This window comes from Pseudomonas sp. PDM03, assembly GCF_014852385.1.
GTDB classification, from domain to species: Bacteria; Pseudomonadota; Gammaproteobacteria; order Pseudomonadales; family Pseudomonadaceae; genus Aquipseudomonas; species Aquipseudomonas migulae.
The window spans coordinates 1-57,671 of record NZ_JACVBM010000012.1 but is presented as its reverse complement, the minus strand read 5'-3'; the positions used below and the strand labels follow the sequence as shown (position 1 = coordinate 57,671).

Annotated in this window: 51 protein-coding genes (1 of these 51 running past the window's edge); 12 read left to right on the top strand and 39 right to left on the bottom strand. The window is 61.0% G+C overall.

What is annotated here, in order from left to right; all coding sequences use genetic code 11:
- The 10 genes from metC to IB254_RS17325 form a co-directional block, all read right to left on the bottom strand.
- On the bottom strand, positions 1-755 hold the beginning of the coding sequence (gene metC, locus IB254_RS17370; protein ID WP_192418283.1) for a cystathionine beta-lyase. Its footprint begins 1,996 nt before the window's first position; the window shows 755 of its 2,751 coding nt (coding positions 1-755); the start codon lies at positions 753-755; the stop codon falls past the left edge of the window.
- Between the two features lie 23 nt (positions 756-778).
- Entirely contained in the window at positions 779-1,435 is a 657-nt protein-coding gene (locus IB254_RS17365) for a glutathione binding-like protein (protein WP_192418281.1), read from the bottom strand.
- The gene (locus tag IB254_RS17360; protein ID WP_008032837.1) at positions 1,432-2,028 is read right to left on the bottom strand and encodes a hypothetical protein; all 597 of its coding nucleotides are present in this window, start codon (positions 2,026-2,028) and stop codon (positions 1,432-1,434) included. Before IB254_RS17360 ends, IB254_RS17365 begins: the two co-directional genes overlap by 4 nt.
- Before the next feature lie 17 nt (positions 2,029-2,045).
- Positions 2,046-2,882 (bottom strand): amino acid ABC transporter ATP-binding protein, encoded by an 837-nt coding sequence (locus IB254_RS17355; RefSeq protein WP_192418280.1) that lies wholly within the window; start codon positions 2,880-2,882, stop codon positions 2,046-2,048.
- Entirely contained in the window at positions 2,869-3,657 is a 789-nt protein-coding gene (locus tag IB254_RS17350; protein ID WP_192418279.1) for an amino acid ABC transporter permease, read from the bottom strand. The genes IB254_RS17355 and IB254_RS17350 overlap by 14 nt, the downstream gene beginning before the upstream one ends.
- Positions 3,647-4,381, bottom strand: coding sequence for an amino acid ABC transporter permease (locus IB254_RS17345; protein WP_192418278.1), 735 nt, complete (start codon positions 4,379-4,381; stop codon positions 3,647-3,649). Before IB254_RS17345 ends, IB254_RS17350 begins: the two co-directional genes overlap by 11 nt.
- A complete protein-coding gene (locus IB254_RS17340; RefSeq protein ID WP_192418277.1) occupies positions 4,378-5,589 on the bottom strand; it encodes an aminotransferase class I/II-fold pyridoxal phosphate-dependent enzyme in 1,212 nt (403 codons plus the stop codon). Before IB254_RS17340 ends, IB254_RS17345 begins: the two co-directional genes overlap by 4 nt.
- Complete coding sequence (locus IB254_RS17335; RefSeq protein WP_192418276.1) at positions 5,586-7,004, bottom strand: FAD-binding oxidoreductase; 1,419 nt, start codon at positions 7,002-7,004, stop codon at positions 5,586-5,588. Before IB254_RS17335 ends, IB254_RS17340 begins: the two co-directional genes overlap by 4 nt.
- Positions 7,001-7,852 (bottom strand): transporter substrate-binding domain-containing protein, encoded by an 852-nt coding sequence (locus IB254_RS17330; protein ID WP_192418275.1) that lies wholly within the window; start codon positions 7,850-7,852, stop codon positions 7,001-7,003. The genes IB254_RS17335 and IB254_RS17330 overlap by 4 nt, the downstream gene beginning before the upstream one ends.
- Positions 7,853-7,913: 61 nt before the next feature.
- Positions 7,914-8,756: a transporter substrate-binding domain-containing protein gene (locus tag IB254_RS17325; protein WP_008041181.1), complete on the bottom strand. Its 843-nt coding sequence runs from the start codon at positions 8,754-8,756 to the stop codon at positions 7,914-7,916.
- 254 nt (positions 8,757-9,010) lie between these two features.
- Between IB254_RS17325 and IB254_RS17320 the strand changes: the two genes are divergently transcribed.
- Positions 9,011-9,880 (top strand): LysR substrate-binding domain-containing protein, encoded by an 870-nt coding sequence (locus IB254_RS17320; RefSeq protein ID WP_008032824.1) that lies wholly within the window; start codon positions 9,011-9,013, stop codon positions 9,878-9,880.
- 8 nt (positions 9,881-9,888) lie between these two features.
- Here IB254_RS17320 and IB254_RS17315 read toward each other — a convergent pair whose 3' ends face one another.
- The gene (locus IB254_RS17315; RefSeq protein ID WP_008032823.1) at positions 9,889-10,104 is read right to left on the bottom strand and encodes a TOBE domain-containing protein; all 216 of its coding nucleotides are present in this window, start codon (positions 10,102-10,104) and stop codon (positions 9,889-9,891) included.
- A 758-nt stretch (positions 10,105-10,862) separates the two neighbouring features.
- On the bottom strand, positions 10,863-11,057 hold the full coding sequence (locus IB254_RS17310; protein ID WP_008032821.1) for a hypothetical protein: 195 nt from the start codon (positions 11,055-11,057) through the stop codon (positions 10,863-10,865).
- Between the two features lie 233 nt (positions 11,058-11,290).
- Here IB254_RS17310 and IB254_RS17305 point away from each other — a divergent pair, with 233 nt between their 5' ends.
- Positions 11,291-11,500 carry a hypothetical protein gene (locus IB254_RS17305; protein WP_008032820.1) on the top strand — a complete coding sequence of 70 codons (210 nt, stop codon included), beginning with the start codon at positions 11,291-11,293 and terminating at the stop codon, positions 11,498-11,500.
- Positions 11,501-11,657: 157 nt separating this feature from the next.
- Here the strand turns inward: IB254_RS17305 and IB254_RS17300 are convergent, their stop codons facing one another.
- The 7 genes from IB254_RS17300 to IB254_RS17270 all read right to left on the bottom strand — a co-directional run bounded on the left by IB254_RS17300 (position 11,658) and on the right by IB254_RS17270 (position 22,928).
- Complete coding sequence (locus IB254_RS17300) at positions 11,658-13,301, bottom strand: fatty acid--CoA ligase (protein WP_192418272.1); 1,644 nt, start codon at positions 13,299-13,301, stop codon at positions 11,658-11,660.
- Between the two features lie 32 nt (positions 13,302-13,333).
- On the bottom strand, positions 13,334-15,112 hold the full coding sequence (locus IB254_RS17295; protein WP_192418270.1) for an acyl-CoA dehydrogenase C-terminal domain-containing protein: 1,779 nt from the start codon (positions 15,110-15,112) through the stop codon (positions 13,334-13,336).
- A gap of 7 nt (positions 15,113-15,119) precedes the next feature.
- Positions 15,120-17,639 carry an efflux RND transporter permease subunit gene (locus IB254_RS17290; protein WP_192418268.1) on the bottom strand — a complete coding sequence of 840 codons (2,520 nt, stop codon included), beginning with the start codon at positions 17,637-17,639 and terminating at the stop codon, positions 15,120-15,122.
- A gap of 16 nt (positions 17,640-17,655) precedes the next feature.
- The gene (locus IB254_RS17285; protein ID WP_192418267.1) at positions 17,656-18,732 is read right to left on the bottom strand and encodes a WD40/YVTN/BNR-like repeat-containing protein; all 1,077 of its coding nucleotides are present in this window, start codon (positions 18,730-18,732) and stop codon (positions 17,656-17,658) included.
- A 97-nt stretch (positions 18,733-18,829) separates the two neighbouring features.
- The gene (locus IB254_RS17280; protein WP_192418266.1) at positions 18,830-20,188 is read right to left on the bottom strand and encodes a DUF1329 domain-containing protein; all 1,359 of its coding nucleotides are present in this window, start codon (positions 20,186-20,188) and stop codon (positions 18,830-18,832) included.
- Positions 20,189-20,229: 41 nt separating this feature from the next.
- Complete coding sequence (locus IB254_RS17275) at positions 20,230-22,233, bottom strand: DUF1302 domain-containing protein (protein ID WP_192418265.1); 2,004 nt, start codon at positions 22,231-22,233, stop codon at positions 20,230-20,232.
- A gap of 128 nt (positions 22,234-22,361) precedes the next feature.
- Positions 22,362-22,928, bottom strand: a complete 567-nt coding sequence (locus tag IB254_RS17270; protein WP_192418264.1) for an RBBP9/YdeN family alpha/beta hydrolase — start codon at positions 22,926-22,928, stop codon at positions 22,362-22,364.
- Positions 22,929-23,283: 355 nt separating this feature from the next.
- Here IB254_RS17270 and IB254_RS17265 point away from each other — a divergent pair, with 355 nt between their 5' ends.
- On the top strand, positions 23,284-24,327 hold the full coding sequence (locus IB254_RS17265) for an AraC family transcriptional regulator (RefSeq protein WP_192418263.1): 1,044 nt from the start codon (positions 23,284-23,286) through the stop codon (positions 24,325-24,327).
- Between the two features lie 1,241 nt (positions 24,328-25,568).
- On the opposite strand, the gene IB254_RS17260 is transcribed toward IB254_RS17265, so the two are convergent.
- The 8 genes from IB254_RS17260 to IB254_RS17225 form a co-directional block, all read right to left on the bottom strand.
- Positions 25,569-26,579 carry a YeiH family protein gene (locus IB254_RS17260; protein WP_192418262.1) on the bottom strand — a complete coding sequence of 337 codons (1,011 nt, stop codon included), beginning with the start codon at positions 26,577-26,579 and terminating at the stop codon, positions 25,569-25,571.
- Positions 26,576-26,902 (bottom strand): Rieske (2Fe-2S) protein, encoded by a 327-nt coding sequence (locus IB254_RS17255; RefSeq protein ID WP_192418261.1) that lies wholly within the window; start codon positions 26,900-26,902, stop codon positions 26,576-26,578. The genes IB254_RS17260 and IB254_RS17255 overlap by 4 nt, the downstream gene beginning before the upstream one ends.
- Complete coding sequence (locus tag IB254_RS17250; RefSeq protein ID WP_192418253.1) at positions 26,899-27,561, bottom strand: DsbA family oxidoreductase; 663 nt, start codon at positions 27,559-27,561, stop codon at positions 26,899-26,901. Before IB254_RS17250 ends, IB254_RS17255 begins: the two co-directional genes overlap by 4 nt.
- Positions 27,558-28,877: an MFS transporter gene (locus IB254_RS17245; protein WP_192418251.1), complete on the bottom strand. Its 1,320-nt coding sequence runs from the start codon at positions 28,875-28,877 to the stop codon at positions 27,558-27,560. The genes IB254_RS17250 and IB254_RS17245 overlap by 4 nt, the downstream gene beginning before the upstream one ends.
- Before the next feature lie 91 nt (positions 28,878-28,968).
- Positions 28,969-30,021, bottom strand: a complete 1,053-nt coding sequence (locus IB254_RS17240; RefSeq protein ID WP_008032909.1) for a 3-keto-5-aminohexanoate cleavage protein — start codon at positions 30,019-30,021, stop codon at positions 28,969-28,971.
- An 87-nt stretch (positions 30,022-30,108) separates the two neighbouring features.
- Positions 30,109-30,957, bottom strand: a complete 849-nt coding sequence (locus IB254_RS17235; RefSeq protein WP_192418249.1) for a TauD/TfdA dioxygenase family protein — start codon at positions 30,955-30,957, stop codon at positions 30,109-30,111.
- A 13-nt stretch (positions 30,958-30,970) separates the two neighbouring features.
- Positions 30,971-31,951, bottom strand: a complete 981-nt coding sequence (locus tag IB254_RS17230; protein ID WP_008032914.1) for a quinone oxidoreductase family protein — start codon at positions 31,949-31,951, stop codon at positions 30,971-30,973.
- Between the two features lie 163 nt (positions 31,952-32,114).
- Positions 32,115-32,327 (bottom strand): DUF3079 domain-containing protein, encoded by a 213-nt coding sequence (locus tag IB254_RS17225; RefSeq protein WP_008032916.1) that lies wholly within the window; start codon positions 32,325-32,327, stop codon positions 32,115-32,117.
- Between the two features lie 160 nt (positions 32,328-32,487).
- Here IB254_RS17225 and IB254_RS17220 point away from each other — a divergent pair, with 160 nt between their 5' ends.
- The 5 genes from IB254_RS17220 to IB254_RS17200 all read left to right on the top strand — a co-directional run bounded on the left by IB254_RS17220 (position 32,488) and on the right by IB254_RS17200 (position 36,036).
- Positions 32,488-32,847, top strand: a complete 360-nt coding sequence (locus tag IB254_RS17220; protein ID WP_192418241.1) for a hypothetical protein — start codon at positions 32,488-32,490, stop codon at positions 32,845-32,847.
- Between the two features lie 87 nt (positions 32,848-32,934).
- Positions 32,935-33,459 (top strand): iron transporter, encoded by a 525-nt coding sequence (locus IB254_RS17215; RefSeq protein ID WP_192418239.1) that lies wholly within the window; start codon positions 32,935-32,937, stop codon positions 33,457-33,459.
- Positions 33,460-33,792 (top strand): cupredoxin domain-containing protein, encoded by a 333-nt coding sequence (locus IB254_RS17210; RefSeq protein WP_192418237.1) that lies wholly within the window; start codon positions 33,460-33,462, stop codon positions 33,790-33,792.
- A gap of 22 nt (positions 33,793-33,814) precedes the next feature.
- Entirely contained in the window at positions 33,815-34,669 is an 855-nt protein-coding gene (locus tag IB254_RS17205) for an FTR1 family iron permease (RefSeq protein WP_192418235.1), read from the top strand.
- Complete coding sequence (locus IB254_RS17200) at positions 34,657-36,036, top strand: 4Fe-4S binding protein (protein WP_192418233.1); 1,380 nt, start codon at positions 34,657-34,659, stop codon at positions 36,034-36,036. The genes IB254_RS17205 and IB254_RS17200 overlap by 13 nt, the downstream gene beginning before the upstream one ends.
- A 33-nt stretch (positions 36,037-36,069) precedes the next feature.
- Here the strand turns inward: IB254_RS17200 and IB254_RS17195 are convergent, their stop codons facing one another.
- From IB254_RS17195 to IB254_RS17140, 12 genes are all read right to left on the bottom strand, one after another.
- Positions 36,070-37,689 (bottom strand): methyl-accepting chemotaxis protein, encoded by a 1,620-nt coding sequence (locus IB254_RS17195; RefSeq protein ID WP_008032931.1) that lies wholly within the window; start codon positions 37,687-37,689, stop codon positions 36,070-36,072.
- A gap of 92 nt (positions 37,690-37,781) precedes the next feature.
- Positions 37,782-38,477, bottom strand: coding sequence for an anaerobic ribonucleoside-triphosphate reductase activating protein (locus tag IB254_RS17190; RefSeq protein WP_008043833.1), 696 nt, complete (start codon positions 38,475-38,477; stop codon positions 37,782-37,784).
- Positions 38,474-38,641 (bottom strand): anaerobic ribonucleoside-triphosphate reductase, encoded by a 168-nt coding sequence (gene nrdD, locus IB254_RS29690; RefSeq protein ID WP_008032934.1) that lies wholly within the window; start codon positions 38,639-38,641, stop codon positions 38,474-38,476. The genes IB254_RS17190 and nrdD overlap by 4 nt, the downstream gene beginning before the upstream one ends.
- A gap of 32 nt (positions 38,642-38,673) precedes the next feature.
- Positions 38,674-40,689 carry a ribonucleoside triphosphate reductase gene (locus tag IB254_RS17180; RefSeq protein WP_192418231.1) on the bottom strand — a complete coding sequence of 672 codons (2,016 nt, stop codon included), beginning with the start codon at positions 40,687-40,689 and terminating at the stop codon, positions 38,674-38,676.
- 1,203 nt (positions 40,690-41,892) lie between these two features.
- Positions 41,893-42,885 carry a GTP 3',8-cyclase MoaA gene (moaA, locus tag IB254_RS17175; RefSeq protein WP_192418229.1) on the bottom strand — a complete coding sequence of 331 codons (993 nt, stop codon included), beginning with the start codon at positions 42,883-42,885 and terminating at the stop codon, positions 41,893-41,895.
- 25 nt (positions 42,886-42,910) lie between these two features.
- Positions 42,911-43,861 carry a peptidylprolyl isomerase gene (locus IB254_RS17170; protein ID WP_192226480.1) on the bottom strand — a complete coding sequence of 317 codons (951 nt, stop codon included), beginning with the start codon at positions 43,859-43,861 and terminating at the stop codon, positions 42,911-42,913.
- 10 nt (positions 43,862-43,871) lie between these two features.
- Positions 43,872-44,552 carry a respiratory nitrate reductase subunit gamma gene (gene narI, locus IB254_RS17165; protein ID WP_008030998.1) on the bottom strand — a complete coding sequence of 227 codons (681 nt, stop codon included), beginning with the start codon at positions 44,550-44,552 and terminating at the stop codon, positions 43,872-43,874.
- A complete protein-coding gene (gene narJ, locus IB254_RS17160; RefSeq protein ID WP_008043733.1) occupies positions 44,545-45,300 on the bottom strand; it encodes a nitrate reductase molybdenum cofactor assembly chaperone in 756 nt (251 codons plus the stop codon). The genes narI and narJ overlap by 8 nt, the downstream gene beginning before the upstream one ends.
- A gap of 2 nt (positions 45,301-45,302) precedes the next feature.
- Entirely contained in the window at positions 45,303-46,841 is a 1,539-nt protein-coding gene (narH, locus tag IB254_RS17155; RefSeq protein WP_008030993.1) for a nitrate reductase subunit beta, read from the bottom strand.
- A 1-nt stretch (position 46,842) separates the two neighbouring features.
- Positions 46,843-50,616 carry a nitrate reductase subunit alpha gene (locus tag IB254_RS17150; RefSeq protein ID WP_192418227.1) on the bottom strand — a complete coding sequence of 1,258 codons (3,774 nt, stop codon included), beginning with the start codon at positions 50,614-50,616 and terminating at the stop codon, positions 46,843-46,845.
- 69 nt (positions 50,617-50,685) lie between these two features.
- Positions 50,686-52,083, bottom strand: a complete 1,398-nt coding sequence (locus tag IB254_RS17145) for a NarK family nitrate/nitrite MFS transporter (protein WP_192418225.1) — start codon at positions 52,081-52,083, stop codon at positions 50,686-50,688.
- Positions 52,061-53,377: an MFS transporter gene (locus IB254_RS17140; protein ID WP_192418223.1), complete on the bottom strand. Its 1,317-nt coding sequence runs from the start codon at positions 53,375-53,377 to the stop codon at positions 52,061-52,063. Before IB254_RS17140 ends, IB254_RS17145 begins: the two co-directional genes overlap by 23 nt.
- A gap of 406 nt (positions 53,378-53,783) precedes the next feature.
- On the opposite strand from IB254_RS17140, the gene IB254_RS17135 reads away from it, so the two are divergent.
- From IB254_RS17135 to IB254_RS17120, 4 genes are all read left to right on the top strand, one after another.
- Positions 53,784-55,586: a HAMP domain-containing protein gene (locus IB254_RS17135; RefSeq protein WP_192418221.1), complete on the top strand. Its 1,803-nt coding sequence runs from the start codon at positions 53,784-53,786 to the stop codon at positions 55,584-55,586.
- The gene (gene narL / locus IB254_RS17130; RefSeq protein WP_008030980.1) at positions 55,583-56,230 is read left to right on the top strand and encodes a two-component system response regulator NarL; all 648 of its coding nucleotides are present in this window, start codon (positions 55,583-55,585) and stop codon (positions 56,228-56,230) included. The genes IB254_RS17135 and narL overlap by 4 nt, the downstream gene beginning before the upstream one ends.
- A gap of 86 nt (positions 56,231-56,316) precedes the next feature.
- Positions 56,317-56,991 carry a Crp/Fnr family transcriptional regulator gene (locus tag IB254_RS17125; protein WP_008030978.1) on the top strand — a complete coding sequence of 225 codons (675 nt, stop codon included), beginning with the start codon at positions 56,317-56,319 and terminating at the stop codon, positions 56,989-56,991.
- Between the two features lie 74 nt (positions 56,992-57,065).
- Positions 57,066-57,452, top strand: coding sequence for a putative zinc-binding protein (locus IB254_RS17120; RefSeq protein WP_192418219.1), 387 nt, complete (start codon positions 57,066-57,068; stop codon positions 57,450-57,452).
- Positions 57,453-57,671 lie beyond the last annotated feature (219 nt).

The following is a 57,671-nucleotide window of genomic DNA, read 5'->3' as shown; positions in this document are numbered from 1 at the left end:
GCCAGGCGTTGCGCCGCCAATGGCGCAACGGATACCGCATCGGCATAACGACGGCTGCTGCCGTGTTCCAGCTGAAAATCTTCCAGGTACCAGCCCTGAGTACCGTTCTCCAACGCGTAGACCGGATTCTTCAAGCCCAGGTTGATCAGCGTTTGCGCGCCGATAATGCTGCGGGTCCGGCCGGCGCAATTGACCACGATTGGCGTGGTGTCATCCGGCACCAGATCATGGATGCGATAACCCAGCTCACCGTTCGGGCAGCACACGGAACCGGGAATGGTCATCTTGCGGTACTCATCGAACGGCCGGCCGTCCAGCACCACCAACGGTTCGCCGCGGATTTGCCATTCGGCCAGTTGCTGCGCGGTGACATGCGGCGTGTGGCTGGCTTCTTCCACCAATTCGCCGAACGCCTTGGACGGCACATGCACGCCGGCAAACAACTGATAACCGGCAGCCTGCCAGCCATCGGCGCCACCCTCGAGAACGTGCACGCGCTCATACCCCAACGCCTGAAGACGCTGGGCAGAACGCGTAGCGACATCGCCGCCATTCTGGTCATAAATCACCAGCCGCACCTGAGGGTTCGGCGCCAACCGCCGAGCCTCCAGTTCCAGTCGGCTGTAGGGCAGATTGACCCCGAAAAACAGATGGGCCTCGCCATACTGGCCGTGTTCGCGCACATCAAACAGGGCGATTTCCTGCCCGTCGAACAGCCACTGCTGCAATTGCCCTGGGGTTACGGTCTGGCTCATGGAAGTCCCGCTTGAAAAAGAAATTATTGAAGCGCCAGAGAGCGCTCATTGGCCGCCACGTCGCGGCCCTTCGCATACGCACGCTGAATCGCCGGCCGTACCTTGAGGCGTTCGCGCCAGGCGTGGATGTGCGGGAAGTCCGCCAGGTCCTGGCCCTGACGTTGCGGCTGGATCCACGGGAAAATCGCCATGTCGGCAATGGAGTACTCGCCCGCCACATACGGCACTTCGGACAAACGCGTTTCCAGCACCCGATACAGCCGCGTCGCTTCGGCATTGAGCAGGTCGAGAGCGAACGGAATCGGTTGCGGCGCCTTCTCCTTGAACACCTGCAACTGACTCAGGTACGGCGTGATATGCCCCACCTGCCAGAACAGCCACTCCTGGACTTTCTGCCGCTCGACACTGCCGGCCGGCGGCAGAAAACGCCCGGCCTTGTCGGCCAGGTAATTGAGAATGGCGCCGGATTCGAACAGGTTCAGCGGCTCGCTCAAACCCTCGGGTGCATGGTCGACAATCGCCGGGATCCGCCCATTGGCGCTGATCCGCTGGAACGCCGCCTGCTTCTGCTCGCCCTCGCGGATGTTGATCGGCACCACTCGGTACTCAAACCCGAGTTCTTCAAGCAGGATGCCGATCTTCAAGCCGTTGCCGGTCGGCCAGTAGTACAAATCGATCATGCGTAGGCCTTGATCGACGGCGCCATTTGCGAGGCGTTGTAATTGAGAATGCGCCCGTCCGCTTCGACGCCATAACGGCCGTTGAGGGATTCCAGCGGCAAGCCGTAGAGATGGAAATGCAAGGTCGCACTCTCGCCTTCAACGCGAATGCCGTGCAGGTCTTCACCGAGAAACGAAATCGACGTGCCGGGTTGCACGATCACTTCCTTTTGCAGATGCAAAGTGGTGAAACCCGGCTCGCGGCCTTCGTCGTCACGACCATAGACGTAGTTGATCTCCTGGCCTTCGACGGCGCTGATGATCGCCCAGGTTTCGTGGTTGTGCGGGAGCGTGCTTTTGCCTGGCAACAACGAGTTCAGGTACAGCGTCGGCGTGTCGCCGTCGTCATTCAGACGGTAGCGAAACGCGGTGCTGCCCTGCCCCGGCACTGGCGCGGGAAACGCGTCGAAATTGAACAGATCGCGGCGCTCGGCCAGGGCTTCCAGCAGGGAGACGATCTCCACCAGCGCGGCACGGTCGACGCCACGTTGGTTGATGACGCGGATTTTCTTCAGGAAATCCTCGATGACGGCGGCACGGTTTTCGGTACTCATGGACAGGCTCCTCGGTATTAGACGGACAGGCTGTAGCGACCCAGGTTGGTCAGCAGATACGGATCGTTGGCAACGGCGGGACGGCGCCCCGGATCACCCAAGGCATGGCGCAGGAATTCCTGGGTGCGCTCGCTGCTCGGGTGCTGGAAAATCTGTGCGGCGCTGCCGTGCTCGACGATCACGCCGTTTTCAGTGAAGTAGACGATGTCGCTGATCTCTTCGGCGAAGCGCATCTCGTGGGTGACCAGCACGCAGGTCATGCCCTCTTCGGTCAGCTCGCGAATCACCGTCAGCACTTCACCGACGGTTTCCGGGTCAAGGGCCGAGGTCACTTCATCGAACAGGATCAATTCCGGGCGCATCGCCAGCGCCCGGGCAATCGCCACACGTTGTTGCTGGCCGCCGGACAGTTGCCCCGGATAGGCATCGGCCTTGTGCTCCATGCGCACTTTCGCCAGCAAGGCACGCGCTTCTTTTTCGGCCTCGATGCGGCTGCGCCCCAACACCTTGCGCGGCGCAATCACCAGGTTTTCCAGCACCGACAAATGCGGGAACAGGTTGTACTGCTGAAAGACAAACCCCACGCGCTTGCGCAACTCGATGCGCTGGGCTTCCTGCTCCAGGTTATGCACCTCGGTGGTGCCGACGCGGATGCTGCCGCGCTGGGGCTGCAACAACCCGGTGATGCAGCGCAGGATGGTCGATTTGCCGGAACCGGACGGGCCGATGATCGACACCGCCTGCCCACGATGAACGTCGAGGTCGATGCCTTTGAGCACCGGGTTGCTGGCGAACGACAGGTGCAAATCGCGCAGGCTGACCAGAGGCTCGGCGACGGTTTCAGTAGAAGGCATAACGTCGCTCCAGGCGTTGGGTGAGACGGGAAATCGGGTAGCAATAAGCGAAGAACAGCACCAGCAGGCTCAGGTAAATCACCACGGTGAAGCCGGTCATGTTTACGGTGTTGCTGGCGATCTGCGCAGTGTCGATCACGTCATGCACACCCACCAGCGAGGCCAGCGCCGTGCCCATGGTGATCACCGCATACAGGTTCATCCACGGCGGCAACATGCGTTTGAAGCACTGCGGCAGGATGATCGAGCGGAAAATCTGCCCACGCGTGAACGCCAGCGAACGGGCCGCTTCCCACTGCGTGCTCGGAATCGAAGCAATGGCGCCACGGAAGATTTCCGCGACGTTGGCGCTTGCCGGCAAAGCCAGGCCAATGGTCACCTTGACCCAGTCGGGGAACGAGACGTAGGCGCTGCCGATCTTGATCTCGAACGGGAACACATAGGTGGTGAAATAGATCAGCACCAGCCACGGCGCATTGCGGAAAATCTGCACCCAGATCCGTGCCGGGAAACGCAGCAGACGCAGCGGCGACAACGCCAGTGCGCCCACCAGCAACCCCAGCACCGACCCCAGCGCAATGGCAACCAGACTGATCAGAATGTTTTGTCCGAAGCCCACGGCCAGGGCTGGCGACCATTGCAGCAGCGCTTTCAGCACCGGGCTTTGCGGGGCAAACCACAGCAGCCCGGGCACGATGAAGATCAGCAGCAACAATTTGCCGACATGCCGCCGTGGCCAGGTCACCGGCGCGGTGACGGACGATTCAATGGCCATAGCCGGGCATCCTCAGGCGCGCTTCCAGGTAGCGCCCCACACAATTGACGATAAAACTCAGCAGACCGAAAAAGCTCAGAATCAGGATCATCAGTTCCAGCACGTTATCGCTCTGGGTCCAAATCATGATCGACGCGTAGGTGATATCGCCCACGGCAATCGCCGAGGCGACGGCAGTCATTTTCACCAGGTCGATCAGGTTGTTGATCAGCGATGGCAAAGCGAAGCGCAAGGCCAGCGGCAGTTGCACGTTCCACAACAACTGCCGAGCGTTGAACGCCAGGGAACTGGCCGCTTCCAGCGTCACGCTCGGCACGGCCTCGATGCCGGCGCGCAAGGCTTCGGCATGGAATGCGCCCTTGTGCAGCGAGATCACAATCACCACCCAGGCGAACGGCGTCAGCGGGTTCGCCGCGCCGACGGCCTGGGTCAGCAACATGTTCAGCACCAGGAAGGCGCAATACAGTTGCACCAGCGTCGGCGTGTTGCGGGTGACTTCGACGAACACCCGCGCCGGTTTCGCCAGCCACGGCTTGCCCGACGTCAGCATCGCCGCCAATCCCACGCCGGCGAGCAAACTGCCGACGATGGTGAACAGGCATAACAACACCGTGGTCAGCGCGCCCTGCACCAGGGTGCCGCGTTGGTAGGCGTCCAGCAGAAAGCTGTAGTTCAGGCCGAACCCGGCGCTCCAGTGGACGAAAAGCTCCAGCCAGTGACTCATGCCGTACCCCGCAGTTGCGCGCAGGCCCGAGCGATGCGGCGTCCGGCTTCAGCCACGCTGTCGGTCGCGGTGGCGATGGACAGGCGAAACCACGGCGGCAAGCCATAAGCGCTGCCCGCCACCCCGGCCACACCCTGCTCCAGCAAATACGCGACGACGTCGGCATCACTGTTCAGGCGCTCGCCGTCAGGACGATAACGCCCCAGCAAACCGGCGCAGCGCACAAACACGAAGAAACCGCCCTGAGGCTCAAGCACTTCGAGACCGTCTACGTCGTGCAACGTGCTCACCAACACGTCCCTTCTCAGTTGATAAGCCGCCACTTGCTCGGGCAGAAAATCCAGCCCTGCGTCAAAGGCCGCCAATGCGGCCGCTTGCCCCACCGAGGAAGCCCCGGAAGTCGATTGCGACTGCACAACCGCCATTGCGTTGGTCAACAGCTGTGGCCCGGCACCGAAACCGATGCGCCACCCTGTCATCGCATAGGTCTTGGACACACCGCCGACCAGCAGGCAGCGCGCTTGCAGATCCGGCGCGACATTGAGCAGGCTCTGCGGCGGCTGACCGTCGAAACGGATGTGCTCATAGAGTTCATCCAGCAGGATCAACACCTGCGGATGACGGCGCAGCACCTCGGCGAGCGCCTGCAACTCGGCTGCGCTGTAAACCGCGCCGCTGGGATTGCCGGGGCCGTTGAGGATCAACCAGCGCGTGCGCTCGCCGATGTGTTGCTCCAGTTGCGCGGCTGTCAGCTTGCAGCCCTGCTCCAGACCGCATTCGATAAATACCGGCTCGCCACCGTTGAAACGCACGCTGTCCGGAAACGACGGCCAGTACGGTGTGGGCACCAGCACTTCATCGCCCTCGTCGAGAGTCGCGGCAAAGGCGTTGAAAATGATCTGCTTGGCACCGTTGGCAATCACGATGGAGGGCAGCGAATACTCCAGAGCGTTTTCGCGCTGGAGCTTGCGTTGCACGGCAAGTCGCAAAGCCTTCACGCCCGGCGTCGGCGTGTACTTGGTGGCACCGGCGGCGATGGCGGCATACGCCGCCTGCTTGATGTGTTCAGGCGTGTCGAAATCCGGCTCGCCAGTGGTCAGGTCGAGAATGTCGCGACCGGCTTCACGCAACTCGGTAGCGCGGGATTTGGCGGCGGCGTTGGCCGACAAGGACACACGCTGCACACGCCTTGAAAGTCTTAGCGTCATGGCTGGAGCACCTCCACGACCTTGCCCGGATTGAGCAGGTTTTTCGGGTCCAGCGCTTGCTTGATGCGCCGCATCAGATCCAGCTCCACCGGGCTTTTGTAGCGATCCAGCAGGCCCAGCTTGCGTTGGCCGATGCCGTGTTCGGCGCTGATCGAGCCGCCGTGGGCATGGGCGCTGTCGTGAACCAGCAGGCTGAGCGCCGCGTAGTTCGCCATGTGCGCATCCACCGTCGAATCCAGCGGATGAGCGACGTTGTAATGCAGGTTGCCGTCGCCCAGATGGCCGAAGGTGAAATGCCGGACACCGGGAAAGTGCGCCTGCAACAGCGCATCGGTGTGGCTGACGAACGCCACGACCTGGGAAATCGGCACCGAGATGTCGTGCTTCATGTTGCGACCGGCACGTTTCTGCGCCTCGCTCATGTTTTCGCGCAACAGCCACAGTGCTTCACTTTGCGCGAGGCTTTCGGCGATCAGCGCATTGGCCAGCAGATCCTTTTCGAACGCATCGCCGAGCACCGCTTCAAAGGCGTCGCGGGCGTGAGTTTCGCTGTGGTTATCCGAGAGTTCCAGCAACGCGAACCAGGGTTGGCTGACACCGATAAAAGGTTGCGGCCCCTCGGGAAATTGCTCGCGCAGCAGCGCCAGGCAATCGGCACTGAGTAGTTCGAAAGCGGTGAGGCTGGCGCCAAACCCGGCGCGGGCATGGGACAGGAATTGCACCGCCTGCGACAGCGAGTCGAAGGCCAGCAACGCCGTGGCTTGTGCCTTGGGCAGCGGGAACAGTTTCAGCGTGGCGGCGGTGATAATGCCGAGGGTGCCTTCGCTGCCGATGTACAGGTCGCGCAGGTCGTAACCGGTGTTGTCCTTGCGCAGACCGCGCAAGCCATTCCAGATTTCACCCTCGGCGGTCACTACTTCCAGCCCCAGCGTCAGCTCGCGGGTATTGCCGTAGCGCAACACGGCGGTGCCGCCGGCGTTGGTGCCGAGGTTGCCGCCAATCGTGCAACTGCCTTCGGCGCCCAGGCTCAGAGGAAACAGGCGACCGGCCTCACGGGCGACGTCCTGCACGTTTTGCAGAATGCAGCCGGCTTCGACGGTCAGCGTGTCGTTGTCGGTGTCCACGACGCGCACCCGGTTCAGGCGATCCAGCAACAGCAACACCGCACGGCCGCTGGCGTCCGGGGTGGCGCCGCCCATCAGCCCGGTGTTGCCGCCCTGCACCACCACGGGCGTATCGGCGGCCACGCAGGCACGGACCACTGCTGCGACTTCTTCGGTATTGGCCGGGTGCACGGCGGCAATGACCTGGCCGACGTAACGGCCCTGTTTATCGGTCAGGTACGGCGCGGCCTCTTCGCTGCTCTGCACATGGCTGGCGCCGAGCAATTGCTGCAAGTCTGCGAACAGACTCATGGAAGCACCGCCAGCGGCGCGGCGTTGCGATATTTTTCGTGCAAGTCACGCAGGGCCTGAGACGGCGCCATGCCGGTGCGCTCGCCCAGCTCGATCAGCCAGCCGCTGCGGTGCCAGTCACGCACGATGGCATCGAGTTTCGCCTGGGTATCCTGCTCACCCTTGCGCAACCAGATCACCGAGTTGGAGGGGATCAAATCACCCGGCAGCGGGATTTCATAACCGGCCCACTCGGCATCGCTCAACAACGCATGCATGGTCGGGCTGACATGCACCGCCGCCACGCAGCCATTGCCGCGCAGCGACAACAACGACTCGGACTGGCTGCGGAACGCCTTGATCTCGGCACCGTAGGTTTCCTGCAACGGCTTGATGAAGTTGCTGCCCTGGGACACGCACACCGGCTTGCCCTTGAGGTCGGCCCATTGGGTAATGCCCAAGCCTTTGCGAATCAACGCCGCGCCGCCCACCTCTTCATAAGGCGTGGGCACGTAATCGAGGATCTCGGCGCGCTCGTCGGTGAACTGCATGTTGGCGATCAGGATGTCGACCTTGCCCTGCTGCAAAAACTGCACGCGATTCGGCGCCAGGACCGAGACAGTGTTGGCTTCGACGCCCAAGGCCTTGGCAACGCCTTTTGCCAGTTCGACGTTGTAGCCCAGGTGCTCGCCCGTCTTCGGGTCGATGGTGCCGAACGGCGGCCCGCTGAGAATCACCCCGACACTGATGGCGTGACGCTGCTCGATCTTGTCCAGCGTCGCATCGGCTTGAGCCAGGCTCGCGCCGAACACGACAGCGCCGGCCAGGCACAGCGAGGACAGGGTTTTTACGGAAAAATAACGATTCATGCGCGACTACCTTGAACAGCCGTCGCGCAATGCGCCGGCGTAGTGAAGACGATGAGTTGAATCAGGCGCCGTTGGCCTGAAACTTCTTTTGCAACTCGACCAGCGCCGGTGATGCGGGCGTGATGTGGTTGCGGGTCTGCGCCTCGATCAGCCAGCCGCTGCGGTGCAGTTCCTTGACGATCGGGTCGAGCCTGGCCTGGGTGTCGCTTTCGCCGCGACGGGTCCAGATCACCGAAGGCGCCGGGTTCAGCTCCGGGGAGATCGCCCGGTAGTCTTTCCATTCGGCACTGTCGGCGATCAACGGATTGACCAGCGTGGCGTCGTGCACCGCGGCAACGCAGTTATTGCCGCGCAACGCCAGCAAGGATTCCGACGAGCTCTTGAAGGCTTTGATCTCGACGCCCAACTCGGTGAGCGGCTTGACGTAGCTGCTGCCTTGCGAGGTGCAGACCGGCTGCCCCTTGAGGTCTTCCCAACGGCTGATCTTGCTGTCCTTGAGCACCGCAGCGGTGCCCCCGACCCGGTAAAACGGCGTCGGCACAAAACCGAGAATCTCACCGCGCTCCGCCGTCCATTCCATGTTGGCGATCAGCAAATCGACTTTTCCCTGCTGCAGAAACTGCACGCGGTTGGCCGGCAAAACGGGCACCAGCTCCACTTCAGCGCCCAACTGGCGACCCAGTTCCTGAGCGAGTTCGACGTTCAAGCCGCGCGGCTTCTGGGTAGCCGGATCAATCCCGCCAAACGGGCCGCCCGACAACAGCACGCCGACCGCCAGCGCATGACGCTGCTCGATCTTGTCCAGCGTCGCGTCAGCCTGGGCAGCCGTGCTGGCGGCCAGTGAGACCAGGGCGCCCAACATCACAGGCAAAATTCGTTTTACAGGTGTGCGCTCGAACAACATGGTTTTTCCCCCTCATGGATGATCGGCGTCCCCCGACCTGATGTGGGGGATCCTAGGTACAGCGTTGGTGTAACGGAAATTCAAATATCTAATATCGTTATAACTTGGCATTTAGCGCAGAAAGTCAGAATGGCCAAAATCCCCGTATTTGTTGCTTAAAACCCATTTCACACTGAATAACCCAGAAAAAACACATAACGATACTTAATGCTTATGTTTAAACTCGTGATGTAAAAACAGCCCTGGAAACGCCCATGTCGACCCTGCCCACGCTTGATCTCGAATTGCTGCGCACTTTCATCGCGGTGGTGGATCACCACAGTTTTGCCGAGGCCGGCGCGCAACTGGACCGCACGCAATCGTCAGTCACCCAACACATGCAACGCCTGGAACAACAGGTCGGGGTGAATCTGTTCGAGAAACGCGGACGGCAAAAACAACTGACGGAAGCCGGGCTGCAGTTGCTGCGCCACGCACGGCAAATGCTCTCGCTCAACGACGAAGCCTTGAGTTCCCTGCGTGAAAGCAGCTTGAGCGGCGTGTTGCGCATTGGCTCGCCCCACGACATCGCCGACACGATCCTGCCACCGATCCTCAGCCACATCGCTCGCTCGGCCCCGCGCTTGCGCCTGGAGATCGACGTCGGTCGCAGCCCGTTCCTGATGGAAGACCTGCACCGGGGCAAGGTCGACATGGTGATTTCCACTCGCGAAGACCCGAACCTCGAAGGCTTTGCCTTGCGCACCTCGCCGGTGTGGTGGATTTGCTCGGCGCAATACCTGCACAACCCCGGCGAACCCTTGCCGCTGATTCTCGTGGATGAGCCAAGCATCTATCGGCGCTATGCGCTGGAAGCGCTGGAACGCGCGAACATTCCCTGGCGCCAGGCGTACCTGGCGTCGAACCTGATCGGCATTAAAGCGGCGACGCGCGCGGGGCTGGGGGTCACCCCCAGAAGCATGGAAATGCTCGGCCCGGACATGCGTGTGCTGGGTGAAAATGATGGATTGCCGCGACTGCCGGACGTCACTTACTACCTGTGGATCCGGCCTAACACCGCCAACCTGATCGCGCGCAAGGCCTATGACCTGATCCGCGCGAGCCAGGGCCTGTCGTTTTCTTGATTGTCGATTCAGAGCTTGGCAATCGAGACCTCGGTGGATTTGACGAAGGCGATGACTTCGCTGCCCACCCTCAATTCGAGGTCGCGCACCGAGCGGGTGGTGATCACCGAGGTGACGATCCCGGATGCGGTTTGCACATCGATTTCCGAGACCACTTCGCCTTCGACGATTTCCTTGATGACGCCCTTGAACTGGTTGCGAACGTTGATCGCTTTGATGGTCATGATGCGGCTTCCTGTGTGATGTCGAACGCATCCGAACGGATGTGCAGGCGCCCAAAGTGCACCTCCCGGAACGACATTAAAAGGAATATATAATTATCTATTTATATCTTTTAGAAATATAAGACCTCGCCCGTATTTGCAGCGCACGCGAACCCTGTAGGAGCCAGCTTGCTGGCGATGGTGATCTCACGGACGCCATCGCCGGCAAGCCTGGCTCCTACAAAATCGCGGGGGGATTCGGGACTGAGGTTCACGCCAAACCTGTAGGAGCCCGGCTTGCTGGCGATGGCGGTCTTGCGGGCGCTATCGCCAGCAAGCCGGCTCCTACGGATCGGGGGAGGATTCGGGATTGGGGGTTCACGCTAAACCTGTAGGAGCCGGCTTGCTGGCGATGGCGATTTCACGGACGCCTTCGCCGGCAAGCCTGGCTCCTACAACATCGCGGGGGGATTCGGGATTGGGGGTTCTCGCCAAACCTGTAGGAGCCGGCTTGCTGGCGATGGCGGTCTCACGGACGCCATCGCCGGCAAGCCTGGCTCCTACAACATCGCGGGGGGATTCGGGATTGGGGGTTCTCGCCAAACCTGTAGGAGCCGGCTTGCTGGCGATGGCGATTTCACGGACGCCATCGCCGGCAAGCCTGGCTCCTACGGATCGCGAGGGTGTTCGGGACTGGGTTTACGTCGGGTTGAGATAGGCATGAAAAAGCCCAACCTGAAGAGGTTGGGCCGAGGTATTGAACAGGCATGTGTTTCCGTTCACTGGCGCGTATCCATCATTTTGTCGGCGAGCGCCTTGGCTCTTTCAATCAACAGATTCTGCCTGTCCTCATGAGTGGCCCCTCCTACAACCGGCGCCGTCAGATTGCTTTCCGCAATCAGCGCAGCGCAAAAATATTGATCCCAGACAGCTTTGTCCGCGGACGTCTGTGCGGTCATTCGGTCGGCAATCATCTCCGGCTCCTCCTGATGAAGTAGCACTGCCAGTTTACGCCCGATTCAAGCACATCCAAATGTCACCATTCGTCGCTAATGTAGACGCGACAAAGAATTGCCACAGCCTCTGGCGCAGGGATTGCAAACGCCGGTCGTAACTGCCCGGAAACGACGTAATTCTGACGCAGCACCCATCAAATCAATATTTTGGACGCCAGCCATGCGCTGGGTCTTTTACCCGGAGATGTAACGTGTCAACTCTCAACGAAATCGCAGCGAACCACGCGAAAATGGCGAAAAAACTGGCGGGAGAGTCGACCGAAATGTGTGAGCGGCAGCCGCTGGTAGTGGGTGGGTTTGAGGTCACTTCCGTTGTTGATGAGCAACCCCATGTGCCCATGCACCTCATCGTTGCCGGGCAGGACAATCACCTCGTCCAGGCTGCTGGCTACTTGCCCTGAGTTATTGCGACAGACCCGACGACATCGCCGCGACGTTTACGCAGACCTGAAACGAAAAAAGGGATCAAGCATCTGGATGCATGATCCCCTTTGACGGATATGAAACAGCGGACCTCGCGATCAGCGGTCAGGGTTGACGTAGCATCCGCCGCGCCTTTCAGCTCGATTCGCTTTCCCGGATGAGCTTCTTGTTGATCTTCCCGACGCTGGTTTTAGGGATCTCGGCGACGAACCTGAACCGCTTGGGGATCGCCCATTTATTGATACGGCCGCGCTCGACAAACCCTTGCAGGTGCACCTCCAGCATTTTGCGGTCGAGGTATTGCCCAGGCTCGCACACCACCAGTGCCATCGGCCGTTCGCCCCATTGCTCGTCCGCAATGCCCACGACCGCGACCGACATGACTGCCGGGTGTTCGCTGATCAGGCTTTCCAGTTCCAGGGAGCTGATCCACTCCCCGCCCGTCTTGATGACGTCCTTGATTCGATCTTTGATTTCCACCCCTCCCAAAGGGTCAATGGAGGCCATGTCGCCGGTGTGCAGCCAGCCGTTGTGCCAAAGCTCTGCCCCCTTTTCGGGCTCCTTCAAATAGCCCTGGGTCAGCCAAGGCGCGCGCACCACGATCTCGCCCAGGGACTCTCCGTCACGGGCAACGTCATTGCCATTGGCATCGATGATTTTCAGGTCGACCATCGGTACGGTTGTGCCAGTCTTGATGCGGGTCGCCAGTTGGGCTTGCGTGGATTGTGCGAGGTCTTCGTCACGCAGGTAAGTCAGGCACAGCAACGGGCAGGTTTCCGACATGCCGTAACCGCTGTGTACCTGAATACCTATGGCACTCGCTTCACTGGCGATGCCCAAGGTCAGCGCGCTGCCGCCCAGGAGCATTTTCCAGCCATCAAAACGAGTCCGTTGCGCTTCCTCGCAGTTCAGGATCATTTGCAGAATGGTCGGCACACAGTGGGAGAACGTGACCTTTTCCTCTCGATACAGCCTGACCAGGCTGTTGGGCTCGTAGCGGCCGGGGTACACCTGCTTGATTCCCATCAGGGTGGCGACATAGGGCACACCCCAGGCATGCACGTGAAACATCGGTGTGATCGGCATGTAGACATCATCGGAGCGCAACAGCGGCAACCCCTGGTAGACGCCCAAAGTGCCCACGGCATTCAAGGTGTGCAAGACCAATTGGCGGTGGGTGAAATACACGCCTTTAGGGTCGCCAGTAGTGCCCGTGGTGTAGAAAAGGGTCGCCACCGAGTTTTCATCGAAATCGGGAAAGTCGTACTGGTCTGCGGCCCCGGCCAACAGGTTTTCATATTCCCCCAGCACCGGCAGCGACGTGGGAGTTGCTGTGTCGTCCGTAAGCTGCAAGTAACCTTTGACGGTGTTGAGCTGCCCCTGAATCTGTTCAACCAGAGGCAGGAAATCGTCATGCACGAGCACCAGGTCGTCCTCGGCATGGTTCATGGTGAAGAGCACCTGATCCGGCGAAAGACGAATGTTCACGGTGTGCAGCACCGCGCCGATCATCGGCACGGCAAAGAAACATTCCAGGTAGCGATGGCTATCCCAGTCAAGCAGGGCCACCGTGTCCCCGGCCTTGACGCCGGCAGCGGTCAAGGCGTTGGCCAGCTTGCGTATCCGCTGGTTGAGCGTCTGGTAGCTGTAGCGCAGCTTGTCGGCATACACGATTTCCCGGCCCGGCTCGTAGCGCACGCCGGACAACAACAATTGCTTGATCAGCAAGGGATAGGCGTAGGCGCCGTCGGCGGGCGGAATTATTTTTGTCGCCATCATGGTTGTGGTTCCCGGTCCTTTTTTACGTGGGCTCAGAACTGCTCTGCATCCAATTTATAGAGGCATTCGCTGCCAGCCTTGGCCGACGCGCTCAACGAGTGGATACGTGGCAGCAGACGGGCGAAGTAGAAGCGTGCAGTGGCCAGTTTGCTGACATAGAACGCGTCCTTGGAATGCGTGCTCATGGCGGCTTTGGCCATTCGCGCCCACATGTAGGCGTACGCGGTGTAGCCGAACACGTGCAGGTACTCGACCGAAGCCGCGCCGATTTCATTCGGGTTGTTCTGGGCTCGGTCCAGCAGCCATGCGGTCAGTTCGTCGAGGGTGTCGACGGCGGCGTTCAACGGTCTGGTGAACTCGCCGAGGTCAGCGCAGGCATTGGCGGTAAAGTTGCGGATTTCCGAAGCGAACAGCCGGTAGAGCGCCCCGCCGCTGCCGACGATTTTGCGCCCGGCCAGGTCCAGTGACTGGATACCGTTGGTGCCTTCGTAGATCTGGGTGATGCGCACATCGCGAACCAATTGCTCCTGGCCCCATTCGCGGATGTAGCCATGGCCGCCGAAGACCTGCTGGCCATGCACGGTGGTTTCCAGCCCCATGTCGGTGAGGAACGCCTTGGCCACAGGGGTCAGAAGCGACACCAGTTCCTGGGCGCGGCTGCTGATTGACTCGTCTTCGCTGTACTTGGCGGTATCCAGCTGCAGCGCCACGTAGCTGGAAAACGCCCGCCCGCCTTCGTTCAAGGCCTTCATGGTCAACAGCATCCGTCGTACATCCGGGTGAACGATGATCGGATCGGCGGCTTTGTCCTTGTTTTGCGCGCCCCTCGGCGAACGGCTTTGCAGGCGGTCACGGGCGTATTCGACGGCGTTCTGGTACGAGCGTTCGCCTTGCGCCAGGCCCTGAATACCCACGCCCAGACGTTCGTAATTCATCATGGTGAACATCGCCGCCAACCCTTTGTTCGGCGCGTCGACGATCCAGCCGGTGGCACCGTCAAAGTTCATCACGCACGTGGCGGAGGCCTTGATGCCCATCTTGTGCTCGATGGAGCCGCAGGACAGCGAGTTGCGCTCGCCCAGCGAGCCATCGGCATTGACCAGCACCTTGGGCACCAGGAACAGCGAAATGCCTTTCGGGCCCGCCGGTGCATCCGGCAAACGCGCCAGTACCAGGTGAATGATGTTTTCGGTCAGGTCGTGCTCACCGCCGGTGATGAATATCTTGCTGCCGCTGATCTTGAAACTGCCGTCGGCCTGAGGTTCGGCACGGGTGCGAATCAGGCCCAGGTCTGTGCCGGCATGCGCTTCGGTCAGGCACATCGAGCCGGTCCAGGTGCCGTCGTAAAGGTTCGGCAAGTAGGTGGCTTTCAGTGCTTCGCTGGCGTGAGCATTGATCGACAGGCACGCGCCGGCCGTCAGCATCGGGTACAGGCCGAAGGACAGGCTGGCCGAATTGACCATCTCTTCGACCTGGGCCGAAATGGCTTTGGGCATGCCCATGCCACCGAACCGCGGATCGCCACCTACGCCCACCCAGCCACCTTCGGCAAAAGCCTTGTAGGCGGCGGCAAAACCATCCGGTGCGGTCACCGAGCCATTGCTCCAGGTGCAGCCTTGTTCATCGCTGCTGCGGTTCAGCGGTGCAATCACTTCGGCGCTGATCTTGCCGGCTTCTTCTAGGATCGCGGCGGCCGTTTCTTCATCGATCACCTCGGCCAGGCCAGGCAATTTGGCCCACAACCGGGACACCTGGAAAACCTCGTTGAGTACGAAGTGCATGTCACGCAAAGGAGCTTTGTAATCAGACATCGTTGGCTTACTCGGAAGTGGTCAGGGCATGAGGCATGCCCGGACGTTGAGAGATTTCGGTGTTGTCGGCTTGCGCAACAGGGCCGGGCGCCAGCGCACGTTCGCGCAACAGGAAATAAGACAGGGCAGGAATCAGCACCAGTGCACCCAGCATGTTCCACAGGAACATGAAGGTCAGCAGGATGCCCATGTCGGCCTGGAACTTGATCGGCGACCAGACCCAACACACCACGCCAGCCGCCAGGGTGATGCCCACCAGCCCGACCACCCGGCCGGTGAAGGACACCGCATTGCGGTAGGCCTGGGACAGCGGCAAACCCTGGCGCTGGAAGTGCAGTTGCACGCTGAGCAGGTACAAGGCGTAGTCAACACCGATGCCCACGCCGAGGGCGATCACCGGCAAGGTCGCAACCTTTACGCCGATCCCCATGGCGACCATCAGCGCTTCGCAAAGGATCGAGGTCAGTACCAGCGGCAACAACGCCACCAGCGTGGCGCGCCAGCTGCGGAAGGTAATCAGGCAAAACAGCGTCACTGCCGCGTAGACGTAAAGCAACATGGTGCGATTGGCTTCGCGCACGACGATGTTGGTCGCCGCTTCGATGCCAGCGCTGCCGGCCGCCAACAGGAACTGACGATCTTCGGTGCTGTTTTCCTTGGCGAACTTGTCGGCAATCGCCACCACCGCATCCAGCGTTTCAGCCTTGTGATCCTTGAGGAACGTGATCACCGGCATCAGCGAGCAGTTGTTGTTGAACAGCTCAGGCGAGTTGACCGATGCCTGCTGCGCGGCGTAGTTGAGCACGTCCTGGTTGCGCTGGATGCTGTTGAGCTTGGGGTTGCCTTCATAGGTGCCGGCAGTGATCTGCCGCACGGCGTTGACCAGCGAGGTCGTCGCCTGAACGCCCGGATACTGTTGCAGCTCCCAGGCCAAACGATCGGCAAGGACCAACGTCTTGTAGTTCAGGCAGCCTTCCGGCGCAGTCTTGATCATCACCGCGAACAGGTCGCTGGACAGCGCGTAATGCTGGGTGATGTAGGCGTTGTCGCGGTTGTAGCGCGAGTCGGCACGCAGCTCCGGCGCACCGCTTTCCAGATCGCCGATCTTCAGGTTGAGGCTGACCATGAAGCCGCCGATGCCCATCAACACGGCGACCAATACTGCGCCTGTCGCCCACTTGGCGGTGGTGAAGCGGTCGAGCAGGTCCCAGAGTTTGCCAAAGCCCTTGTGGTGTTCGGCGCGGGTGTCGATTTTCAGCGCGCGTTCGGCAGCCTTGGCGCCAACACCGACATAGGACAGCGCCACCGGCATCAGCAACAGCGAGGTGAAGATCAGCACGGCGACGCCGATGCTGGCGGTGATCGCCAGGTCCTGGATCACCGGAATGTCGATCAGCATCAGCACCGCGAAACCCACGGCGTCGGCCAGCAACGCGGTGACGCCGGCGATGAACAAGCGGCGGAAGGTATAGCGCGCGGCAATCAGCTTGTGAGTGCCTCGGGCGATGTCCTGCATGATGCCGTTCATCTTCTGTGCGGCGTGGGACACACCGATGGCGAAGATCAAAAACGGCACCAGCACCGAGTACGGGTCGATGGCATAACCGAGCCAGGCGACGATACCCAGTTGCCAGACCACCGCAATCAGCGAGCAGCCGACCACCAGCAACGTGCTGCGCACACAACGGGTGTAGGCATAGATGATCGCCAGCGAAGTGATGACCGCCAGGCCGAAAAACATCATCACCTGAATCAGGCCATCGATCAGGTCGCCCATCAGTTTGGCGAAGCCGATTACCCGAACCTTGTATTGGCCCTTGCCCTCTTCCCCTGATTTGCGCGCCGCGCTGTCGCCGGCGAATTCGATCTTGTCGCGCAACTGCTCTTCGAGCATCTGCGAGAACGCGTGATAGTTGATGGGCTGACCACCGGCGGCGGCTTTGTCCAGCAGCGGCACGATCAGCATGCTCGACTTGAAGTCGCTGGCCACCAGGCTGCCGACCAGACCGGCGCGGGAGATGTTCTGGCGCAGTTGTTCGATTTGTTCAGGCTGGCCGGAATAGGTATCGGGCATCACCGGGCCACCCTGGAAACCATCCTCGGTGACTTCGGTCCAGCGCACCGCCGGGCTCCACAGGGATTTCATCCACGCGCGGTCGACGCCTTCGGTGAGGAACAGCTGGTCGTTGACCTGCTTGAGTACGTCGAGGTAAGCGGGGTCGAAAATATCACCCTGGGTGTTCTCGACCACCACGCGCACCGAGTTGCCCAGGCCACGCAGCGACTGGCGGTTTTCCAGGAAATTCTGGATGTACGGCTGGCTCTGCGGAATCATTTTTTCGAAGCTTGGGCGCAGCTCCAGGCGTGTCACGGCCATGAAACCCAGCACCACGGTGGCCAGTGCCATCAGCAGCATGAACAGCGGCCGATAGTTGAACACCCACCGTTCGAGGAGGTTGCCGGAGTGCTGGTCAAAATCGCGCAGGTCGCGGATTACCGGCATGGCGTCTTGTTTGATATTGCCCATGTCTGGGTTCTCGCTCTTAGGGTTCGAGGGCTAGCGTCTGGGCGCCACGGCTGCCCGCGACCACCAACGCACCAGCGGCGGACTGGGTAACACCGGCGACCGGGGTCGGCACCGGTTGGCGCAACAGGTGCAATTGCGCGCCCGTGCCCTGGCTGACCAGCATCTGCCCACCCTGGGTGAACAGACGGTAGTCGCCACGGGCATCGATCAGGCCAGCGGTGATGCTGACGTGCAGGCCGGTGTCGAGTGCCGTCCAGTTTTGGCCGCCATCAGCGCTGCGCAGGACGTTGCCGCGCAGGCCATAGACGAGCGCTTCGCCAGGCTTGCCGAGCACGCCGAAAAAACTGCCTTGATACGGCGTCGGCACGGCGCTGAAGCGTTGGGTGTTGTCATCCCATTTGAGCAACAGGCCTTGTTCGCCGGCGATGTACAACGCGTCGCCGGTGGAAGCGATGGCGTTGAGGTGGAAACCTTGCGGGTTGTCTGTGCGATCCTGAAATGGCGTCCAGCTCTGGCCACCGTCCTCGGTGCGCAGGATCAGGTTGAACACGCCGACCACATAACCGACTTTGTCGTTGGCAAACCATGTGTCGAGCAGCGGTTTGTCTGCGCCCTGTTCGATCAACCGCTGGCCTTCGGCAACCAGCAACGGCCATTGTTCATTGCCCGGTTCGGCACTGGCCAACGCCGTGTAATGCTTGACCAGCAAGGCGCCGATCTGGCGGCCGTCGAGCTGCTTTTGCCAGGTCGCGCCAGCGTCGCTGCTGTGCAGCACCACACCGTCGTTGCCCACTGCCCAACCTTGGGTGGTGGTCGGAAAATTCACCGCCGTAAGATCGGCACTGACCGGCACTGCTGCCTGCTGCCAGTGCTTGCCGGCATCATCGGAAAACAGAATATGGCCACGCTGACCGACGGCGATCACGCGCTCACCGGCGCGTGCCATGCCGGACAACGGACTGTTGATGGCCAAGGCACTGACCCTGGCAGGCAGGTCCAGCACATCGACGTAATCAGCCGCGAGGGTGACGCCCTGCAACAGGCCGAGCACAACGCCAAACGCCACCTGCAAATAATTCTTATACGAACACATACCGCGTCCTCTTCGGAAAACCTGGCGCCCACGCCGTCGGCGCACGGTCCACCGCCTTGTGAGCGGTGGACCTTGTAGGCGCTTTTTTGCGGTTGGCTTAGCGAATGCCGCTGCCGGCCAGGGATTCCGACGACCATTGGGCCTTGGAAAGCGGATCGATGTACTTGATGCCGCCATAAGGCCCGACCACGCCGTTGATGTTGTAGGAACCACCGACCAGGTCGTAAATCATGAAGGGCGTGGAGTCCGGGACCTGTTTGTCGTAGCTCTGGCTGAGGAAGGCGAAGGAGCCACGGTACAACTGACCACGAGCGTCGTATTGATCCGAGGCCAGAGCAGTCCAGCTGTCCTCATCAAGGTAGAAGCGGCGCTTCTGATAAATGTGGCGGGAGCCGGCCTTGAGGTTGCCCTCCACCACCCAGACGCGGTGTTTTTCCCAGCGCACGAAGTCCGGTGCCAGGTGGTTGGCGGTGGTCAGCGACTTCGGATCCTGGGCGTAGGTCAGCTTGTAGGTGTTGTAGGGCACAATCATTTCCTGCTTGCCCACCAGCTTCCAGTCGTAGCGGTCCAGCGCGCCGTTGAACACGAAAACGTCGTCGTAAGTGCCCGCGCCGGCGGTGCCTGGGTTAGGCGTGTCGTAGGCCAGGTTCGGTGCCAGTTTGACCCGACGTTGACCCGGCAGGTACTGCCAGGCGCGGCGCGGTTGCTGCAGCGGGTTGGCGGCGTCCTTGAGCATCACCGCTTCACCGGCCCGACGTGCAGGGCCGGTGTACGACAGCTTCATCTGGTAGTACACGTCGGCGCTGCTGATCGGCTGCGCCAGGTTTTCGTAGATCGGGTAGGAGATGAACGCCTGCCCGGTGGTGGCCAGGCTTGGCACGCCGGCGGAGTCAACGTTCCAGGAGTCGTACTTGGAGTTGATGCTCACACCTTGATAGCGCAGCAGGAAGTTCCACATCACTTCGCTGCCCGATTGCGGGATCGGGAATGGCACGCCCGGCAGCACGTTATCGATGGCCAGACCGCCTTCGAGGGACTTGGCGCCGCTGGCATTCTTCACGCCGTTATCGAGGATGGCTTTTGGCAGCGAAACGGTGCGGTGGGTCGGGTATACATCGACACGGTAAGTCGGGAAACGCTTGGCCAGTTCCACCGTGGTAGCACTGAGCATGCCCTTGTACTGATCGACGTTTTTGCCATCGATCACCAGCAACGGTTTTTCACTGGCATACGGATCCGGGCGCATGCTGTCACCGGATTTGAAACTGGCCGGCGGCGTGGTCAGGCCACCGTCGTAGGCGGGGATGGAACCATCAGCGTTCCCGGCCTTTTCGGCGCCCACCAGGGTCAGGCTGCTGCCCAACTTGGCAGCGTCCTGGGTTGAAACAGCGGCCTGTGCCTGAGCGACCAGGACCATGGCCAGCGAAGCGGCCAACACGGTTTTAGCAAATTTCATCTTGTTATTCTCCTGCTTGCATTGAGCAAATCAGTGTTGAATCAAAAAGTGGTTTTCATCGTCAGGTAAACGGCGCCACGGTCCTCAGTCGTTGCACCACCACCGGAAAAGGCCGAGTAGCCACCGGCGAAACAGGCGTAGTTTTCGTTACCGCTAAAGGCGTTCGGCGCAGTGCCATCACCTCCGGTCGGGCCGGTACTCACACCGCTGACATTGCACTTGTCGGCCTTGCCGAAAGAGTCCACGTACTTCAGGTCGACAAAGTATTTGTTGTACACAACGGCCCCGAGACCGATGGCGTAGTTACCGGTGTCTTTGGCACCGCCACCGGAGACCGGTGAAACGCCATCGAGACCGACGTTGATGGACATCGGCGCGTTGAGGTCGACACCGGGAAACACCTGGTACCAGGTCGGTGTGAAGTTGACCGCGATGCCCCAGTTGTCCCGGGTTGGCTGGTCGATGCCGTGGTAGGTGCCCTTGCCCTTGTAGAGCGCCTCATTCTTGCTATCGAGCTTGAGCAGGTTGCTGTAATACAGCTCGCCAAGCAGGGTCGCCGAATCGAATACAGGCGTTTTGGCAATGGTCATCAGACCGTTGAGCGTCCAGTGCAAGGTGTCGCCGGTGGCGGCCATGCTGTCGCCCTTCTGCGGGGTGTCATAAACCACACCGGTGGCAGCCGTGCGTGCCGGCAGCAGGCCAAGACCTTGGCCCAGGCCCAGCGGACTGGTGGAGCTGACGACCGCCGGAATACTGGCCAGCGGCATGTTGTGACGAATGTTCAGGTCCGAACCCACGCTCACCCCGCCCACATCCTTGGACAGGCTCAGGCCAACGATCTTGATGTTGTCGGCATAGGCCATTTGATAGGTGGCGGTGCTCAGCGAGTTGAGCGTATTGACCACCGCGGGCACCTGGCCGGCCGGGCGAGTTCCGTTCGGGTTGGCCGAGCTCAGGCCTCGGGCATCCAGCCAGGCTTGCGGGAGGATTTCCGAGGTTTCGCGGTAGTAAACGCCGAGGGTGCCGTCCAGCCAGGCGGGCGACCACTTGGCCATGAGGCCCCAGTCGCCGCGCTTGTCCGGCGTCAGGTCATGCCCGCGACGCACGTTGGTCAAGCCGTTGCACGGCGCCAGGCCGCAACCCAGAGGGCTGCCAGGCACGACAGCATTAGTGTTACCCAGCAGGAACGACTGCGCGCCGAAACCGACCAGGTCGGAGCCGCCGTAGTAGGTGCCGGCTTCCGGCAGGCGTGCGGCGTCCCAGTCGAGAAAGTACTGGGCGGCCACGGTCAGTTCGGGATTGATCGTGAAGGACATCGACAGCTGATTGCGCGGAACGAACAGTTCCTTGGCTTCGGTGCCCGGCGACGCGGCCAGCTTGGCCAGGTCCAGGCCGGACTGGCCGTAGCTGATCGAATGCACCGGGTTGAGAATGGTCTCGCCCCAGAACACGTTGTGCTGGCCAGCCTTGAAGCTCAGCATCGACTCCTCGCCCACTTCGGTGCTGTAGAACACGAAGGCGTCGAGGATTTCGCCGGACGGGCCGGTGTAGTAACGCTGGGCATAGTTGCTCAGGTGCGGGCTGCCGTTGCCGACGTTGTCATTGGTGACCCCGGCCAGGCGCGGGTCGTTGGCGACCAGGCCCGAGGTCGATCCGTTGCCGTTGACGAACGGGTTCGAATTGGAACCGGTGTTCTCGTAGGCCTTGTCGTACCAACTGGCGGCGCTGACACGAAAGCCCATGTGGTTCTGGTAGACCACGTCCATCTCGGTCAACAGGTCGACGCGGTTGGTGATGTTGGTCCCGGCCTTGCGGAAGTTGTAGTCGCCGTCGTTGTTGTTGGGCGTGCCCAACATACGTTTGTCCGCGCTTTCGGTGCGCACGCCGTAGTTGTACTTGATGGTGTTATCCAGGCGAACGGTCCAGTCCGGGTTACCTGTCTCGATCTCTGCCGCATGGGCCATCGGCACCGTTGCCGCGAGAATGGCTGAGGCCAGCAAGGTGTAGCGTGAAGCGGTGAACCCGTGACTCTTATTGTTGTGCATTGCGTTGTCTCCGCCATTTTGTATTTGTTTTAAGCGCAGCCGCCCTCGCGCACCCTCTTGTTCCAGGGGTTTGCGTTTTTCAGGAGTGAGGGCAAATGCCGGATGGCGCGAGCCAGCCGGCGCCTGAACTAGCGATCCAGCTCGAGGATGAGGGCTTCGGCTTGCGGCCAGTGCCCGTACCCGGCAGCAGGATTGAGATGACCGACATCGCCCAGATTGAGTAGCTCACTGCCCCAGCCTTCAGCCAGGTGCGTAACGGCTTCCAGGCTGGCGAGGTGGTCGCTGGTACTGGCGGCCACCAGGCTGCGAAATGGCAGCGGCCCTTTGGGTAGAGGATCCCAACCCTGGCTACGCAGGGTTTCAGGCGATGGGTAGCCTGACGGCCAAGGGGCATCGAGGTCAGGTGGAGCAGCCAGCAGCGCGCCCTTGATCGGCCGGCGGTACTGCGCGGCCCAGTGCGCGACCATCAGTACGCCTGCGCTGTGGGCGACCAGGATCACCGGCCCGTCGATCTGCTCCAGCGCGTGCTGGATCGCTTGCACGCGCTTGTTGCAATCGAGCTTGTCGGTCTCCTGCGGCGGCACACTACGTACCTTGCTCAGCCTGGCTTCAAGCAACGTCTGCCAATGTTCGGCAACGTGCTCGCGCAGGCCCGGTACGATCAGAACGGTTGCGGCAGTTTGCAGTTTGTCCACTTCAGCACCTACGCTTTCTCGATGACTCGACTGGCTCTGTGGCCAGGGGCTTTTTGTAGGACTGACATTAAAGAGCGCCCACCCCAGGCGCTTTTCATTGGACGTCAGGCACTTTTCTTTTCATGACAGATTTCCAGGTATTGGCGCGCGCCGACCACTGGTCGAAAATCCCCACAGGTTCTCTGTAGCTCACTGTAATCAATGGGTGTGCGTCGATTGCTCCACGACAACGGAGGTGATTGCGGACAGAAACTGGCGAGCGCCCTCGACAACATCACAACTGTTCAATCGCTGATGTGCTGGATATAGTCGCCACGCTCATCTGAATCGCAACCGGCCCAGGAAAGACCTTCGCATGCCCAAGCTTGTTCGCGCCGCCGTCTTGACCAACTACCTGGAGGTTACTCAGTACCTGGGGTTCAACCCGCGCGATGTACTGGCCGGCGTCGGCTTGAGCAAAGCCCTGCTGCAAGCCCCTGAACATCGCATTCCCATCGATGCCGCCGTGCGTCTGCTGGAGGACTCAGCCGCCGCCAGCGGCTGCCAGAACTTTGGCCTGAGCATGGCCGAGTCGCGCCAGCTCTCGGACTTCGGCGTGGTCAGCCTGCTGCTCAGCCATCAGCGCACGCTGCGTGATGCCTTGCAGGTGGTGGTGCATTACCGGCACTTGATGAATGATTCGCTGGCCATCTTCATTGAAGAGGCCGGCAAGATGGTGATCATTCGCGAGGAGGTGGTCACCGACTCGCCGATGCCCAGTCGACAGGCCACCGAGCTTGCCATCGGCGTGATGTTCCGCCTGTGCGCCGCCCTGCTCGGCTCTCACTGGCATCCCTACAGCGTCAATTTCACCCACCAGCCCCCCGACAACCTTCAACTGCACCGTCGCCTGTTCGGCTGCACCCTGGAGTTCGGCAGTGAGTTCAACGGCATTGTCTGCGCAGGTGCCAGCCTGGACATGACCAACGCCAATGCCGACCCGGCCATGGCCCGTTACGCCCAGAGCTACCTCGATTCGCTGCAAAGCCACCAAGGCACTTCGATGCTGTTCGAAGTGCGCAAGGCCATCTACCTGCTGCTGCCCATGGGCCGCGCTACCATCGAGCAAGTCGCGCAGAGCCAGGGCATGAACGTTCGCACCCTGCAACGTCGCCTGAAGGATGATGGTTGTGCGTTCAACGATGTGATCAACGATGTGCGCCGCGACCTGGTGCTGCGTTATCTGGACAACCCGAATTACACGCTCGGGCGCATTGCCGACATGCTTGGCTACTCGATGGCGAGTTCGTTTACGCGGTGGTTCATCAGCCAGTTCGGCATGCCGCCGGCGACGTGGCGGGTGCAAAAGCAGGCTTCGGCAAAAGCCCCGACGGATGCTGCCCCACCCAAACCCTACTGATATCGCGCCTGTTGTAGGAGCCAGGCTTGCCGGCGAAGGCGTCTTGATAGGCGACGATTATCTTTCAGGTGTACATATCCATTTCTGCGGTTATGGCCGCTATTGGTTTCGCCCTTACGGCGAGTCACTTGGAAGAGCCCCAAGTAACCAAGCGCTCTTGCCCCTTTCGTTCGGTGCCTCGCCCAGGCTCGGCATGCCCTCGCTCCGGTCCTGCTCCGTGGGCCCGCCGCCATCGGCCATCCATGGCCGGGGGCGGCTAACCCGGCATCCATGCCGGGTTGCCCACTGCGCAGAACCTGCGCTCGGCCTCTCGAGGGGGCGCTCAGATCAAAAGCGCAAGGCGAGCTAACGCTCGGCCTGATGAGTGGTGAAAATCAAAAGCATGCGTGCCCCCTGTAGGAGCCGGCTTGCCGGCGAAAATCGTCTGGACACCGCGTTCATTCAGACACCCAGCGTTATCGTTGACGTCCATCGCCAGCAAGCTGGCTCCTACAATTTTGACCGTGTGAACCCGATCCCGTGTAGGAGCCGGCTTGCTGCGGGCGGCGTTCCGACGATGGCGTCCGTCCAACCAACACATTAATTGTCTGACCCACCGCTATCGCCAGCAAGCCGGCTCCTACAGGGGAGCGGTGTACATGCTCGGAATGAGTGAGCGCAGCAGAGAAGGAGAACGCGTACGCAAATGAGCCAGGTCGGCTTTCAGGCCGCCTCGGCGGCTGTGGCGGTGGTCGCCCCCTCGAGAGGCCGAGTGGAGGTTCTGCGCAGTGGGCAACCCGGCATGGATGCCGGGTTAGCCGCGCACGGCCAAGGATGGCCGATCGCGGCGGGCCCACGGAGCAGGACCGGAGCGAGGGCATGGCGAGCATTAGCGAGCCACCGAACGAAAGGGGCAAAAGCGCTTTGGTTACTTTCGCGCTTTTCGAAAGTGACTCGCCGTAAGGGCGAAACCAATAGCCGCCATCACCGCAGCAACGGATATGTACTCAGACAACAATCTCCCACAAACTTTGACGAGGCATGGATCAACGCTGGCAAAGGCACCGATGGAGGTCAACGATGACGCGGGAAGCCTGGCCTCTGGTCCTTCCCCAGCGAGCTCACACCGGGCAAAAAAAAACGGCGACTGCTGGCACAGTCGCCGAAAAAAACCGGTGTTGTCGACACCGGTCGAGGACACCACCACAGTGAGGAGTCAACCGCGGTGCAGCCCTCTGTCAAAAAGCGTTTTGCGTCGGGTGTCAAAGGCCCCAGTGCAGCAACAACAGCACCAGCACGACGAGGAACACCGTCTCCCCCACCATCAACAGAATCGGCTTGATACCCACCGCCGCCAGTTCCTTGAGTTGGGTCTTCATGCCCAGGGCACTGATGGACACCACCAGGCACCAGCGCGACAGCTCATTGATCGAGCCCTGCACCACCGGGGCTATCCACCCGGTGCTGTTGATACACGCCAGCAACAGGAAACCGACGGCGAACCACGGCAGCAACGGTGGTCGCTTGCCGGTCGGATCGGCGCCCTGCATGCGGGTGATCATCGCGGCGGTGACGATTACCGGCAGCAGCATCGCGACCCGCATCAGCTTGACCACCGTGGCCGTATCGCCGGTCTCGGTCGACATGCTGTAGCCGGCGCCGACCACCTGGGCCACGTCGTGGATGGTCGCCCCGAGAAACACCCCGGCCACTTGCGGCGGCAGTTGCAGCCAATTGGCAATCATCGGGTACACGATCATCGCCAGAGTCGACAGCGCCGACACCCCAATCACCGTGAACAACGTCGCGCGTTCTTTCTGCGGGTGATTAGGCAGCGCTGCCGCCAGCGCCAACGCGGCCGATGCACCACAAATCGCGGTGGCCCCTCCGGTGAGCATGCCGAACAAACGCTGAAAGCCCAGCGCCTTGGCAGCGATCACTGAAACGCCGATGGTCACCACCACCAGAATCACCACCAGCGCCACTGGCTTCCAGCCCAGCGCAGCCATCTGTTCAAGGGTAATGCGCATGCCCAGCAGCGCCACGCCGATGCGCAACACGGTACGCGCCGTGAACTCGATGCCGGCCTTGCAGGCACCGTCGCCGGCCAGAAAATTCAGGGCCATGCCCAATAGCAAGGCAAACAGCATCACCGGCGCACCGTAGTGCTCGGACAAAAACGACGCGGCCGCCGCCACGATCAGACTGACGACAAAACCCGGCGCCAGTTCGCGCGTTCGGCTGTGGATACGGGTGAGAGCGATGGCGTTCATGGCGCGGCCTCCTCGGGAACAATGACGATGAATGCCTGACCGTCGATGATCTCGACCGGGTAGTTGGCGACTTTGACTGCGGTGGAATTGAGCAGGTAACCGCTGCGCAGATCGAAGCGCAGACCATGAGCGCAACACTGAATCACTCGCCCCTCAAGTCGCCCGCCACACAGCGAGGCGCCCTGGTGCGGGCAACTGTCGTCAATGGCGAACAAGTCACCTTCGACGTTGAACAGCGCCAGGCTTTTGTCATCGAATTCGAACAATGCACGACCGCCCGCCTGCGGGTGTTTTCCGGCAGGCACGGGGATACGCCGGGTCATGCAGGTTGCCGCTCGTAATCACTTTCTTTCAGTGCCTGGCTCATGGCCCCGAGCAACACCGCAGCAGGTTGCGCGCCCACCACCGTCATGCGGCGATCGAACTGAAAGCCGGGTACGCCACTGCTCGCCTCGGGTGATCCGGCAAATGGAGTGGCGTCGCCCGTCAGGCAGTCAGCCAAGGCCTGCGCATCAATGCCACAGGAGCGGGCAATGGCGAGCAAGGTCTCGCGGCAACCAAGGTTTTCGCGTTTGCGGAAATAAGCGGCGAACAGCCGCTCTAGCAACATTTCACTCTGGGCAGCGTTGCCCAGCGCGCTGACCCGCTCGAACAGACGATGGGCGTCTGCGGTATTGGGCATCGTCTCGATCTGGCCGAGGTCGATGGTCAGTCCAACCGCCGCGGCAGCCTTTTGTACCTGGGCCTGGCGCATGGTCATGGCATCGGCATTGCCCAGGCGCTTGCGGTAGAAATCGACGAAGGGCTCACCTTCCAACGGCAATTGCGGCAGCAACTGCACGCCATGCCACTGCGTGCTGATCTGCACATCCGGATGGCGACTGCGAAACTGTACCTGCGCATGCTCCAGTTGGCGTTTGCCGATCAGGCACCAGGGGCAGATAAAATCGAAAAACACATCAATCTGTAGACGACGACTCACAACTTCACCTCTAACCCGGCCTGGCTGACGGGGTCAGGCACGCGCTGACCCTGAAGGCGGGCAATATCTTTGTGGTAATGACACTTGGCATAAAAGAACACGGCCGCTGCCGCGAGGCTGACCAATGGCACCAGTTGGAAAGCGGCATGCAGGCCGATGAGGTCCGACACCCTTCCTGTGATGAACGGCCCCGGCGCCAGTCCCAGCATGTTGTTGGCCAATGTCAGCGTGGCGAAGGCCGTGCCATGGACCGAGTAATGGGTCAGGTTGGCGACCATCGCGCCAGCCGGGCCGGTGGTGCCGGTGGCAATCAGCATGCCCAGGCAAATCAGTGCCAGTTGCAAAGGCCCTGCCGTCATTGCGAACGCCGCCGACAGCAGCAGGCAACTGCCCAGGCAAAAGGCGATAGCCAGGCTGACCTTGCGTTCCGGCGAGTTGCGACACAGCCGATCGCTGAGCATGCCGCACACAATCATCCCCGCACCGCTGCACAGCACGATGATCGCCGCCATGGCGCCGGCTTTGTCCGTCGGCATGTCGTAGTAGCGATTGAGGTAGCTGGGAATCCACACCATCACCGTGCCGCCGACGAACAGCTGCAAGCCGCTGGCGACGTAGGTCGCTACCACCGAACGACTGGACCACAGCGTACGCAGCGGACGCTTGGCCCCCGCGACAGCCTTGGCGACCCGTTGCGGTGCGATGCGCGCTTCCTTGACGATGATCGGATAAAGCATCGCCAGCACCAGGCCAAACAACGCCATGCCGGCGAACGACCAGCGCCAGCCTAGCTTGGCCGCGATGGCACCGCCCAACGCCATGCCCAGCACCGAGCCGAACATGCCGCCCGCCATGAACGCGCTGGCCAGGGTGGCGCGCATGTGTTTCGGAAACACCGAAATCACCACGGCGATACCGACGCTGCCATAAGCCGCTTCACCGACGCCGACCATGAACCGGGCAATGAACATTTGCTGGTAATCCTGCGCCAATGCGCAGCCCAGCGTGGCCAGGCTCCACAGCAACGCCATCAGCGCCAGGCTCTTGACTCGTCCAAAGCGGTCAGCCATCAACGACAGCGGGAATGTCAGCAGGCCGACCATCAAGGCAACGATACCGCTGAGCAACCCGAGCTGGCCGTCGCTCAGGGCCCACTCGCTCTTGAGCAGCGGGAACACCGCGTTCAGCACCTGACGCGACATGTAATCGGAAATCAACAGGCCGAACGTCAATGCAAAAACGATCCAGGCATATTGGCGCGAAACGCCGACGCAACCTGCGTCGTCATCGTCAGCGGCGATTGGGTGAAAGGCCATGCAGCCTCCTCAATGCTTTTATTTATTGTTGTTATCAAGCGTGTTGCAGTGCGGTGGACGAGAGGTTGCGGCCCCTCGTCCAGACCGTCGGTCAGCCGCGTTGCGGCACACCCTTTTGGCCAGCCTTGCGGTTGGGGGCCATACCGTTGGCCAGCAGGGTCTGCTCGATGCTGTCGTACTTCACACCGATGCGATAAATCTCGCGGGCTTCTTTGCCCGTGGCGATTTCGCGACCCAGTTCATGGGCAATGCGCACGGTTTGCTGGATCTGCGCCACCGAGCCGAAGCGATCACCCTTGTGATCAATGATAGTGTCTTCATTGCCCACGCGCGGGTGCATGCCCATAGCCATCGACATGGTGTTGAACGGCATGACGTTCTTGAGCAGCGACTCGGAGGTCAGGGTGCAGCCGTTCGGCGCTCGGTGGATGAAATTGAAGAAGTTGAACGGGTTCGGGCCGTCGAAACCGCCACCGATGCCGATCCAGGTCAGGTTCAGCGGGCCCTTGTAGATGCCCTTGCGCACCAGGCGCTCGAGGGTTTCCAGGGCATGCATGCCGGTCAGCTGGAAGTGCGGCTGGATGTCGTTGTCCATCAGGCGCTTGAGGTGCTCGGCAACCCAGGCCGGGCCGGCCGGTACGGTCATTTCGCTGTAGGCAGCCTGGATCAACGGGTTAGCCAGCGAGGTACCTTCCAGGTATTGCGGATACAGCAGCTCCATGATGTTCATCTGGGTGGTGTTGATTGCCACCGTGACCTGATCCGGTTTTGGCGTCAGCTCGGCCAGCATGTGGCGGGTATCGTCGGACAGCCACTTGGCGGCTTCGCCATCACTTTCCGGGGCGAAGGAAATCGAACCGCCGACCTGGATGATCATGTCCGGCACGGCTTCTCGCACGCCGGCGATCAGCTCGTTGAACTTCGACAGGCGCTTGGAGCCCTTGCCGTCCAGTTCACGCACATGCAGGTGCAGCACGGTGGCGCCGGCTTCATAGCAATCGACCGCTTTCTGGACTTGCTCGTCCATGGTCAGCGGGATGTCTTCCGGAAAATCTTCAGGCATCCATTCCGGGCCGTACGGGGCCACGGTGATGACCACTTTTTCCATGTTTTCCGGGTGCAGGGAATCGTCGAAGAATTGCATGATTTACTCCACTTTTTATGATTGTCCCGCCCACCCGGGATCGTGCCGGGCAGACGTTTTTACGAGTGCGTATGCAGAAAGGGTCGATCAGTAGGTCTTGTCGCCGATGATCCCGGCGCGCTCCATCTTGCGATGGCACGGCGGGTAATCCATGACGGCGTAGTGCTGGGTACTGCGGTTGTCCCAGATGGCGATGCTGTTGGGCTTCCAGCGCCAGCGCACCTGATACTCGGGGATGTACGCCTGGCTGATCAGGTAGCGCAGCAATTCGCTGGCGCCGGGGTTGGCGTCCTGACCGAAGCGCACCCGCTCAGAGGTGTGGTAGTTGCTGATGTGGGTGGTGAAGGCGTTGACGAACAGCACCTTCTCGCCGGTTTCCGGGTGGGTGCGCACCACCGGGTGCTCGGCGTCCGGGTACATCGCCTTGAGCGCCAGGCGTTTTTCGATCGGCATCGCCGCACCGAAACTCGCTTCGATGCTGTGACGGGCACGCAGGTCGGCGATTTTCACCTTCACGTCTTCCGGCAAACGCGCATAAGCCTCGACCATGTTGGCCCACATGGTGTCGCCGCCGACCGGCGGGCATTCCACGCAGCGCAACACGCACCCCATTGGCGGCGCCTCGCGCCAGGTGGCGTCGGCGTGCCAGGCGTTTTCATAGCGGTCCATCGGCTGGTCCGGACTCTTGTAGATCCGCACCAGCCCCGGATGATCCGGATCGCTGCCGGCCACCGGATGGTCTTCCAACTCACCAAAGCGGCGAGCGAAGGCCACGTGCTCGTCGCGAGTGATGTTCTGATCACGCAGGAACACCACCCGGTGCTTGAGCAACTGGGCACGAATCTCGGCAAACAGACCGTCGTCATGCACCGCGTCGGCGAGGTTCACGCCGATCAGTTCGGCGCCGATGTTGCAGGTCAATTGTTCGACTTTCATGGCTGGCCGCTCCTTAAATGACGAAAATCGACGAACCGGTGGTCTTGCGCGACTCAAGGTCGCGATGAGCCTGCACCGCATCCTGCAAGGCGTAGTGCTGGTTGATCTCGATCTTGATCCGGCCGCTGCCGACGTGGTCGAACAACTCACCGGCCAGGGCGGCTTTCTCCGCTGGGTCGGCGATGTAGTCAGCCAGGGCCGGACGGGTCAGGAACAATGAGCCTTTCATCGCCAGCATCACCGGGTCGAACGCTGGGATCGGACCGGAAGCCGTGCCGACGCACACCATCAGGCCACGACGCTTGAGCGAATCCAGAGAGCCGGCGAAGGTGTTCTTGCCGACGCTGTCGAACACCACGTTGACGCCGACGCCATCGGTCAATTCGCGAACGCGGGCGGCGACGTCTTCATGGCTGTAATTGATAGTATGGTCGCAACCGTGAGCCCGGGCGATTTGGGCCTTTTCCTCGGTCGAAACCGTGCCGATCACGTTCAAGCCGAGCAATTTGGCCCACTGCGAGACGATCAGGCCAACGCCACCGGCGGCGGCGTGCAACAGAATGCTGTCGCCTTCCTTGAAGTCGTAGATGCGGCGCATCAGGTACGAAGACGTCAGGCCGCGCATGGTCATGGCCGCAGCGGTTTCGAAACTGATGGTTTCCGGCAGCTTGATCAGCGGCGCGGCCGCGATCAGCCGTTCGGTGCTGTAGGCGCCAAGGGTGTTGAGGAAACCGGTATAGGTGACGCGGTCCCCCACCTGGACGTTGGTCACCCCTTCGCCAACGGCCTGGACCACACCGGACGCTTCAACCCCCATGCCGTTGGGCATCGGAATCGGGTAAGTGCCATTGCGAAAATAGGTGTCGGCATAATTGAGGCCCACCGCCACATGACGAAGACGAACCTGGCCTGGACCGGGATCGCCGACCTCGACCTCCTCATAACGGAGGACTTCGGGACCACCGGTTTCGTAGAAGCGTACGGCGTTGGCCATTTTTTCTTATTCTCCAGTCTGTACAGCGTCGATTTGCGCTGATTGGACTGTAGGACGCAGTCTGGTGAGCCGCTTCTCATCAGACGACACAGGCTTTTCATTTCATGACAGATGGTTGCGGGCATGGAACGCAAGACTGCGCTATGACCAGGTTGGACCTGCGTCAGATATCGTCATCCGCCGCCTTGGTTGTGACGATGAGGGGCTCGATACCCCAGTCGCCGGGCACGTTCCAGTCTTCGCCAAACAGCTCGGCCGGATGCATCGTACGCTCGGAGCCATTGCCGCACGCCAACGACTTGGCCGGACAATACCGGTCGCATCCCCAGCAAATCCGCTCGGGGTGTTTGGGGTTGTCGGGGAAGTTCTTGGCCATGCCGATCTCCGATCATTGAGAGGCGTTTTTCCAACCTACAGCCTCTGTGCAAAGTCGTCCTTGATGGATATCAAGCTATCGACATCGAGTGACTGCCCTCCCCCGATCATGATCCTGAGGCTAAGCTGATAACGGCCGAACAAACCTGGAGGCGTCGCTCATGATCAATAAAAATCCTCACCCGAACGCAGAGACACCCGACCGTCCACCGCTGTCGACATGGGACGATCAAGACGCCGCAACATCCATCGATAGCGATGCGTTTATCGCCCCACCTGCGCTGACAAACGCCGAACTGGTTCACTTGCGTGTCCGCGTCATTGCCCTGGAAAACCTGGTCATCGCGCTGCTGGCGGAAGGTTCGGAACGTCAGCTCGCCGTTGCCCGGGAAATGGCCGGCTACATTTCCCCCAGAGCCGGATTTACCCAGCATCCCTTGACCGTCCATGCGGCGGCACAGATGACCCACACCGTCGAGCGCGCCCAGCGATTTCGCCGGCGCGACGAGCCGTCGGTTTAATTACTCAAAACTTGATAGCAATCATTATTGTTCGCAGCAAACCTTCCTAGACTCGGGTTCCTACTCGTCAGTGCCCTGGAAGAAATCATGCGTACCTCTCTCACACTCGCTTTGCTCTTGTTCGTACCGCTGGCTCAGGCCAAGGAATACCCGATCGGCGAACCACAGATGTGTCCGGGGCTGGAAGTCGGGGCGGTTTATCTGCAACCGATCGAGATGGAACCGGCGGGCATGATGCGCGCCACTGCGGATTCGGATGTGCATCTGGAGGCCGACATCCGCGCCACTGCGAATAATCGCCAGGGCTTTCAGGAAGGCAGTTTCGTGCCCTATCTCAACGTCTCTTTCAATCTGAAAAAGCACGGCAACGACCCGGAACTCAAAGGCGATTTCCACGCCATGGTCGCCAACGACGGTCCCCACTACGGCGACAATGTGAAGCTGATGGGGCCGGGCAAATATCAACTCACCTTCACCATCCTGCCACCCGGTGGTCACGCCTCTCTCGGTCGCCACACCGACAAGGAAACCGGTGTCGCGCCCTGGTTCGAACGCTGCGAGCTGCACTACGAATTCGTCTACGCCGGCATTGGCAAAAAAGGCGGCTATTGAATGAAGCGCCTGCAGGTTGCCTGCCTGCTGGTGGCTGGAGCCCTTGTGCCGTTGACCGCCCATGCCGAGTTACCGAGCTACGAACTGATCCTGCGCGATGGCCACTTCACGCCGGCCTTGCTGGAGGTCCCGGCCGGGCAGCGATTCAAGATCGTCCTGAAAAACAACGGTCAGGGGCCGGCCGAATTCGAGAGCACACCGCTGCGGGTTGAAAAAGTCATGTCTCCGGGCGTGACCACCTTTGTCGTCATTCACCCGCTCAGGCCCGGTCACTACCCGTTTTTCGACGAGTTCAATCCGCAACTGCCCGAGGGCGGCATCCTCGCGAAATAACCTGTCAGCGCACGGAGTTTTCATGAATCAATCAATGTTCATCGTCTGGCGCGAAAGCGTCGAGGCGTTGCTGGTGATCGGCATTCTCCAGGCCTGGGCCAGCCAGCAGTACCAGGGTCATCGACTGGTCAAATACTTGTGGGTCGGCGTGGGGTTGGGGTTGCTGCTCTCGTGTCTGCTGGCCGTGCTGATTCTGTTTGCCGGCGAGGCCATGAGCGGCTCGGCCAGTGAATGGTTCCAGGCCGCACTCGCGCTGGTCGCCAGCCTGTTGATCGTACAAATGGTGGGCTGGATGCACCGTCACGGGCGCTCCCTCAAACAGGATTTGCAGCGCCACGCCGACAGCCATCTGGCCCGGCAAGGTGGCATGGGGTTGTTGCTGCTGGCGATGCTCGCGGTCAGTCGTGAAGGCAGTGAAACGGTCGTGTTTCTCTATGGCGCCGGTGCTCAACTGCGAGGCCCGCAGCTCGGTTTGTTTGCCATCGGTGGCGCCATGGGGCTGGTGCTGTCGGCGTTGACCATCATCCTGCTGAACAGCAGTCGCCGGTTCATTTCGTGGCAACGATTCTTTGCCATCAGCGAAGTCATCCTGCTCATGCTCGGGGCCGCATTGCTGGTCAGTGGCACCGAGCGAATCGGCGGCCAACTGCTCGCCCTCGATCTGCCGGAGCAGGTTTACAGCGTCATTGGCGACGCGTTCTGGGACAGCAGCGTCTTACTGAGCGACAGCCATGGGCTCGGTGGTTTCCTGGCCGGTTTTGCCGGTTATCGGGCAACCCCCAGCGGCCTGACCTTGCTGGTGTGGATCGGTTACTGGCTGGTCGTCGGCGGATGGCTACGGCAACGGACGATGGAAAAAGTCCCATGCCTGAACTGAGTTGGCACAATCGATGGCTCCAGCGACTGGGCGACGGGATGCGTCGCCATGCGCGGTTCATTCGTGCCGCGCAGTGGCTGGTTGTGGTGTTTTACGCAGTGCTGCTGGTGATTCCGCCGCTGCTGCCGCTGCCGGACAGCCAGGCCCGGATGCTCGACAACCTGACCTTGCTCGCGCAGTTTCTGTTTTGGGGGATCTGGTGGCCGTTCGTGCTGCTGTCGATCGTGATGTTCGGTCGACTCTGGTGTGGCGTGCTGTGTCCGGAAGGCTCGCTCAGCGAATGGGCCAGCCATTACGGCAAAGGCATGGGCGTGCCGCGCTGGTTGCGCTGGGGCGGCTGGCCGACCCTGGCGTTCTGCCTGACGACCCTCTATGGCCAGTTGATCAGCGTCTATGACTACGCTCAGGCGGCGCTGCTGATTCTGGGTGGTTCGACTGTCGCTGCGGTGGTCGTCGGGTTGTTGTTCGCCCGAGGCAAGCGGGTCTGGTGCCGTTACCTGTGCCCGGTCAGCGGCGTGTTTGCACTGCTCGCCCGCTTGGCGCCGGTGCATTTTCAGGTCAACGAACAACGCTGGATAGAAAACGCCCCGCCACGCCTGTCGCCCCCCAACTGCGCACCGTTGCTCGATATCCGACGTCTGCAAGGCGCCAGTGATTGTCATGCCTGCGGGCGCTGCAGCGGGCAACGCGGTGCCGTCCAGTTGATCGCCCGGTCGGGCAATCAAGAGATTCTTCACGCGACGTCGCAGACGCTATCCCCGTGGGATGCTCGCTTGCTGCTGTTCGGTGTGATCGGCCTGGCGATGGGCGCTTTCCAGTGGACGGTCAGCCCCTGGTTCATCGCACTCAAACAAACGCTCGCCCAATGGCTGGTTGAACACGACCAGTTCTGGGCCCTGCAAGACAACGCGCCCTGGTGGCTGCTCACCCACTACCCGCAGCTCAACGACAGCTTCAGTTGGCTCGACGGGTTCAGCATCGTCACTTACCTGAGTTTGAGCTCGGTGCTGCTCGGCACCGTGCTAATGGTTCTCTTGCGCCTGACCGCTCGACTGGCGGGTGATCGTGCACTGTATTGGCCCCTGGCGCTCACACTCACGCCCCTGGGTGGTGCGGGACTGTTTCTCGGGTTGTCGGCAACTACCGTGAAACTGCTGCGCTATGAAGGTTTGCTGCTGGAATGGGTGCAACCGGTCAGGGCCTGCCTGTTGGTAGCCGCGATTGGCTGGAGTTTGCTGCTGGGATGGAAGCGACTGAGCCGCGAAAACCGCTCTCTGGCGCGGCGCATGTCGGGCAGCGCCTGCCTGCTGTTGGCCAATGGTTTGATCGGGTTTGGCTGGTGGTTGCAGTTCTGGGGCTGGTCCTGAGCGCCCACCTCCACAACCACCCGCCCGGGTGGTCTAGACCTTGAATCGCGCCACGGTCTGATGCAGCGCCCCGGCCATCTGCGCCAGTTCATGGCCAGCGGTGTCGGTGTGCTGCGCACCCAGCAAGACTTGCTCGGACAAGGTGCGAATCCCCACCAGATTGCGATCCACCTCACGCGCCACCAACGCCTGCTCCTCCGTGGCACTGGCAATCATCAGGTTGCGTTCATTGATCTGTGAGATGGACCGGGTGATCTGATCCAGTGCATCACCTGAGCGCTGCGCCACTTCCAAAGTAGCCCGCACCAGATGACTGCTGCTTTGCATGGCCGTCACCGCATGGCCGGTATCCTGGCGAATGTTGCCGATCATCTGCTCGATTTCCTGGGTGGACTCCTGCGTGCGATGCGCCAACGCGCGCACTTCATCGGCGACCACGGCAAAGCCGCGCCCGGCATCCCCGGCCCGTGCGGCTTCAATTGCCGCGTTGAGGGCCAGCAGATTGGTCTGCTCGGCGATGCTGCGAATCACGTCCAGGACTTTGCTGATGTCCTGCACCCGGCCTGCCAGTTGTTCGATGCGTTGCGAGGTGTCGGTGACGCCATCGGCCAGTTCGCCGATGGCAACCACGGTTTCCTGAACCTGTTCGCGGCCACGCTGCGCGGTTTGCTCGGACTGTTTGGAGGCCTCGGAAGTACTGACCGCGTTGCGCGCCACTTCATCCACCGCAGCCGTCATCTGATTCACCGCCGCAGCGGCCTGCTCGATCTCCAGCCCCTGCAATTGCAGGTTGCTGGCGGTCTGGCTGCTGACGGCACTCAGTTCTTCGGAAGAGCTGGCTACCCGGTCAACCGAAGAAGCGATGTGCTTGACCATGGCATTCAGGCTTTGCTGCATCTGATGCATGTTCATCATCACACTGCCGTCGGCACTTGCCCCCACCGGCACCTGAATCGTCAGGTCGCCCTCGGCGATTTCACTCAAGAACCGTGCGGCATCATCCGGCTCGCCACCCAATGGCCGGGTCACACTGCGCGTGACGACTATCGCAGCGGCAATCACCAGCGCCAGGCAGAACAGGAACAACCCGAGCATGTTGCGCCGGGCATCGCTGTACAGTGCCTGCGCCGACTGTTCACGGTCGATGAAGATTTTCCCTTGCAGCGCCATCAATTCATCCAGGCTGCGATACACCTCGGCTTCGGCCGGTACGACTTTCTGCTTCAGCTGGGCCATGGCATCGTCGGAAGCCCCTTGCCGAATCAAGACCTGCACCTGGGTGAACGCGGCAACGTAGGCTTCGCGGTTCTTTTTCAAGGCCAGGTATGCGGCTTTGCCCTCTGGCAGATAGAACAGCGGCTCAAGGGTTTCGAGCGCCTGGGTGATGCGTTTCTTGGTGGCGTCGATCGACTGCTGCACTTGCTGATTGTCCTTGTTGATCAGCAAGTCCCGGGTGTTCCTGGCGTTATCGCGCACGCCCGTGGCAATGACCATGATCGGTTCGATCTTCGGCCAGTCCTGTTTGACGATGACCACCGCCTGTTCCTTGAGCGTTGCCAGATCGTGCAACGCGTAAAACGCCATGCCCATCAGCGCCAGCGGCGCGATTGCAAAGCCGATGACGATCCGTTGTGCCGTGGTTAATTTAGCCATATCAAATGCTCCCAGTTTGATACCTGCCTGATTGGCAGCGCATTTGAAATTCATGGTGGATGTCACTGTTGAACGTTGTTCCTCGGGTTCGGTTACCCCCGTAACACGAACGCTGGAAACAACTCGCGCATCGCTTCCCAAAGATCGGGTAGCAAGGCCTGTGCCGAAACGCTCGGCAGCAGCGGATCGAACATCCGCTCGGTACGCACCAGTTGCACGGCGAAGCGCTTGACGCCCAGCGCGCTCAATCGCTGCGCGAGGGTTAACAGACGTGCCGGTTCGACGAGATGCCAATGCACGGTGGTGCGGCATTCGTAGTCGACATCGCTGGCCAGCAGGTGCTCGAGGCTGCGCCAGTTGGCTGTTCCGCTGCCCTCGACGCGGGTGATGGCCTGGCAATCCTCAGGCAATGCCTTGACGTCGAAGCCCACCCAGTCGGCCCCGGCCAGCGCCTTGGCGAACGCGGCCGGCTTGATGCCGGCGCTGTGCAAACCGATGCGAAATCCCATCGCGCGCACTTCATCCATGGCGCCGGGCAACGCGTCCTGCAAGGTCGGCTCACCGCCGCTGAACACCACGGCATCGAGCAGGTCCTGTCGACGTTGCAGAAACGCCATAACCCGCCGCCAATCCACTTCCTCGGTGCCACGAGGCGGGATCAGTTGCGGGTTATGGCAGTAACGACAACGCCAGGCGCACCCCTGGCAAAACAGCACGCAGGCGAGCTGTCCCGGATAGTCGATAGTGGTCAGGGGCACCATGCCCCCGACCCGCAGCATTCGACTCATTGGCGCCCGGCCACGGCCGCGCTTTCGGTGAAGTGCACCCGTTCGCGGTGCTCCGACTGTTTGCCCGGATTGAACGCCGACACCGGACGGTGATAACCCATCACCCGGGTCCAGACTTCGCAGCGTTGACGTTGAGCCTGGGGCAGTGTTTGCGATGCAATCATGGTGAAGCTCCTTGCGGTTGAGTGGATCGAAATCAGTGAACGGTGCCGGTTTGCTGTTCTTTGAGCAGCAGGATCTCGTCGCATTTGGGACAGAATTCGTGCTCGCCATCGAGGTAGCCGTGCACCGGGCAGATGGAGAATGTCGGGGTCACGGTCAGGTACGGCAGGCGGAACCGCCCGAGAGCTTTGCGCACCAGTTGCTTACAGGCTTGGGTCGAAGAAATCCGCTCGGCCATGTACAGATGCAAGACCGTCCCGCCGGTGTATTTGCATTGCAATTCGTCTTGCAGTTCCAGGGCCTCGAAGGGGTCTTCGGTGTAGCCCACGGGCAGTTGCGAGGAGTTGGTGTAATACGGCGCCTGCGCGCTGCCGGCCTGGAGAATGTCGGGATAACGCTTGAGGTCTTCCTTGGCGAAACGGTAGGTAGTGCCCTCGGCCGGTGTGGCTTCGAGGTTGTAGAGGTGGCCGGTTTCTTCCTGGAAACGCACGAGCGTGGCGCGCACATGGTCCAGCATCCGCAGGGCAAACTGCCGACCGTGCTCGGTGTGCATGCCCTCCTTGTCGCCGGTGAAGTTGCGCAGCATTTCATGCAGGCCGTTGAGGCCGATGGTCGAGAAATGGTTGCGCAAGGTGCCGAGGTAACGCTTGGTGTACGGGTACAAACCGGCGTCCATGTGATGCTGAATCACCTTGCGCTTGACCTCCAGGCTCTCCATCGCCAGCTCCATCAGCGTGTCCAGACGCTTGAGCAAACCGCTGGTATCCCCCTTGAACACATAACCCAGTCGCGCGCAGTTGATGGTTACCACGCCGAGCGATCCGGTCTGCTCTGCCGAGCCAAACAAACCGCCACCGCGCTTGAGCAACTCGCGCACGTCCAGTTGCAAGCGGCAGCACATCGAACGTACCTGATTGGGCTGCATGTCCGAATTGAGGAAGTTCTGGAAATACGGCAGGCCGTAACGCGCGGTCATCTCGAACAGGCGGTCAGCGTTTTCACTGTCCCATGGAAAATCATGGGTGATGTTGTAGGTCGGGATCGGAAAGGTGAACACCCGCCCTTTCGCATCGCCGGCCTGCATCACTTCGATGTAGGCGCGGTTGAGCAGGTCCATTTCGGCTTGCAGGTCGCCATAGGCAAACGGCATTTCCTCACCGCCGATGATGGGGATCTGCTCGCGCAGATCCTGCGGGCAAACCCAGTCGAAGGTCAGGTTGGTAAAGGGCGTTTGCGTGCCCCAGCGCGACGGTACGTTGAGGTTGTAGATGAATTCCTGGATCGCCTGGCGTATCTGCTCGAAGCCCAGCTGGTCCTTGCGCACATAAGGCGCCAGGTAGGTGTCGAACGAACTGAACGCTTGGGCACCGGCCCATTCGTTTTGCAGGGTGCCGAGGAAATTCACCATCTGCCCCAGGGCACTGCTCAGGTGCTTCGGCGGACCGGCTTCGACCCGTCCCGGCACACCGTTGAGCCCTTCGTGCAAGAGCGTGCGCAGCGACCATCCGGCGCAATAACCGGCGAGCATGTCGAGGTCGTGCACATGCAAATCCGCCTCGCGGTGGGCCTGGCCGATGGCTTCGCTGTAGACCTCGTCCAGCCAGTAGTTGGCGGTGACCTTGCCCGACACGTTCAGCACCAGCCCGCCCAGGGAATAGCCCTGATTGGCGTTGGCCTGGACCCGCCAGTCTTCACGGTCGAGGTATTCGTTCATGGAGGTGGCGACCTCGACCAGGGTCCGGCGGTCGCGGCGCAAACGTCCGTGCTGTTCGCGGTAGACGATGTAGGCGCGCATGGCGAAGAAAAAACCGGCGTCCATCAGCACCCGTTCGACACGGTCCTGGATCTGTTCGACATGCAGTCTCGGTAGCCCTTCCAGGCGGGCGAGTACGGCCTCGAGCAGGCTTTCGGCTTCAACGTCGGTGTATTCCCCGGTTGCCCTGCCGGCAGCGATCAACGCCTGACGGATCTTGTCGGCGTCGAAGGCAACCAGGTCACCGTTGCGCTTGTGCAAACGGTTACTTCCTACTGAGATCAGCGTGCTTTGCATTCGGCCTCCAGATACTACATATAGATTTTTATTCATCTAAAAACACAACATGCAGTGGAGGTTACGGACAAAGGACGGATCTGCAATTGACCGATATCAAGATTTGGCGGTGATTGCCTAGCATTTGTTTTTGGTGTGTAGATCCGTTGTTGTGGTGATGGCGGCTGGCGGTTTCGCCCTTACGGCGAGTCACTTGGAAAAGCCCCAAGTAACCAAGGGCTCTTGCCCCTTTCGTTCGGTGCCTCGCTTAGGCTCGGCATGCCCTCGCTCCGGTCCTGCTCCGTGGGCCCGCCGCCATCGGCCATCCCTGGCCGGGGGCGGCTAACCCGGCATCCATGCCGGGTTGCCCACTGCGCAGAACCTGCGCTCGGCCTCTCGAGGGGGCGCTCAGATCAAAAGCGCAAGGCGAGCTAACGCTCGGCCTGATGAGTGGTGGAAATCAAAAGCAAACGCCGATCCCTGTAGGAGCCGGCTTGCCGGCGAAAAACGCCCAGACACCGCGTTCATTCAGACAGTCCGCGTTATCGTTGACGTCCATCGCCAGCAAGCTGGCTCCTACAAGGGAATGCATATGCATTTGGATAAATACGATCCCCTGTAGGAGCCGGCTTGCCGGCGAAAAGCGTCTGGGCGACGCGTTCATTCAGACACCCCGCGTTATCGCTGACGTCCATCGCCAGCAAGCTGGCTCCTACAATTTTGAATCGTGTGAACCCAATCCATTGTAGGAGCCGGCTTGCTGCGGGCGGCGTTCCGACGATAGCGGTGGGTCAGTCAACGTATGTATTGGCTGGACGGACGCCATCGCCAGCAAGCCGGCTCCTACAGGGGATCGGTGTACATATCCGGAATGAGGGAACGCGTGCACCAAAGAGCCAGGTCGGCTTTCAGGCCGCCTCGGCGGCTGTGGCGGTGGTCGCCCCCTCGAGAGGCTGAGCGCAGGTTCTGCGCAGTGGGCAACCCGGCATGGATGCCGGGTTAGCCGCCCCCGGCCAGGGATGGCCGATGGCGGCGGGCCCACGGAGCAGGACCGGAGCGAGGGTATGCCGAGCCTTAGCGAGGCACCGAACGAAAGGGGCAAAAGCGCTTGGTTACTTGGCGCTTCTCCAAGTGACTCGCTGTAAAAGCGAAACCATTAGCGGCCGTTACCGCAGAAATGGATATGTACACCATCAGAAACTCGGCGCTTGGATTTGCGGCAAATCAACCACCACTCATATTCATGAACCGAACAATCTGCACGTCCCCCTCCGGAGTGAAATCATGGCGCAACGGTTTACCACGCAAAGCCTTTTGCACCGCATTGATCACCGGCTGGTCATCCAGCGGATAACGCCGCAGCAACCCTCTCAAATCCAGCGCATCGTCCTGCCCCAGACACAACAGCAGCTTGCCTTCCACGGTCATCCGCACCCGGTTACAGCTGCCACAGAAGTTGTGGCTGTTGGGTGAAATGAAACCAATCCGGGTCTCGGGATGGCGTTCCAGGCGCACATAACGCGCCGGCCCGCCGCTGTTTTCCGTGCTGTCGAGCAAGCGATGACGCTGAGCAATCAACGTGCGCACGTCATCACTGGAACAAAACGATTCGCCCCGTGATCGCCCGACATCGCCCAGCGGCATTTCTTCGATAAAACTGATATCGATGCGTTGGTCGATGGCGTATTGCACCAGCGCCGGGACCTCATCGAAATTGCGCCCCTTCATCACCACGCAGTTGAGCTTGATTCGCTCAAACCCCGCATCCCGCGCCGCTTCGATGCCGCCCAGCACCTGATCGAGATCACCGTTGCGGGTGATCGCGCGAAATTTCTGCGCGTCCAGGCTGTCGAGGCTGATGTTCATCCGTTTAACACCCGCCTCCACCAACGGCCGCGCCAGGCGGCCCAGCTGCGAGCCGTTGCTGGTCATCACCAGTTCGCGCAAACCGGGCAACGCGGCGATGTTGCGACACAGATCGACAATGCCGGGACGGATCAACGGCTCGCCGCCGGTGAGGCGAATCTTGCGCACGCCCAAGCCGACGAACAACGTTGCCAGGCGCTGCAATTCCTCCAGCGTGAGCACCTGCTGACGCGGCAGGAAGGTCATGTTTTTCGCCATGCAATACACACAACGAAAATCACACCGGTCCGTCACCGACATCCGCAGATAATCGATCTGCCGCCCAAAACCATCCTGCATCACAGCGTTCATCACATCTCCCGGTTAGCCTTGAGGCTCACTGCACCAGCGGTGAGTCAGCGCCCTGCAAATGAATACCGCGGACATCCGCCGCGCCAATCAGGGTTTGCAGATATTGCACCAGGGCCTTTTGCCAGACGCCCTGCTGCAACTGCGTGCGGATCGCCGTCGACACCGCTTCATAGGGCAACGGCATGCCTTCGATCCGCTGATCGACGCTGACCACATGCCAGCCATAACGACTTTCCAACGGTTTGCTGGCCAGCCCCGGTGCCAGCGTGAACAGCTGCCGCTCCAGTTCCGGCACGGTCTGGCCTTTGCTGATCTGCCCCAGGGAACCACCTTGTGCCTTCGACGGGCAGGCCGAATATTTCACCGCCAGCTCGGCGAAGCTGCCGGGGAAGTCTTCCAGCCGTTGCAGCAGGATTTCTGCCTGGGCATGCGCCAGCTCGCGGGCTTCGGCATCGTCCGGCGCGCACTCCAGCAGGATGTGCCGCACCGCCAGCAACGGCGCGCTGTGAAAGCGCCCGCGATTGTTTTCGTAGTAACGAAGGCTGGTTTGCTCGTCGCATTGCGGCACGATCACCTCGCGTTCGAGCAACAAGCGCGTGGCGGCTTCCTCTTCGTTCTCACCGGCACCGACCTCCAGCGACACGCCCAGTTCGGCAATGCGCTGCTGCAACAACTCGCGGATCACCAGCGCCTTGGCGGCTAGATACACCGCCTCTTCGCGGCTTTCGGCCGGGTGATATTGCAGCTCCTGAGCCATCGCTTCCGGGGTGATCACCACCTCGTTGACGCTGATGATCGGCCACTCCTGCTCACTGCTGGCGATCAGCTGCGCCGGCGCGTCATCGGCCGCCGCAGGCTCAACCGCGAGTTCTTCAAACGGTGCGACATCGTCCGGCACCGCAACCTCTACTTGTTTGGAAGATCCGCAGCCACCGCTGCCGCCGTTACCACCGCCACATCCACATCCACCTGACATGATTGTCTCCTCAGAATTTCTGCCGAACGATTTGATAACGGCGTCCCAGGTACCAGACCGGTGCACTGATCACGTGTACGAGACGGGTGAAGGGGAACAGCACAAACAGGGTCAGGCCGAGAAACACGTGCAGCTTGTAGGTCAGCCCGACCGGCGCGATGGAGGCCGCCGCTTCTGTCGGCCGCAACAGCACGGTGTTCTGCGCCCAGTCGGCGAGCATCACCATCACCGAACCGTCCATGTGCGCGGTGGACGCAACGATGGTCAGCAAACCGAGCAGCAACTGCGCCAATAGCACCAGCAGAATCAGGATGTCCGACGTACTGGACGTGGCGCGGACCCGAGGGTCGCTCAGGCGCCGGTTGACCAGCATCAGCAGGCCGATCAGGCACAACAGGCCGAAGAAGCCGCCGGACACCATCGCCAGCAACTGCTTGTTCTCAGTGCTGATCACATGGTGATAAACCGACGCGGGCGTCAGCAGGCCGACGAAATGCCCGGCCAGCACGAACAACACACCGATGTGGAAGAAGTTGCTCGCCACGCGCATGCCGCGCTGGTTGAGCATTTGGCTGGAGCCCGCCTTCCAGGTGTACTGCGACAGGTCGAAGCGGGCCCAACTGCCGATCAGGCAAATGGCCAAAGCGATATAGGGATAAATCCCGAACAACAACAGGTTCCATTTAGACATTGCCTACCTCCTGGACTGGCGCGGCGGCCAGTCCTTCATGCTGAAAATCCACCCAGTGCAACGGCACCGCGCTTTCTTCCCGGGCCTTGCCCGGCGCGCTTGGCAGCGAACCGCAACGGTCCTGCTGTTCGGCCTGGAGAAAGTCCACGGCCTCCTCTTCCCAGATCTTGTCGAGGGCTTCGAGCGAGTCGTCGCGCACTTCCGCCGCGACCTGCTCACGCAGGTCGGCCACGGCCTGATGCGGCTCGGCCCCGGCAATCTGCAGCAGCGCCCGGAAGCAACTGGCGTAAGCGCTTTCACGCTCCTCCAGACGCGCCGCGAGCAAGGCCAGCAGGTGCGAGACATCCGCCAGGCCCTCGCGGGCCTCGATGTCTTCGCGAGTGGACAGAAACTCCAGGTACAGCGGGATGTAGTCCGGCAGCTCTTTGACGCCGATGGCAAAACCGGCGTCTTCGTACTGCGCCATCATGTCGACCATGGCCTGGCCACGGTCGCGGGACTCGCCGTGCACGTGTTCGAACAACAGCAACGAGAGCGCGCGCCCCCGACCGAACAGCGCACCGTAGTGCTCCTGCCCGTCCATCAGGTCATTGGCGCAGATCAGCTCCAGCAACTCGAACAACGCACCGCGCTGCTTCGGGCTGATTTCCCGCGACTGAATGATCGCCTGCTCCAGTTCGTCGCGGCCGCTGATCAGCGTTTCAGTCGGGTAATCGAGCAGCAGCGAAATCACTTTGAGAATTTGCATGCTCATTCCTCCCACAACTGCACGGTTTTCAGAACGTCGCGACGGTTGGCCTTTTTCGCGCCGAACATGTTGGTGTCGGAGCTGCCGCTGCAACCGCTGCCGAAACTGAAACCGCAACCGGAGCGTTCGGCAAAGGCGTCGCTCATGGCGTCTTCGCGGTGGGCGGTCGGTACCACAAAGCGGTCCTCATAGTTGGCGATGGCCAGGTAGCGGTACATTTCCTCGACCTGGTCCACGCTCAAACCGACGTCCGCCAGCACTTGCAGGTCTTGCACGCCATCGACTTGCTCGGAACGCTTGTAGGCACGCATCGCCAGCAAGCGTTTCAGCGCACGCTTGACCGGTTTTTCATCGCCGGCAGTCAGCAGGTTGGCCAGGTACTTCAGTGGAATACGCAGGCTGTCGACGTCCGGAATCACCCCGTTCATGCCGACGGTGCCAGCAGTTGCGGCGTTTTGAATCGGCGACAGTGGCGGTACGTACCAGACCATCGGCAAGGTGCGGTATTCCGGGTGCAGTGGCAGTGCGAGTTTCCAGTCCACGGCCATTTTGTAGACCGGCGAACGCTGGGCGGAATCGATCACCGACTGCGGTACACCGTCTGCCAGGGCCTGACGGATCACCGCCGGGTCATTCGGGTCGAGGAAGATCTCCAGTTGTTTCTCGTACAGATCCTGCTCATTGGCGGTGCTCGCCACTTCGCTGATGCGGTCGGCGTCGTACAGCAACACGCCGAGGTAACGGATACGACCGACGCACGTTTCGGCGCACACGGTCGGCATCCCGGCTTCGATACGCGGGTAGCAGAAAATGCACTTCTCGGACTTGCCGCTTTTCCAGTTGAAGTAGATTTTCTTGTACGGGCAACCGCTGATGCACATGCGCCAGCCACGGCATTTTTCCTGGTCGATCAGGACAATGCCGTCTTCTTCACGCTTGTAGATCGCCCCGCTCGGGCACGATGCCGCACACGCCGGGTTGAGGCAGTGCTCGCACAGGCGCGGCAAATACATCATGAAGGTGTTTTCGTACTCGCCGTAAATGTCCGCCTGGATCTTGTCGAAGTTCTTGTCCTTGCGACGCTTGGCGAATTCGGTGCCGAGGATTTCTTCCCAGTTCGGGCCCCACTCGATTTTCTCCATGCGCTTGCCGGAGACCAGCGAGCGTGGGCGCGCAGTCGGCTGATGCTCGCCCAGCGGTGCGGTGTGCAGGTGCTGGTAATCGAAGTCGAACGGCTCGTAGTAGTCGTCCAGGCTCGGCAGGTCCGGGTTGGCAAAGATGTTGGCCAACACGCGGAACTTGCCGCCGATGCGCGGGTTGATCGAGCCGTTGGCATTGCGGATCCAGCCGCCCTTCCACTTGTCCTGGTTTTCCCATTCTTTCGGGTAGCCGATCCCGGGTTTGCTTTCGACGTTGTTGAACCAGGCGTATTCCATGCCTTCACGGCTGGTCCAGACGTTTTTGCAGGTGATCGAGCAAGTGTGGCAACCGATGCACTTGTCCAGGTTCAGCACCATGCCGATTTGTGAGCGAATCTTCATCTCAGTTCTCCTCGATATCGGTCGGCAGAGGACGCGGCAGGTCATCACCGGACGAACCATCGAGCCAGTCGACTTTGGACATTTTGCGCACCACGACGAACTCGTCGCGGTTGCAACCGACCGTGCCGTAATAGTTGAAACCGTAGGCCTGCTGGGCATAGCCACCGATCATGTGGGTCGGTTTGAGCACGACGCGGGTCACCGAGTTGTGGTGGCCGCCACGGGTCTTGGTGGTTTCCGATCCGGGCACGTTCACGATCCGTTCCTGGGCGTGGTACATCATCACCATGCCGTCCTTGACCCGCTGACTGACCACCGCACGGGCGGTCAGCGCACCGTTGGCGTTGAAGCACTCGATCCAGTCGTTGTCCTCGATGCCGGCGCTTTTCGCGTCGTTCTCCGACAGCCAGACAATCGGGCCGCCACGGCTTAAGGTCAGCATCAGCAAGTTGTCGCTGTAGGTGCTGTGGATGCCCCACTTCTGGTGCGGCGTGATCCAGTTCAGGACGATTTCCTTGTGGCCGTTGCTGCGCTTGCCTTTCACCCCGGCGATGGTCCGGGTGTTGACCGGCGGGCGGTAACTCATCAGCTGCTCGCCGAACGCCTGCATCCACGGGTGATCCTGGTAGAACTGCTGGCGACCGGTGATGGTGCGCCATGGAATGGCTTCATGAACGTTGGTGTAACCGGCGTTGTAGCTGACGTGATCGTCTTCGAGCCCCGACCAGGTCGGGCTGGAAATAATCTTGCGTGGCTGCGCCTGGATGTCGCGGAAGCGAATCGCCTCATGCTCCTTGCCCACCGCCAAATGGCTGTGGTCGATGCCGGTGAATTCCGACAGCGCGGCCCAGGCCTTGACCGCTACGTGGCCGTTGGTTTCCGGTGCCAGCGACAGGATCACTTCAGCGGCATCGATGGCCGAGTCGATTTTCGGACGGCCGTAGCTGATACCAGCGTCCCGCTCGTGGTGGTTGAGCTCACCGAGGAATTTCACTTCAGTCTCGGTGTTCCAGTTGATGCCCTTGCCGCCGTTGCCGTGTTTTTCCAGCAATGGCCCGAGGGACGAGAACTGCTTGTAGATGTTCGGGTAGTCGCGCTCGACCACGTGCAGGTTCGGTGCGTTTTTACCCGGTACCGGTGCCACGCCTTCGCTTTTCCAGTCGGTGCCGCCAAACGGCTGGGCCAGTTCGCCGACGCTGTCGTGCATCAGCGGAATGGTCACCAGATCCTTTTCGACGCCCAGGTGCCCTTCGGCCATGCTGGAAAACGCCTTGGCGATGCCTTTGTAGATTTCCCAGTCGGAACGCGATTCCCACGCCGGGTCGATCGCGGCCGACAACGGGTGAATGAACGGGTGCATGTCCGAGGTGTTCATGTCGTCTTTTTCGTACCAGGTCGCGGTCGGCAAGACGATGTCGGAATAGACGCAGGTCGAGGACATGCGGAAGTCCAGCGTAGTCACCAGATCGAGCTTGCCGATGGCGCCCTCGTCCACCCATTCGGCTTCTTCCGGTTTGCAGTCGCCGACCTGGCCGATGTCTTCGTTCATCACCCCGTTCTTGGTGCCGAGCAGGTACTTGAGCATGTACTCGTGGCCCTTGCCCGAGGAGCCCAGCAGGTTGGAGCGCCAGATGAACATGTTGCGCGGGAAGTTCACCGGGCTGTCCGGTTGCTCGCAAGAGAAGCGCAGCGAACCGTCCTGCAGCGACTTGACCACGTAGTCTTTCGGTTCCATGCCGGCAGCAGCGGCATCACGGCAAATGTGCAGCGGGTTGGTGTTGAGTTGCGGTGCGCTAGGCAACCAGCCGGCGCGTTCGGCGCGGATGTTGTAGTCCAGCGCATGCTCGGGGAATTGCGACTTGTCGGCCAATGGCGAGAGCACGTCGTGCATGCTCATCTTCTCGTGGCGCCACTGCGAGCTGTGGGCATAGAAGAAGCTGGTGCCGTTCATTTGCCGTGGCGGACGGTTCCAGTCCAGGCCGAACGCCAGGGGCAGCCAGCCGCATTGCGGACGGAGTTTTTCCTGGCCGACGTAGTGCGCCCAACCGCCACCGGTCTGACCGACACACCCGCAGAGCATGAGCATGTTGATCAGCCCGCGGTAGTTCATGTCCATGTGGTACCAGTGATTCATCGCCGCGCCGACGATGATCATCGAGCGGCCCTTGGTCTTGTCGGCGTTATCGGCAAACTCACGGGCAATCTGGATCGCTTTCTCGCGGCTGACGCCGGTGATCTGCTCCTGCCAGGCCGGGGTGCCGGGCACCGAGGCGTCGTTGTAATCCTTGGCGACGTTTTCGCCACCCAGGCCACGGTCGATTGCCAGGTTAGCGGCCGACAGGTCGAACACGGTGGCGACTTTGGCCACGCTGCCGTCAGCCAGAACGATGCTGTGCACCGGCACACGACGGTATTGCACGGCATCGCCGGCCACGTGCGGGAAGTGCTCGTGGGACTCGCCGGCAAAATACGGGAACGCCACTTCGGCCACGTCATCGCCGATCAGGCTCAGTTTCAGATCGATCTCGCGACCTTCGCCACCCTCACGCGGGAGGATGTTCCACTTGCCCTTCTCGCCCCAGCGATAACCGATGGAGCCCTGAGGGGACACCAGTTCGCCGCTGGTATCCAGGGCGATGGTTTTCCATTCCGGGTTGTTTTCCTGGCCGAGGTTGTCGGTCAAGTCGCTGGCGCGCAGGAAGCGGTCCGGCTGGTAACCGGCGCCCGGCGCCTTGTCGGCCATTTGCTTGAGCAGCACCAGCACCGGCAGATCGGTGAAGCGCTTGGCGTAGTCAGTGAAATAGGCGCTCGGTTTGTCCAGGTGGAATTCTTTGAAGATCACATGGTTGAAGGCCTGCGCCAGCGCCGCGTCGGTGCCCTGCTTGGGGTTCAGCCACAGGTCGGTGAGCTTGGCGACTTCCGAATAGTCCGGGGTGATCGCCACAGTCTTGGTGCCCTTGTAACGGACTTCGGTGAAGAAGTGCGCGTCGGGGGTACGGGTCTGCGGAACGTTGGAGCCCCAGGCAATGATGTAGTTGGAGTTGTACCAGTCGGCCGATTCCGGCACGTCGGTCTGCTCACCCCAAACCATCGGCGAGGCCGGTGGCAAGTCGCAGTACCAGTCGTAGAAGCTCAGGCAGGCGCCGCCGATCAGCGACAGGTAACGCGAACCTGCGGCGTAGCTGACCATCGACATGGCCGGGATCGGCGAGAACCCGACGATCCGGTCGGGGCCGTACTGTTTGATGGTGTAGACGTTGGACGCCGCGATGATCTCGTTGACTTCGTCCCAGCTGGAACGAATGAAGCCGCCCATGCCGCGCTTGCTTTTATAGGAGTCGGCCTTGGCCTTGTCCTCGACAATGCTGGCCCAGGCTTCGACCGGCGCCATGGTCTGGCGCGCATCGCGCCAGAGCTTGAGCAACGGCTTGCGGATTTTCGGGTACTTGAGCCGGTTGGCGCTGTAGATGTACCAACTGTAGCTGGCGCCGCGCGGGCAGCCACGAGGCTCATGGTTGGGCAGGTCGTTGCGGGTGCGCGGGTAGTCGGTCTGCTGGGTTTCCCAGGTGATCAGGCCGTTCTTCACGTAGATCTTCCACGAGCAAGACCCGGTGCAGTTCACCCCGTGGGTGGAACGCACGATCTTGTCGTACTGCCAGCGCGAACGGTAGACGTTCTCCCAGTCGCGCGACTCTTTGCGGGTCTCTCCATGACCCTCGGAAAACTCGTTTTGCTTGCGATTGAAAAACCGCAATTGATCCAGTAAATGACTCACGGTGTAGTCCTCTCAGGCTTGCTGCGGGGTTCTGTGCCCCGCCCACGCAATGGTTGGATTCGGGTCGTCTCAGCAGGGTGTCGCGGCGCCTTTGCGCGCGTACCACCACCAGGTCACGACGATGCAGCTCAGGTAAAAACCGACGAACATGTAGAAGGCCATCTCCGGTCCGCCGGTCTGGGCCATCGAAGTGCCGAAGGATTTGGGAATGAAGAACGCACCGAAGGCGCCCATGGCCGAACTGAAGCCCAGGACGGCGGCGGACTCTTTGCCGGCATTCTTGAGTGCTTGTTCGCGTACGGCCGGGGATTTTCCGGCAGCGGCTTTTTCATGCTGGGTGCGGAAGATCACCGGGATCATGCGGAAGGTGGAGCCGTTGCCCACGCCGGTGGTGATGAACAGCAGCATGAACATGCCGAGGAAGCCGTAGAAGTTGCCGCCCGTACCGTTTTGCGGCAGGAAGTGCATGACGCCGAAGACCATCACGATCATCGCGACGAAGTTCCACAAGGTCACTTTCGCGCCGCCGAGCTTGTCTGCCAGCCAGCCGCCCAATGGACGCACGAGCGCACCCACCAATGGGCCGAGGAAGGCGAATTTCAGTGCGATCACATCAGGGAACGAGGTTTTGATCAGCAATGGGAACGCAGCGGAAAAACCGATGAACGAACCGAAGGTCGCCAGGTACAACCAGCACATCAGCCAGTTGTGCTTGCGTTTGAAGATCACCGCTTGCTCGCTGAACGAGGCCCGCGCACTGGACAAATCGTTCATGCCGAACCAGGCCAGCACCGTCACCAGAACAATGAACGGCACCCAGATGAACCCGGCGTTCTGCAGCCACAATTGACCACCGTCCGGCAGGGTTTGCGGATTGCCGCCCATGACGCCGAACACGCCGAAGGTGATCACCAGCGGCACGCAGAACTGCATCACCGAGACGCCCAGGTTACCCAACCCGGCGTTGAGGCCCAGGGCCGTGCCTTGCTGGGACTTTGGGTAGAAGAAGCTGATGTTGGACATGCTCGAGGCGAAGTTGCCGCCGCCAAAACCGCAGAGCAAGGCAATCCATACGAACACGCTGTACGGGGTGCCCGGGTCCTGCACCGCGAAGCCCATCCAGATCGATGGCACCAGCAACGACGCGGTGCTCAGGGCGGTCCAGCGCCGGCCGCCGAAGATCGGCACCATAAAGGAATAGAAGACGCGCAAGGTCGCGCCGGACAGCCCCGGCAACGCCGCCAGCCAGAACAACTGGTCGGTGGTGAAGGTGAAGCCGATGGCGTTCAGGCGCACGATCACCGTGCTCCAGACCATCCACACCGCGAAGGCCAACAGCAGCGCGGGAATGGAGATCCACAGGTTGCGCGTGGCGGTCTGTTTGCCGCTGCTTCCCCAGAACGCAGGGTCCTCGGGGCGCCAGTCATGAATGACCGGCCCTTTATCAGGCTTTTGCAGAACGGACATGTTGTTCTCCTTGGGCAATGCTGGAAATCGGGGACGGGGACGGGGACGGGGTCAGCGTCGGCGCTTTACCAAGCACCGGGCTTTTGCGCATTTCGCTGAAGTACATCCAGGTGAGGGAGACCCAGACCACGCCGTACATCAACATGAAGCAGGACGAGCGCACGCCGGTGAGGTCCACCAGGGCGCCGAACATGATCGGCAGCACGAAACCGCCCAGGCCACCGGCCAGACCGACGATGCCGGACACCGCGCCCATGTTTTTCGGGTAGTCATTGGCGATGTATTTGAAGACCGAGGCCTTGCCGAACGCGAAGGCAATGCCCATGACGAACAGCAGCACGGTGAACAGCGCTGGGTTGAGGCCGATGTGGAAATCCACGGTGCCGTTGATGGTCTGCACTTGCAGTTGGGTCTGTGGGTACGAGAGCAGGAACAGGCAGATCCAGCTGACCCACAACACCCACCAGGTCACGCTTTGCGCGCCCCAGCGATCCGACATCCAGCCGCCGACGGCACGCAGCACGCCACCGGGCAGGGAAAAACACGCTGCCAGCAGCGCCGCGCTTTGCAGGCTGAAACCGTATTCCTGCACGTAGTACTTGGTCATCCACAGCGCGAGGGCCACATAGCCGCCGAAGACGATCGAGTAGTACTGGCAGTAGCGCCACACCGCAGGATCTTTCAGCGAACGCAGTTGCTCACGCAGCGTGGCGCCCGAGGCACTGCGGTGGTCCTTGTTTTCGGCACTGAGGAACCAGAACGACAGCGCAGTGATAAAGAGGATGGCGCTGAAGACTTTCGGCACCAGCTGCCAACTGCCGGCGGCGATCAGGGCCGGGGCGAGAAACTTGGTGACCGCAGCCCCGGCGTTACCGGCGCCGAAGATGCCCATGGCGAAGCCCTGGTTCTCTTTGTCGAACCATTTGGCAACGTAGGCAATCCCGACCGAGAACGAGCCACCGGCCAAACCGACGAACAGGCCCAGCAGCAAAAACTGCCAATAAGCAGTGGCGTGGCTGATCAGGTACAGCGGTGCGACGCAAGACAGCATCAGCAGAAAGAACACGCTGCGCCCGCCAAAGCGGTCGGTCAGCAGCCCCAGCGGCAAACGCACCAGCGAGCCGGTCAAGACCGGGGTCGCGGCCAGCAGGCCGAACTGGGTTTCGTTGAGCTGGAGCAGTTCCTTGATCGGCACACCGAGCACGGCAAACATCATCCAGACCATGAAACATACAGTGAAGGCCAGCGTGCTCATGCCCAGCACCAAGCCTTGTCGTACACGGGGTTGGGTCACAATGCTCTCCAGTCAGTTAGCCATGGCGGCAGACTAGAGAGAGCAACCCCGTAAAAACTTGATCCACGTCAACGAAGCCCAAGCGGGCCCAAGCCTATGCTTGCACTGCCTACCTCCAAGGAGGTAGACCGGAGAATGCTTAAAACCCCTTGTTTATCAGCGTTTTAACTTTTTCCACCCAGTGTTCTGTCGACAGGGAGCCGTCGACAACTCTTTAGAGGTAGCGCACCTCTGGATCGCCTTCGCGGGCAAGCCTCGCTCCTACAGGATTGAAGTCGTTCCCATTTTCGGCAGCCGGACCCAATCCTGTAGGAGCGAGGCTTGCCCGCGAAGAGGCCATAACAAACAACCTCACTCTGGAGCTGTGCATGCTCTGCTTTCTGCTTTACCCCCGGGACCTGCGCCGATGATTCGCTGGTTGCGCAGCTCCCTGCCCGCCCGCGCTGGGCTCGCGGTGATCCTGATCGCCGTGCTCGCCCTCGCCAGCTCGTTGAGCGCCGGGTTGATCGCCTGGTTCAGCCAGGGTGATGCCGCCGCCATCAACACGGCGGGCTCGGTGCGCATGGAGACCTACCACCTGAGCTGGAAACTCGCCGCCGGTGCCACCGATGAAGAAATCATCGGCATCACTGAAAGCCTGCAACGTCGCCTCAACAGCCAGTCACTCAAGGCCGTGCTGGAAGATGGCCCGAGCACCGCGTTGCAAACCAGCTATGGGCAACTCCAGCAACAATGGAACGAGGCGTTGCGCCCGGCGCTGGAACGCGGCGATGCCGTGGCGTTTCAAGCCCAGGCCCGGCCGTTCGTTGAGCAACTGAACCAGTTCGTCAGCCTGCTCCAGCGCCAGAGCGAGCAAAAGCAAGGCTGGCAACAAGTGATCCAGGGCATGGCGCTGTTCACCACCATGATTGTCCTGCTGATCGGTTTGTACGAGTTGCAGTACGGCGTCGTCACGCCCCTCAAGGAATTGGTGGACGCAACCCAGCGCTTTCGACGCGGTGATTTCAAGGTGCGGGTCAACCATCAGTCCCAGGACGAACTGGGCCAGTTGGCCACGAGCTTCAACGCCATGGCCGAAACGATAGAAGAGTCGCATCGCACGCTGGAAAGTCAGGTCCGGCAAAAAACCCTGAACCTGCAACAGGCCAACGCTGCGCTGGAGTTGCTCTATCAGAGCAGCCGCAGCCTGGCCACACGCCTGGCCAATGCCGAAGGGCTGGACGAGTTGATCCGGCGCTTCCAGCAACGCCTGCCGGGCTTGCGCCTGTCGCTGTGCTTGCAAGGTCAGGCGCAGGCGCCTGCCCAGCAACTGATCGCCCTGCATGGCGCCAACATCCGCGACGTCTGCGCCAGCAGCGACTGCGCCACGTGCCAGAAACACCACGACGCGAGGCCGCAATCCTTCAGCATCAGCAACCAGGGCAGCGAACTGGGTGAACTCAAGGCTTACTTTGTCGACGGCCACCCCACGCAAGCCTGGGAAACCCAACTGATCCAGGCCCTGGCCAACCTGATCGGCACTTCGCTCTCACTCAAGCGTCAACGGGAACAGGATCATCGTCTGCTGTTGCTGGAAGAGCGCACGATCATCGCCCGCGAACTGCACGACTCACTGGCCCAGGCCCTGTCCTACATGAAGCTGCAAGTCAGCCGCATGCAGACCCTGATGCGCCGGGGCGAGCCGGTGCAGACCCTGGAAAACGTCACCGCCGAATTGCGCGAAGGACTGAACAATGCCTACCGCCAATTGCGCGAACTGCTGACCACTTTCCGCCTGCAGATTCACGATGCCGGGCTGGTGCAGGAGCTCAAGGACACCGCCGCAGAATTCTCCCGTCGCGGCGAATTCCAGGTGCACCTGCACGTCGATGCGCTGGCCTTTCAACTCTCGGCCAGCGAGCAGATCCATATCCTGCAGATCACCCGCGAGGCGCTCTCCAATTGCCTGCGCCATGCCCACGCGCAAAACGCCTGGCTGGAACTGCGTCAGGACGGCGAAACCGTGAGGCTGTCGGTCGAGGATGACGGACGCGGCTTCAGCGGCGACGTCGACCAGCGCGAACATCACGGCCTGAACATCATGGATGAGCGGGCGCGGAGCTTGCGCGGCCACTTGCACATATTTTCCAGGGAGCCTCAAGGCACCCTCGTCCAGCTGGAATTCCACCCGGAATTTCTCGGACAGCACACAGAAGGTAGCGTCACATGAACCCGTCCCCACACCATAGAATCCTGCTGGTAGACGACCATCCCATGATGCGTCGCGGCATCCGCCAAATGCTCGAACTCGAAGATGACTTCCTGATAGTCGGCGAAGCCAACCATGGCGAAGAAGCACTCAGCCTGATCGAACCGCTGCAACCGGACCTGGTGTTGCTCGACAACAACATGCCGCAAATGAACGGCATTGAAACCCTGCGTCGACTGCGAGCGATGCACTACACCGGCAAGGTGTTGCTGTTCACCGTGTCGGACGCCGAAGACGATATTCGCGACGCGCTGCGCCTGGACGCCGACGGTTATCTGCTCAAGGACATGGAGCCCGAACTGTTGATCCAGTACATCCGCGAAGCGTTGGACGGTGCATTGGTCATCAGCCCCGGCCTGACCCAGGTCATGGCCCAGGCGTTGCGCTCGCCGCCACGCCAGGCGGTGGTTGAACTGACCGAGCGCGAACGCCAGGTGTTGAAAACCATCGCCAGCGGCTTCAGCAACAAGGTCATCGGGCACAAGCTGGGCATCACCGAAGGGACGGTCAAGGTTCACGTCAAGAACCTGCTGCACAAACTCGGTTTGCGCTCGCGGGTCGAGGCGGCGGTGTGGGCCATGGAGCATCTGCGCAGTGCGGGCTGACGGCCATGCCTCCTTGGAGGTAGGCCTGCAGAGGCATAGGTCAACCGGCCTGCGCTCTCTACTATGACCGTCAGCGGAGGTACGCCATGCTGACCCACCCTTCCATCGTTTTAACGTTGCGCCGTCATCATCTGTTCAGCCAATTGCCGGAGAAAGTCTTCGAGGAAGTCTGTGCCCTGGCCATGCTCAAGCGCCTGCCCTGTCACAGCACGCTCATGCATCAGGGCGATCCGGCCAAACGCTTTTTTCTGCTGGTCAGCGGCCAGGTCAAGTTGTACCGGCTCACTGGCGAAGGCCAGGAAAACCTGGTGGAGATCATCCAGCCAGGGCAAACCTTTGCCGAAGCGCTGCTGTTCAGCCAGGCCCGGCTCTACCCGGTGAGCGCCACCGCGTTGAAGGACAGCGTGCTGGTCAGCATCGAGGGCACCCACTATCGCAATGCGCTGGAGGACCAGCCGAAAGTCTGCCTGGCGATTCTGGCGAGTATGAGCGTGCACCTGCACTTGCGGCTGCGGGACATCGACACGTTGACCATGGCGAGCGCGAGCCGTCGGGTGATCAATTTCCTGTTTCAGGAACGCAACCCGGTCACCGGCCAGATTGTCTTGCAGATGTCCAAACGCCTGGTGGCGTCGAAGCTGGGGATTCAGCCGGAAACCTTTTCGCGGATTTTGCATCGCCTGGTGGACAGCGGCCTGATCGCCATGGAGCGACGTCACATCAGCATCCTCGCGGAAGAGGACCTGGCGGCGTTCCAATAACCGGAATTGACTGCCATCAATGCGCAATGCCCTGTGCCTTGCACACTTGAACACCCCATCAACGGAGAGCGTCAATGCCCCCTTCGACTTTGCCTCTGGTCTATGCCTGTTCCGGCTGTTCCAATGTTGCGCAACTGGCCAACACATTGGCTGTGCGCCTGGATCGCAGTGGCGTTGCTGAAATGTCCTGCATCGCCGGTGTCGGCGGGCATGTGGCCGCGCTGGTCAACAAGGCGCGGTCGGGGCGGCGGATCTTTGCGCTGGATGGTTGCCCGCTGCAATGTGTCGAGAACTGTCTGAAGCAGCATGGATTGCATGCGGATGTGCATTTGATTCTGAGTCATTACGGGTTGCGTAAGCGTTATGGCGAGGATTGCACCGAGGCGCAGAGCGATGAGTTGTTTGAGGGGATCAGGGGGTTGATTGTCAGTGATGCCCGGCAGCATGAAAGCCGGGCTTGAGGGCAGCGAACATTCCCTGTAGGGGGCGGCTTGCTGGCGATGGCTGTGTTTCGGCTGACGAGTTTTTTGATGGGGTACATATCCATTGCTGCGGTAACGGCGGCTATTGGTTTCGCCCTTACGGCGAGTCACTTGGAAGAGCCCCAAGTAACCAAGGGCTCTTGCCCCTTTCGTTCGGTGCCTCGCTAATGCTCGCCATGCCCTCGCTCCGGTCCTGCT

Bases quoted from the DNA above. Each gene is read 5' to 3' on its own strand.
- IB254_RS17365 (WP_192418281.1), bottom strand. From the start codon at position 1,435: ATGATCGATTTGTACTACTGGCCGACCGGCAACGGCTTGAAGATCGGC.
- IB254_RS17360 (WP_008032837.1), bottom strand. From the start codon at position 2,028: ATGAGTACCGAAAACCGTGCCGCCGTCATCGAGGATTTCCTGAAGAAA.
- IB254_RS17355 (WP_192418280.1), bottom strand. From the start codon at position 2,882: ATGCCTTCTACTGAAACCGTCGCCGAGCCTCTGGTCAGCCTGCGCGAT.
- IB254_RS17350 (WP_192418279.1), bottom strand. From the start codon at position 3,657: ATGGCCATTGAATCGTCCGTCACCGCGCCGGTGACCTGGCCACGGCGG.
- IB254_RS17345 (WP_192418278.1), bottom strand. From the start codon at position 4,381: ATGAGTCACTGGCTGGAGCTTTTCGTCCACTGGAGCGCCGGGTTCGGC.
- IB254_RS17340 (WP_192418277.1), bottom strand. From the start codon at position 5,589: ATGACGCTAAGACTTTCAAGGCGTGTGCAGCGTGTGTCCTTGTCGGCC.
- IB254_RS17335 (WP_192418276.1), bottom strand. From the start codon at position 7,004: ATGAGTCTGTTCGCAGACTTGCAGCAATTGCTCGGCGCCAGCCATGTG.
- IB254_RS17330 (WP_192418275.1), bottom strand. From the start codon at position 7,852: ATGAATCGTTATTTTTCCGTAAAAACCCTGTCCTCGCTGTGCCTGGCC.
- IB254_RS17325 (WP_008041181.1), bottom strand. From the start codon at position 8,756: ATGTTGTTCGAGCGCACACCTGTAAAACGAATTTTGCCTGTGATGTTG.
- IB254_RS17320 (WP_008032824.1), top strand. From the start codon at position 9,011: ATGTCGACCCTGCCCACGCTTGATCTCGAATTGCTGCGCACTTTCATC.
- IB254_RS17315 (WP_008032823.1), bottom strand. From the start codon at position 10,104: ATGACCATCAAAGCGATCAACGTTCGCAACCAGTTCAAGGGCGTCATC.
- IB254_RS17310 (WP_008032821.1), bottom strand. From the start codon at position 11,057: ATGATTGCCGACCGAATGACCGCACAGACGTCCGCGGACAAAGCTGTC.
- IB254_RS17300 (WP_192418272.1), bottom strand. From the start codon at position 13,301: ATGATGGCGACAAAAATAATTCCGCCCGCCGACGGCGCCTACGCCTAT.
- IB254_RS17295 (WP_192418270.1), bottom strand. From the start codon at position 15,112: ATGTCTGATTACAAAGCTCCTTTGCGTGACATGCACTTCGTACTCAAC.
- IB254_RS17290 (WP_192418268.1), bottom strand. From the start codon at position 17,639: ATGGGCAATATCAAACAAGACGCCATGCCGGTAATCCGCGACCTGCGC.
- IB254_RS17285 (WP_192418267.1), bottom strand. From the start codon at position 18,732: ATGTGTTCGTATAAGAATTATTTGCAGGTGGCGTTTGGCGTTGTGCTC.
- IB254_RS17280 (WP_192418266.1), bottom strand. From the start codon at position 20,188: ATGAAATTTGCTAAAACCGTGTTGGCCGCTTCGCTGGCCATGGTCCTG.
- IB254_RS17275 (WP_192418265.1), bottom strand. From the start codon at position 22,233: ATGCACAACAATAAGAGTCACGGGTTCACCGCTTCACGCTACACCTTG.
- IB254_RS17265 (WP_192418263.1), top strand. From the start codon at position 23,284: ATGCCCAAGCTTGTTCGCGCCGCCGTCTTGACCAACTACCTGGAGGTT.
- IB254_RS17260 (WP_192418262.1), bottom strand. From the start codon at position 26,579: ATGAACGCCATCGCTCTCACCCGTATCCACAGCCGAACGCGCGAACTG.
- IB254_RS17255 (WP_192418261.1), bottom strand. From the start codon at position 26,902: ATGACCCGGCGTATCCCCGTGCCTGCCGGAAAACACCCGCAGGCGGGC.
- IB254_RS17245 (WP_192418251.1), bottom strand. From the start codon at position 28,877: ATGGCCTTTCACCCAATCGCCGCTGACGATGACGACGCAGGTTGCGTC.
- IB254_RS17240 (WP_008032909.1), bottom strand. From the start codon at position 30,021: ATGCAATTCTTCGACGATTCCCTGCACCCGGAAAACATGGAAAAAGTG.
- IB254_RS17235 (WP_192418249.1), bottom strand. From the start codon at position 30,957: ATGAAAGTCGAACAATTGACCTGCAACATCGGCGCCGAACTGATCGGC.
- IB254_RS17230 (WP_008032914.1), bottom strand. From the start codon at position 31,951: ATGGCCAACGCCGTACGCTTCTACGAAACCGGTGGTCCCGAAGTCCTC.
- IB254_RS17225 (WP_008032916.1), bottom strand. From the start codon at position 32,327: ATGGCCAAGAACTTCCCCGACAACCCCAAACACCCCGAGCGGATTTGC.
- IB254_RS17220 (WP_192418241.1), top strand. From the start codon at position 32,488: ATGATCAATAAAAATCCTCACCCGAACGCAGAGACACCCGACCGTCCA.
- IB254_RS17215 (WP_192418239.1), top strand. From the start codon at position 32,935: ATGCGTACCTCTCTCACACTCGCTTTGCTCTTGTTCGTACCGCTGGCT.
- IB254_RS17210 (WP_192418237.1), top strand. From the start codon at position 33,460: ATGAAGCGCCTGCAGGTTGCCTGCCTGCTGGTGGCTGGAGCCCTTGTG.
- IB254_RS17205 (WP_192418235.1), top strand. From the start codon at position 33,815: ATGAATCAATCAATGTTCATCGTCTGGCGCGAAAGCGTCGAGGCGTTG.
- IB254_RS17200 (WP_192418233.1), top strand. From the start codon at position 34,657: ATGCCTGAACTGAGTTGGCACAATCGATGGCTCCAGCGACTGGGCGAC.
- IB254_RS17195 (WP_008032931.1), bottom strand. From the start codon at position 37,689: ATGGCTAAATTAACCACGGCACAACGGATCGTCATCGGCTTTGCAATC.
- IB254_RS17190 (WP_008043833.1), bottom strand. From the start codon at position 38,477: ATGAGTCGAATGCTGCGGGTCGGGGGCATGGTGCCCCTGACCACTATC.
- nrdD (WP_008032934.1), bottom strand. From the start codon at position 38,641: ATGATTGCATCGCAAACACTGCCCCAGGCTCAACGTCAACGCTGCGAA.
- IB254_RS17180 (WP_192418231.1), bottom strand. From the start codon at position 40,689: ATGCAAAGCACGCTGATCTCAGTAGGAAGTAACCGTTTGCACAAGCGC.
- moaA (WP_192418229.1), bottom strand. From the start codon at position 42,885: ATGAACGCTGTGATGCAGGATGGTTTTGGGCGGCAGATCGATTATCTG.
- IB254_RS17170 (WP_192226480.1), bottom strand. From the start codon at position 43,861: ATGTCAGGTGGATGTGGATGTGGCGGTGGTAACGGCGGCAGCGGTGGC.
- narI (WP_008030998.1), bottom strand. From the start codon at position 44,552: ATGTCTAAATGGAACCTGTTGTTGTTCGGGATTTATCCCTATATCGCT.
- narJ (WP_008043733.1), bottom strand. From the start codon at position 45,300: ATGCAAATTCTCAAAGTGATTTCGCTGCTGCTCGATTACCCGACTGAA.
- narH (WP_008030993.1), bottom strand. From the start codon at position 46,841: ATGAAGATTCGCTCACAAATCGGCATGGTGCTGAACCTGGACAAGTGC.
- IB254_RS17145 (WP_192418225.1), bottom strand. From the start codon at position 52,083: ATGTCCGTTCTGCAAAAGCCTGATAAAGGGCCGGTCATTCATGACTGG.
- IB254_RS17135 (WP_192418221.1), top strand. From the start codon at position 53,784: ATGATTCGCTGGTTGCGCAGCTCCCTGCCCGCCCGCGCTGGGCTCGCG.
- narL (WP_008030980.1), top strand. From the start codon at position 55,583: ATGAACCCGTCCCCACACCATAGAATCCTGCTGGTAGACGACCATCCC.
- IB254_RS17125 (WP_008030978.1), top strand. From the start codon at position 56,317: ATGCTGACCCACCCTTCCATCGTTTTAACGTTGCGCCGTCATCATCTG.
- IB254_RS17120 (WP_192418219.1), top strand. From the start codon at position 57,066: ATGCCCCCTTCGACTTTGCCTCTGGTCTATGCCTGTTCCGGCTGTTCC.